Genomic DNA, 57,135 nt, shown 5'->3' with positions numbered 1-57,135 from the left:
GGCCCATGGCCACGCGCATGAAGAAGCACTGCGGCAGCTCGATGCGGGTCTCGTTGTGGTGGATGAAGTAGCGGTCGTAGAGGGTCTGCAGGCCCAGGTAGGAGAACTGCAGGTCGCGCTTGCCGTCGATGGCGGCGCCCAGCTTGTTGAGGTCGAATTCGGCCAGTTCCGGGCTCAGCAGTTCGAACTCGATGCCTTTTTCCACGTAGGCGGCCAGCGCCTTGGCGTAGAGGTCTTCCATCTCTTCCTGGTTGGCGCGCTCGGCCACGCCCAGGTATTGCAGGGCCTCGGCGCGGATCTTGTCCATCAGCAGCCGGGCGGTGACCTGGGAATAGTTGGGCTCCATCTCGATCATGGTGCGGGCGGTCATCACCATGGAGGTGTTGACGTCCTTGATGGAGACGCCGTCGTACAGGTTCTTGACGGTTTCGGCGATGATCTTGTCCGGATAGACCTCTTCCAGGCCGCTGCAGGCCTCGCGGATCAGGTGCTCCAGGCGCGCCATGTCGAGCGGCGCGCGGCTGCCGTCCTCCATGGTGACGGACATGTCCACCTTATGCTTGGGCTCCGGCAGCTCGCGCTCCCGTTCGGCGCGTTTGCGGGACTGCTCCTCACGGTAGAGTACGTAGTCGCGGGCCACTTTGTGCTCGCCGTTGCGCATCAGCGCCAGTTCCACCTGGTCCTGGATTTCCTCGATGTGGATGGTGCCACCGGAGGGCATGCGGCGCTTGAAGGTGGCGGAGACCTGCTCGGTAAGGCGCTCCACGGTTTCGTGGATGCGCGAGCTGGCAGCGGCGGTACCGCCTTCCACGGCCAGGAACGCCTTGGTGATGGCGACGGTGATCTTATCGTCGTCGTAGGAGACCACCTTGCCATTGCGCTTGATCACGCGCAGTTGGCCGGGCGCGGTGGTGGTGACGTCCTGCTGCGCGTCGTCGCCGGCGGGAACGCCGGAGGCGGCCTGATCACGATTCATATCCGTTTGCATGATGCCCTCTCCGTTCGATATCGGTGCGTTGTGTGCTGTCTGTGTTGAGTACTGTTCGCGTTGTGTGCCGTTCGCTTCGGGTTCGCGCCGCCGGTCACCGGACGGGATGGCGGGGGCCGGGGATGCGCTCCGGCGGCGCGAACACCATATATAGTGTTCAGTATGCTGCTGCGTGGGTCGGGCCTGGCGCCTTTTCTGGTCCCTCGGGGGCCGTAAATGGCTGATCCGGCTGGGTTTTCCGGGGAAGGTAAAGCGAGGGGCCGTCCGTCCGGAAAGTGGCCTGAAAACCCAATATCTTGGGGTCGCTGCCCGATAAGGCTACAATTTATAGGTGAGGCCGCGTTTTTGCAATGCCTCCCGCTGGGGAAATCCTGTGGATAATCTGTGAGGGGAATGTGGGTCTTTGTGAGCAAAAACCCGGGGTGCTTGGGCCCGGCGCCGAAACCCTATATATTGTGCCGCCGCCCGGCACTACGCGCGGTTGCCCGCGCGCACCGGTATGCGTATAAAAGAATGCGAACGGCTCAACAACCAAAAAGGACAAGGACGGGATGACCACCGTGCAGGATAACCCGCCGACGATCATGATCGTCGAAGATGACGAGCGTCTCGCCGATCTCACCTGTGAATATCTGCAATCCAACGGTCTTGATGTCACCGTGGTGAGTGACGGCGAGGAAGCAATCCGCCGCATCCGTTCCGAGCAGCCGGACCTGGTGGTGCTGGATCTGATGCTGCCCGGCGCCGACGGCCTCACCGTGTGCCGGGAGGTGCGCGGCGGCTACAAGAATCCCATCCTCATGCTCACCGCCCGCACCGACGACATGGATCAGGTGCTGGGGCTGGAGATGGGCGCCGACGACTACGTCGCCAAGCCGGTCAAGCCACGGGTGTTGCTGGCGCGTATCCGGGCCCTGTTGCGCCGGGTGGAAACCGACAGCGAGCGCGACAGCTCGCCGTCACGGCTGGAGTTCGGTGTTCTGGTGATCGACAACTCCGCCCGCGAGGTGACCCTGCGCGGCGAGTCCGTGGACCTCACCAGCGCCGAGTACGATCTGCTCTGGCTGCTGGCGTCCAACGCCGGCACCGTGCTGTCCCGGGAGACCATCTTCGAAAAGTTGCGCGGCATCCAGTACGACGGCCAGGACCGTTCCATCGATGTGCGTATTTCCCGCATCCGCCCCAAGGTGGGCGACGATCCGGAGAACCCCAAGCGTATCAAGACGGTGCGTTCCAAGGGCTATCTGTTCGTCAAGGAAATGAGCTCCGGCTAATTGAACAGTATCTTCGTCCGCATCTACGGCGGCATCCTGGTCGCGCTGCTGATCATCGGCGCGCTCACCTGGGCCGGCGTGGATCTGGTCAACGACTACCGTTCCCTGCTGTACCGCGAGCGCATGGCCAAGGGCACTTTCCACCTGATGGCGGACAGCTACCGGGGCCTGGACCAGTCCGGTCGCGAGGCCCGTTCCCTGGAACTGACCCGGTTATTCGGCGCGCCGGTGGAGGTGCGCACCGGTAGCAGCCTCGAATTGTCCTACCGGGAAGCCCTGCATCTGGACGAGCAGCGCGTGGTGCTGCGCGGCGAGCCGGATGGCAACGCCGTCACCGTGCTGTATCCGCTGCCCGACGCCGACCTCTATCTGCGCGCCCGCCTGAGCCGCCTGTCCGAGCAGCAGGCCCGCGCCACCGCCCGCCTGGTGCTCGACCACCTGCGCGACCAGCCCCGGGCCCGCTGGGACGAGGTGCTGGTCGAGCTCAACCGGCAGTTCGGTTATCCGCTCGTGATACAGCGGCAATCCTCCCTGGAGCTGGATGGCGAGCAACGCCGCCGGCTGGGGCGCGACGAGGTGGTGTTGTCGTTGTCCGACAGCACCCGCCGCGACGCCGGCGTGCGTGTGCTGATGCCGGTGGACGACGGCGCCACCGATCCGCGCGTGCTGGTGATGGGCCCGCTGCATCTGTTCGATCAGTTTCCCTGGCAGTTGCTGAGCATCGCCGGTGTGCTGGCGCTGTTGCTGGTGGCGGTGTCCACCTACCTTCAGGTGCGTCCCCTGCAAACCCGCCTGCGCCGCCTGGACCGGGCGGTGAAACGCCTGGGCAGCGGTGATCTCGGTGCCTACGCGGATATTCCCGGTAACGACCCCATCGGTCAGGTGGCCGCCACCTTCAATGGCATGACCGCCCACATCCGGCGTCTGATCGAAGCCCAGAGGGAGCTGACACGGGCGGTATCCCATGAACTGCGCACGCCGGTGGCGAGGCTGCGTTTCGGTTTGGAAATGCTGGCGGACTGCGAATCCGCCGAAGAGCGCCGCGGCAAGCTCAATGCCCTGGACAAGGACATCGACCAGCTCGACCGCCTGATCGATGAGATCCTCACCTACGCGCGCCTGGAGGAGGGCACTCCCAACATCGAATTCCAGCCGGTGATGGTGCGTGATATCTGCGAGCAACTGGCCGCCGAGCTGGAGGACATTCGCGGTGACATCGCCGTGGAGGTGGCCGGCGCCACCGATCTGACCCTGGACGGCGACCCCCGCTACCTGCACCGTATTCTGCAGAACCTGGTCACCAATGCCCTGCGCTATGCCAGCAGCCGCGTGCGCATGACCCTGAGCGAGGAGGGCGATCAGGTGGTGCTGGATGTGGACGATGACGGCAAGGGTATCCCCGAGCACCAGCGCGAGCGGGTCTTCAAGCCGTTCGCCCGGCTTGATAAAAGCCGCCACCGGGCCAGTGGCGGCTACGGCCTGGGGTTGTCCATCGTCAAACGCATCGTCGATTGGCACGGTGGCGCGATCCAGGTTTCCGAAAGCGAATGGGGTGGCGCCCGCTTTCGTGTCATTCTGCCCCGGCACCAGCAAAAACAGCACGTACTCGGCCGCCGCCGCGGCCTATAACAAAACGGCAGGAGCGGCCTTCGCCGCGATTGGCAAGCCGGACCATGAAAGGAAGTGTGAACATGCCATCGTATCTTCTCGCCATCGACCAGGGCACCACCAGTTCCCGCGCCATCGTGTTCGACCGTGACGGCGAAGCCGTGGGCCAGGCGCAGAAGGAATTCCGCCAGCATTTCCCCCGCGATGGCTGGGTCGAGCACGATGCCACGGAGATCTGGAACGATGTCCTGGCGCTGTGTCGCCAGGCGTTGCGAAACGCGGCGGTGGAAGCCGCCGACCTGGCCGGCATCGGCATCACCAACCAGCGCGAGACCACGGTGCTGTGGGACCGGCGCACCGGCGAGCCCCTGGCCCGCGCCATTGTCTGGCAGGATCGGCGCACCGCCGACCAATGCCAGAAGCTCAAGGAGGCCGGCCACGAGGACCGGGTACGCGAGCGCACCGGCCTGCTGCTGGACCCTTATTTTTCCGCCACCAAGCTGGGCTGGTTGCTCGACAACGTGGACGGTGCCCGGCGGCGCGCCGAAGCCGGCGAACTGGCGTTCGGCACCATCGACTGCTGGTTGTTGTGGAAGCTCACCGGGGGGCGGGTGCACGCCACCGACGCCACCAACGCCTCGCGCACCCTGCTGTTCAATATCCACGAGCAGCGTTGGGACCCGGACCTGCTGGCACTGTTCCAGATACCCGCTTCGCTGCTACCGGAGGTGGGCGACAGCGCCGGTGAATTCGGTCGTACCGACACCGGCCTGCTGGGCGCGCCGGTGCCGGTGGCGGGCATCGCCGGCGACCAGCAGGCGGCGCTGGTCGGCCAGGCCTGCTTCGAACCGGGCATGGTGAAGAGCACCTATGGCACCGGCTGCTTCATGGTCATGAACACCGGGCAGGCGGTGCATTCGGACAACCGCCTGCTGACCACCGTCGGCTATCGGCTCAATGGTCGTACCACCTATGCGCTGGAAGGTTCCATCTTCGTGGCCGGCGCCGCTATTCAGTGGCTGCGCGACGGTCTCAACCTGATTTCCCACGCCAGCGAGACCGAGGCCCTGGCGCGCCGGGTGGGGTCCGCCGGCGGCGTATACCTGGTGCCGGCCTTTACCGGCCTGGGAGCGCCTTGGTGGGACCCCCACGCCCGCGGCGCCCTGCTCGGGCTGACCCGGGACACCGGCATCGCCGAGGTGGTTACCGCCGGCCTGGAAGCGGTTTGCTACCAGTCCCGGGATCTTCTCGAGGCCATGGCGGCGGACTGTGGCCGCCGGCCCACCGCCCTGCGCGTGGACGGCGGCATGGTGGTCAACAACTGGCTTGGGCAGACCCTGGCCGATGTGCTCGGCGTGCGTGTGGACCGCCCCCGGGTCACCGAAACCACCGCCCTGGGCGCCGCTTACCTGGCCGGTCTGGGAGTGGGCTGGTTCGATGATCTGTCGGCGGTGGCCGAGCACTGGCAGCGCGAGCGCGCGTTCGAGCCGGCTCTTGAAGAGGTCGAGCGCGAGCGTCGTTACCGGGGCTGGTGCGAAGCGGTGCAGCGTGTGTGTTCGGATAGTCGGCGGTGAATTCCCGACCAAAAATGTGATTTGATGCACATTTTTAATTATCATCGGTGGCAATCGCCGGTGTCTTGTCGATCCATCATCCTTCTCCCCGGGAGACGCTCGTCGTCGCCGGCGGGGACGCATGCGTTGAACGCCGGTTCGTTGCATCATGGCCTTGGGGGAAGGAGCGTATGCGCGGATGGCGCTGCACGGCGCCTGACCGGCGCCAGGAATTCTACCTGCGCCGGCTGGCGTTCGCCTTGCTGGCGGGCGGCGCGGCGCACACCCTGGTGTGCTGGCTGACGCTGCAATGGGGCCTTTTCCGGGGCGGCGAACCCGCCTTCTGGCGTCTGTTCGCGGTCATCTGGGGCGGCCATCTGGCGCTGCTCGCCTTTGCCCAGGCCGGTGCCAACCGCCGTTTGAACGACCCCTCCCTGACCGAACCCCTGATGATCTGGTCCACCCTGGCGCTGCTTCTTTCGGTGGGATTCGTGGAGCAGGCCCAACTGGCGGTGATGACCTTCTTTTTCGCGGTGTTGCATCAGGGCGTGTTCCGGGTGCGGCGCCGCGCCGTGGCGCGGGCCGCCGCCATCGCCGTGGCCGGCTATGGCCTGGTGCTGCTGACCTTGCGCCTGCAGGGCGATCTGACCCGGCCCGCCGCCGCCTGGAGTCAGTGGCTGCTGTTCGCTTTCACCACCCTGGCCATGGTGTTGCTGGCCAGCGAGATATCCACCATCCGCCTGCGTCTGCGCCAGCGTAACGGCCAGCTTACCGACCTGCTGGAGCGGATTCAGGATCTGGCGGTGAAGGATGAACTCACCGGCCTGTATTCGCGCCGCCATGCCATGGAGCTGCTGGCCAAAAGCTGTGGCCAGGCGCGCCGGGGGGCCTTCCTGCTGGCGGTGGCGTTCGTCGACCTGGATCACTTCAAACGCATCAACGACCGCCACGGCCACCTGTTCGGAGATCGGGTATTGATGCGGTTCGCCGATCTCACCCGCCGCTACCTGGGTGAAAAGGACATCGCCGCGCGCCTGGGCGGGGAAGAGTTTCTGCTGGTGTTGCCGGTGCTCGATCTGGACCAGGCCAGGACCACGGTGGAAGGCCTGATGACGGCGTTGCGTGCCCAGCGCTTCATGGCGGCGCCGGCTCTGGAAGTCACCGCGTCCGTGGGGCTTACGGTGGCGGCGGCGACGGAGAGCCCGGATCAGGTGCTGGCCCGGGCCGACCGGCTGCTTTACCAGGCCAAGACCGGCGGTCGCGACCGGATCGTGATGGCGGGGCCGCCATGAAGGCGGGGGATTGGCGCCGGGTTGGCCGGCTTACCGTCAATGAGCAGCGTCTGCTCAGCCGCCATGGACGCGCCCTGGTGGCGGTGGCCGGCCTGCACGCATTGCTGACGGTGCTGTTGTGTTGGCTGGGCGCGCTGAGTCTGGACCCCGGGGTGCTGCTGGGAATGCTGGCGGTGCTGGTCGCCGTGGCGGCACCGTATCTTGCCCTGGTGGAAAGCGGGGCGACCGCGGAGTGGTCGGAGCCGAGTCTGTCCTTTCCCATGGCGCTGCTGCTGTTGGCCGCCTTCCTGGTTACCGCCTTCGGGCTGGACGAGGCACGCATTAGTGCCCTGATGCTTTTTTTCCCGTTGCTGTTGCTGGTTTCTTTCCGGCTTGGCGCTGGCGCGCTGCTGGTGCTGGCGTTGCTCGCCGGCCTCGGGTACGCCGCCATGCTGGCGCTGGCCTGGTGGTATCACGGCGTGCGCATGAGTCCGGTGCTGGAGGCGCTGCAATGGCTGGTGTTCACCCTGGTGAGCCTGAGTTTCGCGGTCACCGGCAGCGGCGTGAACGGATTGAGACGACGGTTGGCGGTGAAGAACCTGGCGCTGGCCGACGCGCTGGAACAGGTCCGTGATCTGGCCATCCGCGATGATCTTACCGGCCTGTTCAACCGGCGCCATATCATGGAGGTGCTGGAGCGCCAGAAAGGGCTGGCGGACAGCGGCATCTACCCCTTTTCGGTGTGCTACGTGGACCTGGATCACTTCAAGGCGATCAATGATGCCTTCGGCCATGGCTGGGGCGACCGGGTACTGCGGGATTTCGCCGAACACGCGCTGGCGGATCTGCGTGAAGGGGACTATCTGGCCCGGCTGGGAGGCGAGGAGTTCATTCTGGTGCTGCCGCAGAGCGACCTGGACGGCGCCGAACTGGTCGCCGAGCGCCTGCGGCGGCGCTGGGGCGAGCGGAGTTTCCGGGCGCTCAACGGGCCGCCCAAGGTGAGTCTGTCCGCGGGCGTGGCCTGCTACCGGGAAGGGGAAACCATCGATCAGTTGCTGGCCCGGGCCGACCGCGCGCTCTATCTGGCCAAGAGCGGCGGCCGCGACCGGGTTTGCCGCGAAGAGCGGTCGTAGGCCTTCCTAATTCTGACCGGCGACCAGAAACTCCAGCAGCGCCTTCTGGGCGTGCAGCCGGTTCTCCGCCTGGTCCCAGACCACGGAACGGGGATCATCCAGCATGTCGTGGCTGATTTCCTCGCCACGGTGGGCGGGCAGGCAGTGCATGAACAACGCCTCGGGATCGGCGTGGTCCATGAGCGCCGGGCTCACCTGATAGTCGGCGAAGCGCCGTGCCCGTTCCGCCTGTTCCTGTTCCTGGCCCATGGAGGCCCACACGTCAGTGGAAACCAGGTGGGCGCCGGCCACGGCCTTGGCCGGGTCCGGTTCCAGGGTCACCCGGTGGGCGAATTCCGCCACCAGTTCCGGCGGCGGCTCGAAGCCTTCCGGGCAGGACACCACCAGCTCGAAACCGAACTGCTCGGCGGCGTTGATGTAGCTCGCGCACATGTTGTTGCCGTCGCCGATCCAGGCCACCTTGCGGCCCTCGATGGCGCCGCGATGCTCCACGTAGGTCTGCATGTCGGCGAGCAACTGGCAGGGGTGAAACTGGTCGGTGAGGGCATTGATCACCGGCACCCGGGAATAGCCGGCGAAGGTTTCCACGGTGGCGTGATCGAAGGTACGGATCATCACCACGTCGACCATGCGCGAGAGCACCCGGGCGGAGTCCTCCACCGGTTCACCGCGACCGAGCTGGGTGTCACGGGGCGACAGGAACACGCTGGCGCCGCCGAACTGGGTCATCGCCACTTCGAAGGACACCCGGGTACGGGTGGAGGATTTCTCGAAAATCATGCCCAGCGTCTTGCCGCGCAGCGGCTCGTGGAACTGGCCGGTGTGCAGCATGGTTTTCAGTTCCACGGCACGCTGGATCAGGTAACCCAGTTCCTTGGGCGTCAGGTCCATCAGGGTAAGGAAGTGACGGGTACTCATGAGCCCTCCTGGTCGCGGGCGAAATCGTGGATCACCCGGGTCAGGGTGTCGGCGAGGAAGCGTAGTTCCTGGTCGTCGATGATCAGTGGCGGCAGCAGACGCACCACGGAACCGGCGGTGACATTGATCAGCAGCCCGGTTTCCCGGGCCCGGCCCACCAGCTCCACGCACGGACGGTCGAGCTGGATGCCGATGATCAGGCCACGGCCACGTACCTCGGTGACCATGGGCAGGTCGGCGAGGCCCTCGCGCAGGGCGGCGCGCAGCCGCTCACCCTTGGCCGCCACGTCCGGAATCACCGCTTCCAGGGCATCCACCACCGCCAGGGCGGTGGCGCAGCCCAGCGGATTGCCGCCGAAGGTACTGCCGTGGCTGCCCGGACCGAACAGCTCGGTGGCGGCGCCGGCCACCAGGCAGGCGCCGATCGGGAAGCCGTTGCCGAGCCCCTTGGCGGTGGTCAGCACGTCCGGGGTGACTCCCTGGGCCTGGCAGGCGAAGTAGGTGCCGGTACGGCCGTTGCCGGTCTGGATTTCATCGAGCATGAGCAGCAGGCCATGCCGGTCGCAGCGTTCGCGCAGGGCCGGCAGGAAACCGTCTTCGGGCAGGCGCACGCCGCCTTCACCCTGGATCGGCTCGGCCAGCACCGCCACCACGTCGGGTTCCGCCAGGGCCCGGTCCAGCGCCTCGAGATCACCATAGGGCAGGGCGCGGAAGCCCTCCACCAGCGGTTCGAAGCCTTCCTTCACCTTGGCGTTGCCGGTGGCGGACAGGGTCGCCAGGGTCCGGCCGTGGAAGCTGTTTTCCATCACCAGCACCACCGGCTTGTCCACGCCACGGCGGTGACCGTGCAGGCGCGCCAGTTTGATCGCCGCCTCGTTGGCCTCGGCGCCGGAGTTGGAGAAGAACACCTTCTCCATGCCGCTCAGGCGGCAAAGACGCTCGGCCAGGGCTTCCTGAACCGGGATGCGGTACAGGTTGGAGGTGTGCACCAGGCGTCCGGCCTGGTCGGCCAGGGCGCGGGTCACCGCCGGGTGGGCGTGACCCAGGTTGCACACCGCGATGCCGGATACCGCGTCGAGATAACGCTCGCCGGCCTGGTCATAAAGCCATACTCCCTCGCCGCGCTCGAAGGCGACCGGCTGACGGGCGTAGGTGGGGATCAGAAACTGCTCGCTCATTTGTTTCTCACCAAACGAAAAACGGCAGCCTTGGCTGCCGGGTGGATTGTGGATAATACTGGCGCGCGGGATATGACGCAATTGGCCGGATCGCGACGGAGGCTCCCCATGGACCCGATTCAACTGAGCATTTTCGCTAACCGCCTGGCCGGCATTTGCGACGAAATGGGCGCGCTGCTGCGCGCCAGCGCCCTGTCTCCGAACATCAAGGACCGTCTGGATTTCTCCTGCGCCATTTTCGACGCCGACGGAGGGCTCTGCGCCCAGGCCGCGCACATCCCCGTGCACCTGGGCTCCATGGCCTACGCCATGGCCGATCTGGTGGACGGCCGCGACTGGCGGCCCGGCGATCTGCTGGTGGTCAATGACCCTTACCTGGGGGGAACCCATCTGCCGGATGTCACCGTGGTGGCGCCGGTGTTCGTGGACGATGCCCCGCGCGCCTTTACCGTGACCCGTGCCCACCACGCCAACATTGGCGCCCACAGCCCCGGCTCCATGCCGGTGTCGAGGACTCTGGAAGAGGAAGGGCTGGTGATCGCGCCCCAATGGCTCAAGCGCGCCGGCCAGTGGCAACTGCCCCTGTGCCAGCAACTGGCCGGGCTGGCACCGGACCCGGCCACCACCACGCCGCCCCTGTCGGTGCCCCGGTTCGCCGATTTCGCCGCCCAGGCCAGTGCCTGCCAGGCCGGCGCCCGACGGCTGGCGGAGCTGATCGCCGAGCGAGGTCCGGCGGCCCTGGAGCGGGCGCTGGCGGCGCTCAACGATTACGGTGAGCGGCGCATGCGCCAGCGTCTCGCCGATCTCGCCGACGGCAGCTACCGCTTTCGCGACTGGATGGACGACGACGGCCAGGGCCAGGAGGACATCGTCATCGCGGTCACCCTGACCGTGGACGGCGACCGCGCCCATCTGGATTTCACCGGTACCGCCGACCAGGTGGCCGGCAACATCAACTGCCCGCTGTCGGTGGCGGCGGCGGCGGCCTGGTACTGCTTCCGCTGCCTGCTGCCCGATGACGCGCCGTCCTGCGCCGGGCTGTTCCGGCCGCTCACCCTGACGGCGCCGGAAGGCAGCCTGGTCAATGCCCGCCGCCCCGGTGCCGTGGCCGCCGGCAACGTGGAAACCAGCTCGCGTATCGTCGACGTGGTACTGGGCGCCCTGGCGGAGGCGCTGCCGGAGGCGATTCCGGCGGCCAGCCAGGGCACCATGAACAATCTGGCCATGGGAGCGGGCGGTGAGTGTCCCTGGGATTACTACGAGACCATGGCCGGCGGCATGGGGGCCCATGCCGCCGGTGACGGCCTGTCGGCGGTGCACAGCCACATGACCAACACCCTGAACACACCGATTGAAAGCCTGGAGGAGCATTACCCCTTGCGGGTGCTGCGTTACGCGCTGCGGCGCGGCAGTGGCGGCGCTGGCCTGCATCGCGGCGGCGACGGCATCGAGCGGGTGCTGGAGTTCCTGGCGCCAGCGCGCTTCACCTTGCTCACCGAGCGCCGCCGCCACCGGCCCTGGGGGCTGGCGGGGGGCGAGCCCGGCGCCGCCGGCGAGAATCGTCTTAACGGTGAGAGCCTGCCGCCCAAGTACAGCGCGGAGGCGGGTCCCGGTGACCGCTTGTCGCTGGCGTCACCGGGGGGCGGCGGGTACCGGGTGGCGCGCTGAGCGGCGCGGCTCTTGAAAGGCCGGCGTGGTGCCCCCACCCTGATGCAACGCGGCCACGGGTGCTATACTCGCGGTCCTCACACAGATTGCTCAGAGGTTTCCTATGGAGGATGTGATTCAGGTCATCAAGGACCAGATCGCGAAGAACCCGGTGCTGCTGTACATGAAAGGCACCCCCCAGTTTCCCCAGTGCGGTTTCTCCGCCCAGGTGGTGGAAGCCATGTCCAACGTGGGCAAACCGTTTGCCTACGTGAACATTCTGGAAGCCCCGGAGATCCGGCAGAACCTGAAGGAATTCGCCAATTGGCCGACTTTCCCGCAGCTGTGGATCAACGGCGAGCTGGTGGGTGGCTGCGACATCGTGATGGAGATGTTCCGGTCCGGTCAGCTCAAGGAACTGGTGGACGGCGCGGCGGTGGAAGGCGACGCCTGAACCGTCTTCCCGCCCCCGCCCACGAAAAAGGCGCCGATCCGGCGCCTTTTTTTGTCCTTAATCCAGGGCGTTGGCCAGGGTGGGGGGCATGTCGGCGGCCGGCGGCGGCGGCCAGCCGCCCAGATCCCGGAACCGGTTGACCATCGAGCAGAACAGCTCGGCGGTGCGGGTGGCGTCGTACAGCGCCGAATGGGCGTCGCGCTGGCTGAAGGGAATGCTCGCCGCCTCGCAGGCCTTGGCCAGCACCGTCTGACCGTACACCAGGCCGGCCAGGGTGGCGGTATCGAAACTGGAGAACGGGTGAAACGGATTGCGCTTCACGTCGGTGCGTTCCGCCGCCGCGTTCAGGAAGCCCTGATCGAAGAAGCTGTTGTGGCCCACCAGCACCGCCCGGTTGCAGCCATGCTGCTTGACCGCCTTGCGTACCGGCGCGAACACGCCCTTCAGGGCGGTGTCCTCGTCCACGGCGCCGCGCAGCGGGTTGTTCGGATCAATGCCGGTGAAATCCAGGGCCGCCTGTTCGATGTTGGCGCCCGGAAACGGGTCCACGTGGAAGTGCACCCGGGTGGACGGTCGCAGGTAACCGCGGGCGTCCATGTCCAGCAACACCGCGGCGATTTCCAGCAGCGCGTCGTTGCGGGCATCGAAGCCGCCGGTTTCCACATCCACCACCACGGGCAGGAATCCCCGGAACCGCAAGGCCAGGGAAGGGTGCTTGTCGCTCATGCCATCTCCCATCAAAGCGGCGCTCATGCTACCCCATAACCGCCCCCCGGGACAGGTGACGGCGGCGGACCCCGGCGGGTACAATACGCGGCTTTCGTAACATCAGTCCGTGGAGTGTGGCATGTCGGATATCAAGAAGGTGGTGCTGGCCTATTCCGGAGGCCTGGATACCTCCGTGATCGTCAAGTGGTTGCAGGAAACCTATGACTGCGAGGTGGTTACCTTCACCGCCGACATCGGTCAGGGCGAGGAAGTGGAGCCCGCCCGCGCCAAGGCCGAGGCCATGGGCGTGAAGGAAATCTACATCGAGGACCTGCGCGAGGAGTTCGTGCGCGACTATGTGTACCCGATGTTCCGCGCCAACACCCTCTACGAAGGCGAGTATCTGCTGGGCACCTCCATCGCCCGCCCGCTGATCGCCAAGCGGCTGGTGGAAATCGCCGAGGAAACCGGCGCCGACGCCATTTCCCACGGCGCCACCGGCAAGGGCAACGACCAGGTGCGCTTCGAGCTGGGCGCCTATGCCCTGGCCCCGGGCATCCAGGTGATCGCCCCGTGGCGCGAATGGGACCTGAATTCCCGCGAGAAGCTGATGCAGTTCTGCGAGGACCACCAGATCCCCGTGGATTTCACCGGCAAGAAGAAAAAGTCCCCGTACTCCATGGACGCCAACCTGCTGCACATCTCCTATGAGGGCGGCAACCTGGAAGATCCCTGGTGGGAGCCGGAAGAGGACATGTGGCGCTGGAGCGTGAGCCCGGAAGCGGCCCCGGACGCGCCCACCTACATCACCCTGACCTATGAAAAGGGCGATATCGTCGCCATCGACGGGGAGCGTCTGAGCCCCGCCGACGTGCTGAGCAAGCTCAACAAGCTGGCCGGCGACAACGGTATCGGTCGTCTCGACATCGTCGAGAACCGTTATGTGGGCATGAAATCCCGGGGCTGCTATGAAACCCCCGGCGGCACCATCATGCTGCCCGCGCATCGCGCCATCGAGTCGCTGACCCTGGACCGGGAATCCGCCCACCTGAAGGATTCGGTGATGCCCAAGTACGCCGAGCTGATCTACAACGGCTACTGGTGGAGCCCGGAGCGCCTGGCGTTGCAGAAACTGATCGACGCCACCCAGGACAACGTCAACGGTGAAGTGCGCATGAAGTTGTACAAGGGCGCCGCCACGGTGGTGGGTCGCCGCTCCGACAACGACAGTCTGTTCGACGCCTCCATCGCCACCTTCGAGGACGATGCCGGCGCCTACGATCAGAAGGACGCGGAAGGCTTCATCAAGCTCAATGCTCTGCGTTTGCGCATCGCCGCCAAGAACGGCCGCAAGCTGTCCTGACGCGGCGGTGGTCGGGTCGCGGTGGTCCCACCGCGATCCATCGCTTCCGTCGGCCCGCCGCGCGTTGCGGCTAGCGCCGGCCTGGCTCCCTGTGTAGGCTGCCGGTAAGCCAAAGCAGGGAACAGGAACCCCCGGATGAATAAAACCACCGTGGGCTGGCGCGAATGGGCCAGCCTCCCGGACCTGGGTATCAAGGCCATCAAAGTGAAAGTGGACACCGGCGCGCGGACCTCCGCGCTGCACGCTTTCGAGGTCGGCAGCTTTGAACGGGATGGTCGCGAATGGATTCGCTTTCGCATCCACCCGTTTCAGGACTCCGATGAAGTCCGTGAATGCGAGGCACCGCTGCTCGACCGGCGAGTGGTGTCCGATTCCGGTGGCCACCGCGAGGAGCGACCGGTGATCCGCACGCTGCTGGCAATGGGCGGGCGGCGCTGGCCGGCGGAGATCACCCTCACCGATCGGGAAACCATGAAATTCCGCATGCTGTTGGGGCGCACCGCCATGGAGCAACTGGTGGTGCATCCCCAGGCATCCTTTTTACTCGGCGGCAACGAGCGTCAACCATGAAGATTGCGATTCTGTCCCGGAACAAACACCTCTATTCCACCCGCCGCATGGTGCAGGCGGGGCAGGATCTTGGCCACGACATGCACGTGATCGACACCCTGCGCTGTTACATGAGCATGGTGTCGCACAAGCCCGAGATTCACTTCAAGGGCGAGGTACTGGAAGGCTTCGACGCGGTGATTCCCCGTATCGGCGCCTCCATCACCCAGTACGGTACCGCCGTGCTGCGGCAGTTCGAGATGATGGGGGTGTTTCCGGTCAATGAATCGGTGGCCATTTCCCGTTCCCGGGACAAGCTGCGTTCGCTGCAGCTGCTGTCGCGCAAGGGGGTGGGCCTGCCGGTGACCGGTTTCGCCCACTCCCCGGACGACATTCCCGACCTGATCAACATGGTCGGTGGCGCGCCCCTGGTGATCAAGATGCTGGAAGGCACCCAGGGCATCGGCGTGGTGCTGGCGGAAACCCGCAAGGCGGCGGAATCGGTGATCGAGGCGTTCATGGGCCTGAACGTGTCGGTGATGGTGCAGGAATACATCAAGGAAGCCGGTGGCGCCGACATTCGCTGCTTCGTGGTCGGCGGCAAGGTGATCGCCGCCATGAAACGCCAGGCGCTGCCCGGTGAGTTCCGTTCCAACCTGCACCGGGGCGGCAGCGCCAGCCTGATCCGCATCACCCCGGAAGAGCGCGCCACCGCCGTGCGCGCGGCGCGCATCATGGGCCTTAACGTGGCCGGCGTGGACATCCTGCGCTCCAACCACGGCCCGCTGGTGATGGAGGTGAATTCCTCGCCGGGGCTGGAAGGCATCGAGGCGGCCACCAACAAGGACGTGGCCGGCATGATGATCAAGTTCATCGAGACCAACGCGCGGCCCAATCGCACCCAGACCAAGGGAGCCAAGGGTTGAGCCGTGACGACAAGGTGGCCCCGTTCGAGATCAACGGCGTCACCGTGCAGCCGGGCACCCGCGCCAAGGTGGAGCTGCCGCTGGCGCAGCTTTACACCCAGACGCCCCTGAACGTACCGATCCATGTGATTCATGGCCGCCGCCCGGGGCCGGTGCTGCTGGTCAGTGCCGCCATCCACGGCGACGAGCTCAACGGCGTGGAGATTATCCGTCGTCTGCTGCGCCACTCGGCCCTGCGCCGCCTGTCCGGCACGGTGCTGGCGGTGCCGGTGGTGAACGTGTTCGGATTCATCCACAAGACCCGCTATCTGCCCGACCGCCGCGATCTGAACCGCTGCTTCCCGGGCTCGGAGACCGGCAGCCTGGGTGCGCGCATGGCCTGGCAGTTCAAGACCCAGGTGCTGGACCGGGCCACCCACGCCGTGGATCTGCACACCGGCGCCATCCACCGCGCCAATTTGCCGCAGATTCGCGCCGATTTATCCAACGACGACACCGCCGCCATGGCCGCCGCCTTTGGCGTGCCGGTGGTGATCAATTCGGTGCTCGGCGAGGGCACCCTGCGCGAGGTGGCGGAGGCCCAGGGTATCCCCGTGGTTACCTATGAGGCCGGCGAGGCGCTGCGCTTCGACGAGAGCTGCATCCGCGCCGGCGTCAAGGGCGTGCTCAATGTCATGCATTATCTGCGCATGACCGGCACTCGCCGTACCCGGCCCCCCCTGGAGCCGAACATCGCGCGCGCTTCCAGCTGGGTGCGCGCGGAGCGTGATGGCGTGTTCCTGCCATTGGTGGCGCTGGGTGCCTGGTTGCGCAAGGGCCAGTTGATCGGGCGTATCTCCAGCCCGTTCGGCGGTGAGGACGTCAACATCGAATCGCCCTGCGCCGGCATTCTGGTGGGGCGCAACAACCTGCCGCTGGTCAACGAAGGCGAGGCGCTCTACCACATCGCCCGCTTCGAGGAAGTGCGTGAAGTGGCGCAGAACCTGGAAGTATTCACCTCGGACATCGAGCGCGGCCCGGGCCTGGCCGGTGAACCGCCGATCGTATAGGTAACGATGAACCTGCCCACCCCGCGAAAACTGTATCGTGGCCTGCGTAAGATGTTGCGCTTCCTGGCGCGCCCGGCGCGGCGCGGCGGGCGCCGTGGCGGGCGGGTGATCCAGACCTATCGGGGCTATGGCTCGCGGCGCTCGGTGTTCCTGATCGGGCGGGTGTTCCGCCAGCCGGGCATCGGTCTGAACCTCAAGGAAGGCCCCCTGGACGACATCGTCAACATCGTTCGCCGCACGGTGCGCTGGGGGGTGCGCGATGCCCGCCTTACGGTGACCGTGGGCGCCGCCAGCGTGGATGTGATCACCGACCGGGACGGTTATTTCCATGTCACCCTGGACGTGGACGAGGATTGGCCGGACCAGGCCTTCTGGCAGCAGGCGCGGTTGCGCCTGCACCCGGGGCGGCGCGAGGGTGAGCGCGAGCCCGTGGAGGCCAGCGCCGACATCTACATCCCGCCCCGGGGTCTGGACCACGCCGTGATCAGCGATATCGACGACACCGTGATCTACACCGGCGTGGCCAGCAAGCTGACCATGATGTATCAGCTGTTCGTGCTCAAGGCCCGCCACCGCACCGCCTTCCCCGGCGTATCCGCCTTTTATCGCGCGCTCTTTCACGGCGACACCGGCGAGCGCCGCCGGCCCATGCTGTACGTGTCACGGGGGCCTTGGAGCATCTACGACGTGCTCGAGGAGTTCTTCCACCTTAACCGCATTCCCCATGGCCCGATTCTGTTCCTGCGCGAATGGGGCGTGACCCTGCAGCGGCCGCTGCCGATCCGCGCCAAGGACCACAAGGCGATGCTGATCCGCCGTATGCTGGCGCTTTACGATCAGGTTCCGTTCGTGCTGATCGGCGACAGTGGCCAGCGCGATCCGGAAGTTTACGCCGAGCTGGTGGAGCAATACCCGGATCGCATCCGCGCCATCTACATCCGCCATGTGCACCGGGGCAGCGCCCGGGACGAGGCCATCCAGGCGCTGGCCGAGCGCGCCGCCGCCGGCGGTTGCGAGATGATTCTCGCCAAGGACAGCCTGGAGATGGCGCAGCACGCGTTCCAGAAAGGCTTGATCGCCCGCGACGGATTGGAGGAAGTGCGCCAGGATTGCCGCCGGCGCCCGGCGGAGTGACACAGGATCGCGACTGAAGTCGCTCCTACGAACAAGACGGCAGGAGCGACTCCGGTCGCGATCGCCGAAGGCACCGCGCCAACCGGGCCCGGGTAACGAGGTTCCGCCTTAACCCCCTGGTTCCTCCACCTCCCCACCGGTCTCCCGCCAGGCCTTGAACCCGCCCTCGATATCGCACACCGGCCCGAACCCCATGTCCTGGAGCTGGGCGGCGGCCAGGGCCGAGCGCTGGCCCAGAGCGCAGAACAGCACGAAGCGCTGGCCGCTGGCGAAATCGGGTTTGTGGTAGGGCGAATCCGGGTCGACCCAGAATTCCAGCATGCCCCGGGGCGCGTGCAGGGCGCCGGGCAGGGTGCCCTCGCGCCTGAGCTCGCGCACGTCGCGGATATCCACGAAGCGCACGCCCGGGTCGTCCAGCAGATCCCGGGCCTGCTCGGCGCTGATCCGTTCGATGCGCGCCTCGGCGGCGGCCACCAGGGTGGCCACCCCTTGTTTCAAAGCCATGTCGCTCTCCCGTGTCAGGCCGGGCGGCCGGGCTTGTCCACCAGGCCGTCATTGATCAGCGTGGCGGCGATTTCATCCAGGATCGCCGGGTCGTCGATGGTGGACGGCAGCGGGAAGTCCTGGCCGTTGACCATCTTGCGCAGGGCCGCCCGCAGGGTCTTGCCGGAGCGGGTCTTGGGCAGGCGTTTGACCACCAGCGCCCGGCGGAAGCGGGCCACCGCGCCCACCTGTTCGCGGATCAGCGCCACCAGCTCCCGTTCCAGTTGGTCCGGGGCGATGTCGGCACCGTCCTTGAGCACCACCAGCCCCACCGGCACCTCGCCGCACAGTTCGTCGTGCATACCCACCACGGCGGATTCCGCCACCGCCGGGTGGGTGGCGATGTGTTCCTCCATGACGCCGGTGGAAAGCCGGTGGCCGGACACGTTAATCACGTCGTCGGTGCGGCCCATGATGTGCACGAAACCGTCCGCGTCCAGGTAGCCGCCGTCGCCGGTATGGTAGTAGCCCGGATAGGTGTTCAGGTAGGCGGCCAGGTAGCGGTCGTGGTCGTTCCACAGGGTCTGGGCGCAGCCCGGTGGCAATGGCAGACGCAGGGCGATGGCGCCTTCGGTGTCCGCCGGCAGCGGCTCGCCGGTTTCCGGGTCCAGCACCATCACCTCGTAGCCGGGCACCGCCCGGTTGGTGGAGCCGGCGCGCACCTCCGCCTCGCCGTGGCGGGTCAGCGGCGCGGTCACCGGCCAGCCGGTTTCGGTCTGCCACCAGTGGTCGTAGACCGGGCGGCCGGTGAGTTCGCTGAGCCATTGGTAGGTAGGGCCATCCAGCTTCTCGCCGGCCACGAACAGGTGCTTGAGGCTGGATACGTCGTGGCGTCGGAACAGCTCGCCATCCGGGTCCTCCTTGCGGATCGCCCGGAATGCGGTGGGCGCCGCGAACAGGCCATTGACGCCGTGCTCGGCCACCACCCGCCAGTAGGCGCCCGCGTCCGGGGTGCGCACCGGCTTGCCCTCGTAGAGTACCGTGGTGCAGCCGCCGATCAGCGGCGCGTAGACGATGAACGAGTGACCCACCACCCAGCCCACGTCGGAGCAGCCCCACCACACCTCCCCGGGTTGCATGCCGTAGATCTCGCGCAGGGCGTAGAGCTGGGCCACGGCATGGCCGCCATTGTCGCGGACGATGCCCTTGGGCTTACCGGTGGTGCCGGAGGTGTACATGATGTAGAGCGGGTCGCTGGCGGCCAGGGGCACCGGGTCCGCCGGTTCGCTGCCGTCCACCACCGCGTGCCAGTCCTCGAACCCCAGGGCTTGCAGATCCGCCGGGCCCTGTTCGCGCTGTAGCACCAGCACGTGTTCCACCGTATGGGTGGCCTTGTCCAGGGCGCCGCGTACCAGGGCGGTGTAGTCGATCACCCGGTCGATTTCGATGCCGCAGGAGGCGGTAAGGATCACCTTGGGGCGGGCGTCGTCGATGCGGATCGCCAGCTCATGGGCGGCGAAGCCGCCGAATACCACCGAGTGCACCGCGCCGATGCGGGCGCAGGCGAGCATGGCGATGGCCGCCTCCGGCACCATCGGCAGATAGATCACCACGCCGTCGCCCCGGCCCACGCCCAGGCGGCGCAGGGCACCGGCCAGCTCCGCTACCCGGTCGCGCAGCTCCAGGAACGTGAAGCGGCGGCCAGTGCCGGTGACCGGGGAATCGTAAATCAGCGCGGTCTGCTCGCCGCGCCCTTGTTCGATCTGGTGGTCCAGGGCCAGATAGCTGGTGTTCAGCTCGCCGTCGCCGAACCAGCGGTGGGTGCCGTCGTCGAGGGTCTCCAGAATCCGTTCCGGGGGCCGGTACCAGGCCAGTTCACGGGCCTGTTCGGCCCAGAAGGCATCCGGCTCCTGGCGGGCCTTGTCGAAGGCATTCCGATAGCGCATTTCCCGCTCCTTGCATGATTGTTGTTCTGCGTGCCGGCGCCCTGTGTACACGGGGGCGCCACCCTCTCATGCAAGCAGGGAGGGGAACGTCATGCCAGTAGACCATGGTCGCGAATCGGGCCGCCGGGGCGGCGGCCCTTGCGGCAGGAGCGGCCGGGCGGCGTTCCCAAGGGAAGTGACCCGGGAAGCCGCCGTGAACCGAAAAAAGGGGGGAAGGGGGTCAGGAGGCGGTGTTGGCGGCCGGGCGGCGACGGCGACGACGGCGGGTGCCGTTGCCATTGTTGTTGCCGTTGTCGCCCGCGTTGCCGCCATTGCCACCATTGCCACCATTGCCACCATTGGTATTGCCGCCGCCCTGGGCGCGGCCACCGCCGTTGCCCCGGCCGCGACCGTTGCCGCCCCCACCGCCAGCGCTGTTGCGGCCATTGCCGCCGCCACCGCCGCCGCCCCGGGCGCGGTTGCCGCCGCCGTTATTGCGGCTCCGGCCGGCGCCACCGGAGGAGCGACCGCCGCCGGCGCCTTTCTCCGGCAGCTTCTCTTCCGGCTCGAAGCCTTCCTGGGGACGCCGCTCCAGAGGCCGGCTGATCACTTTTTCGATATCGAACAACTGCTTGCTCTCATCGGCGCTGACCAGGGACACCGCCTGGCCGGAGGCGCCGGCGCGGCCGGTGCGGCCGATGCGGTGCACGTAGTCCTCGGGCACGTTGGGCAGATCGAAGTTGACCACCTGGGGCAACTGGTCGATGTCCAGGCCTCGGGCGGCGATGTCGGTGGCCACCAGGGCGCGCACATCACCGCTCTTGAAGTCCGCCAGGGCCCGGGTACGGGCGCTCTGGCTCTTGTTGCCGTGGATCGCCGCCGCCTCGATGCCCTGGGCGTTGAGCTGCTTGGCGAGCTTGTTGGCACCGTGCTTGGTGCGGGTGAACACCAGCACCTGGAACCAGCCGCCGTCGGTGATCAGCTTGACCAGCAGCGGCGCCTTGCGGTTCTTGTCCACCGGCACGATCCACTGCAGTACCCGCTCGGCGGTGCTGTTGCGCGGGCTGACGTCCACCTCCACCGGATCGCGCACCAGGGTCTTGGCCAGGGCGCGGATGTCGTTGGAGAAGGTGGCCGAGAACATCAGCGTCTGGCGCTGGGCCGGCAGCAGCCGCAGCACCTTGCGGATGTCATGGATAAAGCCCATGTCGAGCATGCGGTCGGCTTCGTCCAGGACCAGGATTTCCAGATCATCGAAGCGCACCGCGCCCTGCTGGTGCAGGTCCAGCAGCCGGCCCGGGGTGGCCACCAGCACGTCCACGCCGCCTTTCAGGGCCTGGATTTGCGGGTTGATGCCGACGCCGCCGAACACCACCGTGGAGCGGCTGTTCAGGTGGCGACCGTAGGTGGCGACGCTGTCGCCAACCTGGGCGGCCAGCTCCCGGGTCGGGGTGAGCACCAGGGCGCGGGCCTGACGGGGCGCGCGCCGTCCACCGTCCAGCAGCTGCAGCAGCGGCAGGGTGAAGCCGGCGGTCTTGCCGGTGCCGGTCTGGGCGGCGGCCATCACGTCGCGGCCCTCCAGCACGGCGGGGATCGCCTGGGCCTGGATCGGGGAAGGCTGGTCATAACCCTGTTCGGCCACGGCACGCAGCAGGGGTTCGGATAAACCGAGGGAAGCAAAATCCATAGGGTGGGAAATTCCGAAAACACGAGGGGGAGGAAAGGCGATGCAGCCTAACGGATTGTGGCGCGGACTTCGAGGGGTTTTTGGTGTCGGGGTGAGAGGAAAAAGGGGGGATCGCGACTGAAGTCGCTCCTACCGGGGACGATCCCCGGTTGTAGGAGCGACTTCAGTCGCGATTACCGGCTCAGCGGTTGATCAAAGCCAGCTCCGCGTCGCGTTGCATCACCACCCACCAGCGATGGCCGTGATCGGCGTCGAAGCCCACCAGGGGCTGATCGGCGCAGGCGGCGGGCCGGGTCGGGGCGCTGCTCAGAAAGGCGCTGTTGAACGGTTGTTCCACCACGCACTCGGCGGGGGTAACCGCCTGCCAGCCGTCGGCGGTGCGCCAGCCCAGGGTCAGTGCCGCCGGGTCCAGATTGTCCGCTGCGTCGAAGGTCAGGCCATAGGCGTCGGAGACGGCGGTGGCCAGGTCCCAGTCCTTGCTGGCGGTGGCCGGCAGGGTGTGCGGCTGCTTGGCGGTGCCATCCGGCTGGCTGCCTGGCAGGCCGGTGTCGGTCTCCAGATCCTTGGCGGCGCCGTAGGCGCTGGAGTAGGTACCGGTCTGGTTCTGGGTGCCGCTGACGATAAGCACGTCCGAGGCGGTGTCGGTGCCAGCCTCCTGCCAGCTCATGGTGACCAGTTCCTTGAGATCGATGGTGGTCTCCGGAATATCCAGCACGGCATCGTCGCTGGCATTGGGCACCACGCGATTCTCCGCGTTCAGATTGGGCGTCCAGGACTCGTTCATCTGGAACAGGAACTGGTAGGCCAGACGGGCCAGCTCGATAACGGTGCCGGCGCGGCTGAAGCCCGGTGTCACTTCCATGTCGCGGGTGCGGCTTTCCACCCGGTTGAAGGTGTCGTTGGTGCCGGCCACCATGCGCGCCACGCTGCCGTCATGGGCCAGGCAGTCGTTGCTGATGTACTGGCTGTCCAGGTACATCACCGGGCGCGTGTCCTCGGGAATCGAGGTCGGGTAAACCAGGCGCTCGCAGCGGTTTCCGGTGCGCGAGAATCGGTCCAGCAGTTTCCACTGGGGATCGGCCAGCTCTTTCTCGCCGTCCTCGTTGGCGCCGATGGTGTGCTCGGTGTACCAGGATTCATAGTCCACCCGGTCGCCGTCGAAGCTCAGCACGGAGGCGTTCACGTCATAGGCGGTGGAGCCATTGTCGCGGGTGTTCATTTTCTGCGCGACGATGCGTTGCACCAGCTCGCGCTCCCCGTAGCGGAATTCATAGCCTTTGTAGGACGCGTTGCCGGACATGATCTGGGTGTATTGCGGCAGCCGGTAGTTGCCGTCTTCCCGGGTCCAGGAGGTGGGGTCCACCCAGATTGGCGCCTGAATCACCGAGCGCTGGTACATGTGTTCGTGGCCCTGCACCCAGAGCACGTCATACTTGGAGAAGAACGCGCGGATCTCGTCCCACTGGTTCATCAGGTGGTTGTCGCCTTCCACCCCTTCCACGATCATCTCCCGGGTCTCGCCGTATTTGGCGCCGATCAGACCGTCGTGGCTGGCGATCACCAGATGATCGAACTCGCCTTCATGGGCGCTGACTTCCTGCTTGATCCAGTCGAAGGCGATCGGCAGGTTGTAGTACTTGAGCAGGAAGATCATCACGTTGCCGCGCATCACGTAGTAGTTCAGATACTGCGCGCCGCTCATGTGCACCGCATCCTCGGGGATGTAGTGCTTCATGTTCTCGATCCACTCCACGGAGTAGGCGTAGCTGTCCTCGTGGTTACCCATCAGCGGCAGGAACTCGATGCCGGCGTCGCGGTAGCTTTGCGCCACCGAGGTCCATTGCTCGAATTCCCGGGTGGTGCCGTGGTCGGTGAGGTCGCCCACCGGAATCACGATGTTGGCGCCCAGTTCCACTTCCTTGTCGAGCACCGCCTTCATGGGGTGCATGGCGACATTGTCGCCGCCGCCCTGGGTGTCGGGCAGCAGGCCGATGCGCACCGCGGTGCGCTCGGCGGGCGGCGTGCCACCACCGTCATTACCGTTGCCGTCGTTATTGCTGGAATGGGAGGAGTCGCCGCCACAGGCGGTCAGGGCCAGCGCCATGGCCATGGCGGCGGCCCCGAAGAGAAACGGTTTCATAATTATCCCCAGATATACCCGAAAAAGTCGGAGCCGCGCACGGCTCCATGACAAAGCGCTGACAGCATGGCCGGGTAAAACGTCATTTCGATAAACGCCAAATGAATTTTATTTGAAGGTGGTGCCGTGCTATGAAGGGCGTCCTTGACTTGCCATGCGAGGAATGACAATGAAACTTGATGCAGCCGCTCTGGTGGCCCGCAAGGGTCAGGACCCGATCGCCATGCTGACCGCCTATACCTGTCCGGTGGCCCGTGGCGTGGAGCGCGCCGGCGTGCCGGTGATTCTGGTGGGCGACACCGTGGGGATGGTGGAGATGGGCTTCGACAGCACCCGCGACGTGACCCTGGAACACATGGAATACCACCTCGGCGCGGTACGGCGCGGCGCGCCGGACACCCACGTGATCGGCGATCTGCCCTACGGCACCGACGCCGACCCGGACACCGCCCTGGCCAGTGCCCGGCGCCTGATCGCCGCCGGCGCCGACAGCGTCAAGCTGGAGGGGGACAAGTACGCGGTGATCGAACATCTGGTGGCCAACGGCATCGACGTGGTCGGCCACACCGGCCTGCTGCCGCAGACCGCCGAAAGCTTCGCCAAGGTGGGGCGCGGCGAGGCCGAGGCCCGGCGTATCCGTGACGAGGCCCGGGCTATTCAGGACGCCGGCGCCTTCATGGTGGTGATCGAGCATGTGCCCTATGAGCTGGCGGGTGTGATCACCGCCGATCTGGCGATTCCCACCATTGGCATCGGCGCCGGGCCGGACTGCGACGGTCAGGTTCTGGTGATCAACGATGCCCTGGGGCTGGGTGACTACTGGCCGCCGTTCTCCAAGCAGTACGCCCACGCCAGTGACACCATCCTTGATGTGGCCCGGGCGTTTTCCCGGGAAGTGGCAAGCCGGGAATTCCCCAACAACATCATCAAGCTGACCGGCACCGGGCGGGGCTAACGGCGATCGCGACTGAAGCGGAACGCCGCCTGGTCGCTCCTACGGTGCCATACCCATTCTGTAGGAGCGACCTGTAGGAGCGACTTCAGTCGCGATCAAAGGCGCTAGGAGTGGGCGAGAATCGCCCGGCGCACGCAGTGCAGCACGCCGGTGGGGTAGTCGTCGCTGAGAAACTCGCGCACCTGACGGTAACTGAAGGTGTCATCGCCCAGGTTGGGCTGGGCGAGCAGGGCATCCTGGATGATGCCCAGCTCCGCCTGGGGCAGGCCCAGGGCCTGCTCCAGATCCAGGCGACCGCCCGCCACCAGATCGGCCAGTGCCCGGTATACCTCCGCCTCGCCCAGGCCCTGGCGATGGGCGATGGCGTCCGGTGTCATACCGGCCCGGGCCAGAGCCTCCAGTTCGTCCTGGTCGCTGTCCGGGGCGCGGCGTGGGTCGCGTACCTCGGTGGCCTGCTGGCTGGCGGCGCCCTCGTTGAGCACCGCCAGGAAGGCATCGCCGTAGGCGTCCAGCTTGCGGTCGCCGACGCCGCTGACGGCGGCCATCTCGTGGCGGTCCCGGGGGCGCAGGGCGAGCATGTCCATCAGGGTGGCGTCGTGGAAGATCACATAGGGCGGCACCCCTTCCTCCTCGGCCAGCCGTTTGCGGCAAGCGCGCAGGGCTTCCCACAGGGTGCGGTCGGCGTCGGCCACCTGGGGTTTGTCGCGGCGCGTGCGTTCGGTGGCCTTGGCGGTGTCCTTGCGCAGGTGCAGCACCTGCTCGCCGCGCAGATAGGGACGGCAGGTTTCGGTGAGTTTGAGGGCGCCGTAGCCCTCCGCGTCCACCGCCAGCAGGCCGCGCGCCACCAGTTGCCGGTAAATGGCGCGCCACTGGCCGGCGGAGAACTCACCGCCGATGTTCCAGGTGGAGACGTGATCGTGGCCGGCGGAAGCCACCTTGTCGCTGCGATTGCCGGTGAGCACATCCACCAGATGGTTGACGCCGAAGCGCTGGCCGGTGCGGTACACGCAGCTCAGCGCCATCTGCGCCGCCTTGGTGGCGTCGAAGGTCTTGGGCGGGTTCAGGCAGGTGTCGCAGTTGCCGCAGGGTTTTGCCAGTTCCTCGCCGAAGTAGTGCAGCAGTGCCTGGCGGCGACAGTGAGTCACCTCGCAGAGCCCGAGCATGGCTTCCAGGCGCTGGTTCTCGTGGCGCTTGAACTGCTCGCCGCCTTCCGACTGGGCCTGCATCTGCTTGTGGCGGATGGCGTCTTCCAGGCCATAGGCCATCCAGGCGGTGGCCGGTTCGCCGTCGCGGCCGGCGCGGCCGGTTTCCTGGTAATAGGCCTCGATGCTCTTGGGCATGTCCAGGTGCGCCACGAAGCGCACGTCCGGTTTGTCGATGCCCATGCCGAACGCCACCGTGGCCACCATCACCAGGCCCTCCTCGCGCAGGAAGCGCTGCTGGTGTTGGGCGCGGGTGCGGGCGTCCAGGCCGGCGTGGTAGGGCAGGGCGGCGATGCCTTGCTGGTTGAGCCAGTCGGCGGTCTGGTCCACCTTGTTCCGTGACAGGCAGTAAACGATGCCGGCGTCGCCGTTGTGCTCGGTGCGCAGCAGGCGCAGCAACTGTCGGCGGGCACCGTCCTTGCGTTCGATCCGGTACTGGATATTGGGCCGGTCGAAGCTGGACACGAAATGGCGCGCTTCGGTGAGGTCCAGCCGTTCGGCGATCTCGGCCCGGGTACGCGGGTCGGCGGTGGCGGTGAGCGCGATGCGCGGTACCTTGGGAAATTCCCGGTGCAGCAAGGACAGCTGCAGATAGTCGCTGCGGAAATCGTGCCCCCACTGGCTGACGCAATGGGCTTCGTCGATGGCGAACAGAGCCAGCGGCGATTGGTGCAGCAGCTCCAGGGTGCGCGGCTGGATCAGCCGCTCCGGCGCCACGTACAGCAGGTCCAGTTCACCACGGCGCACCTGTTCCTGCAGGGCGAAGCTCTGCTCGCCGGTGAGCGTGGAATTGAGAAAGGCGGCGCGCACGCCCAGGGCGTTGAGCGCGTCCACCTGGTCCTGCATCAACGCGATCAGCGGGCTGACCACCACGCCCACGCCGTCGCGCACCAGGGCCGGAATCTGGTAACACAACGACTTGCCGCCGCCGGTGGGCATCAGCACCAGAGCGTCGCCGCCATCGGTGACCGTGTCGATGATGGCGGCCTGCTCGCCGCGAAATTCGTGGTAGCCAAAAACGTGCTGTAAAACGGAGAGGGGATCGCGTTGCATGGCGGCGAGTATACCCGCCCGCCGGTCCCCTGACATCCGGATGACACGACCTGGCGGTAATCTCTTACAACAACTTCAGCATTCGGACATGCATGGCGATCTGGACCGTCTTTCGCGAATTTCTCTGGCTGGGCTGCGTGAGCTTCGGCGGGCCCGCTGCCCACGTGGGTTATTTCCACCGTCGCTTCGTTACCGGCCTGGGCTGGCTGGACAACGACACCTTCGCGCGGCTGCTGGCGCTCACCCAGTTCCTGCCCGGCCCCGCCTCCAGCCAGCTCGGCTTCGCCATCGGTCGCCACCGGGCCGGTTTGCCCGGCGCCCTGGTCGCTTTCGTCGGCTTCACCCTGCCGTCGTTTCTGCTGATGCTGGCGCTGGCCCTGTACGCCACTCATCTGCCGGAGACCGTGCTGGGCGGATTGGTCCAGGGGCTCAAGTGGCTGGCGGCGGTAGTGGTGGCCGACGCCGTGCTCAACATGGCCGGCAAGTTCTGCCGGGACCGCCTCACTCTCGCCCTGGCGGTGTTCACCGCCGCCGCGCTGTGGTTGTGGCCGGGCATCGCCACCCAGCTGGTGGCGCTGCTGGTGGCGACCCTGATCGCCCAGACCCGTCACCAGGACAGGCAGGGCGACCCGGCCAGCGCCACCGCCGCCGCCCCGCGCCGCTGGCCGCTGCTCGCGTTCGCTCTGATCTGGGCGCTGCTCTGGCTGCTCCCCGACGACGGCCTGGCCCGCCTGGCCGGCGATTTCTACAGCGCCGGCGCCCTGGTGTTCGGCGGTGGCCATGTGGTGCTACCGCTGCTGCAGGGCCTGGTGGGTGAACGCCTCCCCGGCGACGCTTTCCTGACCGGTTACGCCGCCGCCCAGGCGGTGCCCGGGCCGATGTTTTCCCTGGCCGCCTATCTGGGCGCGTTGCTGGCCCCCGGCGCGCCCTGGATCGGCGCGCTCACCGCTACCCTGGCGATCTTCCTGCCCGGCTTCCTGCTGGTGCTGGGCCTGGGCGACGCCTGGCAACGCCTCGCCAACCGCCCGGCCCTGGCCGGCGCCGTCACCGGCATCAACGCCGCCGTGGTCGGCCTGCTGCTGGCCGCCTTCTACGACCCGGTGTTGCGCTCGGCGGTGCACGGGGGGCTGGATCTGGTGATGGTGGGGGTGGGGTTTTTGTTGGTGCGGTGGGGGCGGGTGCCATTGGTCTGGCTGGTGGTTGGCATGGCGGTTTTGGGTCTGGTGGTTGAGTGGGTTTGAGGTTCTTCTCTCCAGAAGGGGGGCGTTTCGGCGTGGTGGGCCCATCCCGGACACGCGGCAAGTACGTCCCTGTAGCTCGTTTCCGGCATCCCTGCCTCCAACGGTCCGGGATGGGCCCACCACGCCGAAACGCCCGAGCGAAAGCCAGCCCCCGGTGGGTATAGAGGTGGCGGCTTCGTAGCCGGTTGAGAGGTTTGGATTCGCTTCGTTATCGCGGCTGAAGCCGCTCCTACAGGAGCTTGCCATGTCTTCAACGGTCCGGGCCGGGGGCCACCGCTCCGAAACGCCCGGAGGGGAGCCAGCCGCCGGTGGGTATAGAGGCGGCGGCTTCGTAGTGGGGCGAGAGGTTCAGCCAACCGCCAATCCTTTCTGGAGGGTTCCTCTCCTTAACCCACCCAAAGCGGCGGCGATTCACCCCCGCGCGCCCCTCTGGAGGGAATCACCAACCCAATCCAACCCAAAACCAGCCAGACCCGCCGCTTGCCCCAAACCCGGAATGATGATTCAATCCTTGAAAGATCGGAACCCGGATTCCACTCATGGCTTATCGAGAAACCGCCCAGGTAAAAGCCCGCAAGGCCGCCCAGCGCGACCATCTGCTGGCCAGCGCCGAAACCCTGGTCCGCGAAAGTGGCTTCGCCGCCATGACCATGCAGGCCGTGGCCGACCGCGCCGGCGTTGGCGTGGGCACTCTCTACCGCTACTTCGACAACAAGGCGACGCTGGCCGCCGCCGTGTTCGAAGCCGCCACCCGCCGCGAGGTGGACGCCGTGGCCCGCGCCCTGGGCCACGACGGCCCCGCCGCCGAGCGCCTGGAACACGCCCTGCGGGTGTTCGCCCGCCGCGCCATGGCGGCGCCGCGCCTGGCCTGGGCGCTGATCGCCGAACCGGTGGAGCCGGAGGTGGATGCCGCCCGGCTGCGTTACCGGGCCGCCTACGCGGACCTCTACAAAAGAGTGCTGGACGACGGTGTGGCCCGGGGCGAACTGCCAGCCCAGTCCACCGCCCTGGGCGCCGCCGCCCTGGTAGGCGCCATCGCCGAAGCGCTGGTGGGCCCGTTGTCGGCGCCCCTGGCCGACGCCGATCTGCCGAATCAGCTCACCGCGTTCGCGTTGCGCGCGGTGGGCGCCGTGACGACTTCCTGAAGCAACCCGACAACCGCGACAACAGGCGCGCCGCCGGCGCGCGGGAGGATGGCACCATGAACGCCAAGCACGACGATCTTCACCTGGACCCCCTGGCCAGCACCCACGAGGTGTTCAACCAGGCACCGCCGCTGGAAAACTACGACGCCTTCACCGGCGACACCGCGCTCAAGGAAGCGGTGGTTCGCGAAGGCGGTGACTGGGGGCTGGGCGACCTGAGCCGCTATGGCTATGAAACCACCCGGCCGGAAGTGATCGAGTGGGGCTACCAGGCCAATGCCAGCAAGCCCGAGTTCGAGCCCCATGATCGCTATGGTCACCGCGTCGACCAGGTTAATTATCACCCGGCCTACCACAGCCTGATGAACATGGCTCTGCGCGAGGGGCTGCATTCCTCGCCCTGGACCGATCCCGGCCCCGGTGCCCATGTGGTGCGCGCCGCCAAGTACTACATGCACGCCCAGGTGGAAGGTGGCCACGGCTGCCCGATCACCATGACTTTCGCCGCCGTGCCCAGCCTCAAGCTGACGCCGTCCATCGCCGAGCGCTGGCTCGCCAAGGTGACCGCCCGGGATTATGACCCACGCAACGTGAGTCACCAGGACAAGCAGGCGCTCACCATCGGCATGGGCATGACCGAGAAGCAGGGCGGCTCCGATGTGCGCGCCAACACCACCCGGGCTTACCCGGTGGGCGCCGAGGGCCCCGGCGAACTGTACGAACTGGTGGGCCACAAGTGGTTCATGTCGGCGCCCATGTGCGACGCCTTCCTGATGCTGGCTCAGGCGCCCGGCGGGCTGAGCTGCTTCCTGGTGCCGCGCTGGCGCGAGGACGGCGGCAAGAACCCGCTGCAGGTGCAGCGCCTCAAGAACAAGGTGGGCAACGTCTCCAACGCCTCCTCCGAGGTGGAGCTGCGCGGTGCCCACGGCTGGATGGTGGGCGAGGAGGGGCGTGGCGTGCCGGCGATCATCGAGATGGTCGCCATGACCCGCTTCGACTGCATGATCGGCTCGTCCTCCGGCCAGCGCCAGGTGATGGCCCAGGCGGTGCATCATGTGGCGCACCGGGCCGCCTTCGGCGAGACTCTGCTGGACCAGCCGCTGATGCGCAACGTGATCGCCGACCTGCAGCTGGAGGTGGAAGGCTCCGTGGCCATGACCTGGCGCATGGCCCGCGCCCTGGATCACCAGGAGGATGAGCACGAGAAGCTGTTCGCGCGGCTGGGCGCGGCGGTGGGCAAGTACTGGATCTGCAAGCGCACCCCGCACCATGCCTACGAGAGCATGGAGTGCCTGGGCGGCAACGGCGTCACCGAGAACTTCATTCTCGCCCGCCTCTACCGGGACGCGCCCATCAACGCCATCTGGGAAGGTTCCGGAAACGTCCAGGCTCTGGATCTGCTGCGCGCCATGGGCAAGAGCCCCAAGGTGCTGGATGCCTGGTTCGCGGAGCTGGCCGGGGCCCAGGGGCGCAATCCGGTGCTCGACAAGGCGGTCAATGCTCTCAGGAAGGAACTGGGCGACAGCGAGGCCCTGCCGTATCGGGCCCGGGATCTGGTTGATCGCATGGCCCTGACCATGCAGGCCGCGCAGTTGGTGAAGGCCGGCAACGAGGCGGTCAGCGACGCCTTTATCACCGCCCGTCTGGACAGCGGCCACACCCGCAACTACGGCAGCCTGCCGCGCGGCGTGGACGTCGATACCCTGGTGGCCCGCGCCAACCCCTGGAACGCCTAGGGCGGCGCCCTGGTAGGAGAGGCGTCAGTAGGCGCCGCGGATGATGTCGATGCCGGGCTGGATGGTCTGCCGCCAGATCGCTTCCAGCTCGGCGTCGAATTGCGGGTCGTGGCGGCGCAGGGTTTCCATCAGCGCGTCCAGCCACAGGCCGTACCATTGCGGGTCGATATCCAGCTGGCGGCGCGAGTGGCTTTCGCCCAGGGCGCGCAGTTTGGTGGGCGGCATGCCACGGGCGTGCAGCACCAGCTGCATGATGCCGTTGCGCAGCAAATGGCGCTGGGCGGGCATGTCGGTATTGACGAACCGCTCGCGCACGGCCGGGGAACTGGCCATGAAGCGGTCATAGAAGTCGATGAAGAACTGCTCTTTGTTGCAGCAACGTCCGTAGCTTTGAAACACCCGGTCGCTGTCGATAATAGGCACGCTTGATCATCCGGTTGAGGCGGAAATGGCCGGCGGCCGGCAACGGCGCGCCGCGGGGCGCGCCATTATACAAGGAATGGCAGGCCGTGCGCGCGGGTCAGAGCTTGAGCCGTTCGGCGATTTCGAACCACATGGCCCGGTACGCCTGGGCGGCGGGGGTGTAGGGGGCGATCTCGCCCACCGGCGCCCGGTGGTCGCCCATCTGCTCCACATGGGTCGAGTAGGGCACCCAGGTATTCAGCCCGTTTTTCATCTCCGGTGGGCGCTTGACCAGCATCTGCACGTGCAGATCACGGCGCCGGTCCACCATGTTGAAAAACGGGACCACCTCAAGATGTTTGAATTTCTTGTCGGCCAGCCAGTCCAGCACCTGCTGGAAGGCGCGCAGGGACAGGTGGGTGGGAATCACCGGCACGAACAGGTAATCCGCCGCCGCGAAGATGCTCTCGGCCAGGGGGCTTAGGGTGGGCGGGCAATCCAGCACCACCAGTTCGTAGCTCTCGCCGAACGGCGCGATAAGCTGTTTGAGCCGGTTGCGGGCGCCGCCGGCCTCCACCAGCTTGACGTCGGCGTTGCGCATGCTGATATCGGCGGGTATCACTTCCAGATTGGGCCAGCGGGTTTCGCGCTTGAAACGGCCCACCGGCTGCTTGCCCTTGAGCAGGCCGCCGGCCTTGTAGCCCGGTTCCTCGTCGTCGACGCCGAGATAGAAGCTGGCGGCGCCCTGGGGGTCGAGATCCCACAGCAGGGTGCGGTGTTTCCAGCGGGCGGCGTGCCAGGCCATGTTGACGGCGGTGGTGGTTTTGCCCACGCCCCCCTTCAGGTTGTAAAAGGCGATGGTCTGCATGACATCCACATCCGGTTTTGGCGACGGCTCAGAGGCTAGCATGAAACGGCGTGCATCACACTTTGCCGGCCGGGCGTGTTTTAATACATGGCCCGGCAAAATCAACGCACGGCCCGGAGCAAGGAGAACGGGGTGACCGTCGACAAACGCTATCAGGTGTACATCAGTACCACCTACCCGGACATGCAGTCCGCCCGCCAGGCACTGATGCTGCCCCTGCTGGACCTGGGCCTGATGCCCATGGGCATGGACATGCACAGCGGCGAAAGCCACAACCTGATGCCCGTGGTCCAGCGCATGATCGACGACAGCGATTATTTCGTGATCCTGCTGGGTGGTCGTTACGGCACCCTGTCGCCGCTGGGGCTGAGCTACACCCACCGTGAGTACATCTTCGCCGCCACCAAACGCAAGCCGGTGGTGAGTTTCATCCACGACGATCCGCTCAACCTGCCCGACGATGTGCGCGAGCCCACCCGTGAAGGTCAGGTACGCCGGGATGACTTCGCCCGACTATTGGAAAACAAAACCCTCAGTTTCCGCTGGCGCGATGAAAGCGATCTGCGTGAGCGGGTGGCCCGGGTGATGCCCGACGTAATGCGCCAGTATCCGGCTCCGGGCTGGGTGCAGGCGGGCTCCGCCGGTGCCGCCGACGATGCCGGCAGCCGGGCGCTGCGCCGCCGGGTGGAGGAGCTGGAGAAGGAACGGGAGGAATTGCTGGCCGCGCAGCGGGGGGCGCTGCGCAATCTGGCCCGGGGCACCGACCGGGTGGCGCTGGATTATTCCTGCAACGTCTACGAGGGCGGCGATTGCAAGGTGGCCATGGCCAGTTGTGAACTGGACTGGAATCGCATCTTCGCCTGCGTGGCGCCGCTGATGCTCAACCCGGTGTCCGAGCCGGTGATGCAGAAGGCCCTGGAGGATTACATCGCCCGCCAGGCCCTGGACAATGTCACCGCCGATTTCCCCAAGGCCCACGCGGTGCGCAATGTGGTGCTGGCGGGCCATGCCTTCAATCAGGTCAAGGTGCAGTTGCGCACCCTGGGGCTGATCACCCGCACCTCGGAGACCGACAGCCGTGGCCTGCCGTTGTGGCGGCTCACCGCCCAGGGCGACGCCGCCATGAGCCAGACCATGGCGCGCCGGCGTTGAGGGGGTGCCGCTGGCCGCTTTGCCACCAGCACCGTCTTGCTGTTTCAGGCCTTTAGTTTTTCCTTCAGGAAATCAACGATGCCATCCACCGGCACGTCGGTGTTTTCCGCGTCGGTGCGGCCCTTGTATTCCAGGGTGCCGTTGTCCATGCCGCGCTCGGCGATCACCACCCGGTGGGGAATGCCCAGCAGTTCGGTGTCCGCCAGCTTGACGCCCAGCCGTTCCTTCTCGCGGTCGTCGAACAGCACTTCCACGCCGGCGTCCTCGAGCTCGCGATGGAGCTGCTCGGCCAGCTCTCTCTCGCGCGGGCTTTTCTTGATGTTCACCGGCACCAGGGCCACCTGGAACGGAGCGATGGCCGCCGGCCAGATAATGCCGCGATCATCGTGGTTTTGCTCGATGGCGGCGGCCACCACCCGGCTCACGCCAATGCCGTAGCAGCCCATGGGCATCACCACCGCCTTGCCGTTCTCGTCCAGCACCGAGGCGTTGAGCGCCTGGGAGTACTTGGTGCCGAGCTGGAAGATATGACCCACCTCGATACCGCGCTTGATGGTCAGGGTGCCCTGGCCATCCGGGCTGGGGTCGCCTTCCACCACGTTGCGCAGGTCCGCCACTTCCGGCAACGCCACGTCACGTTCCCAGTTGATGTTGAAGTAGTGCTTGCCGTCCTCGTTGGCGCCGGCGGCGAAGTCACCCATCACCGCCACGCCGCGGTCGGCGACGCAGGGGATCGGCAGGTTCACCGGGCCCAGGGAGCCGGGGCCGGCGCCGATGGCCGCGCGGATTTCTTCCTCGGAGGCGAATTCCAGGGGCGCGGCCACCGCGTCCAGTTTCTCCGCCTTGACGTCGTTGAGCTCGTGGTCGCCGCGCACCAGCAGAGCCACCAGGGCGCCTTCCTCGCTGCCTTTCACCACCAGGGTCTTGATGGTTTTCTCAATGGGCAACTGGAACTGGCTCACCAGGTCGTCGATGGTGCGCGCCTTGGGGGTATCCACTTTTTCCATGTCGGCGCCCGGGGCGGGGCGTTCCACCGCCGGTGCCAGAGCCTCGGCCAGCTCCACGTTGGCGGCGTAGTCGGACTGGTTCGAGAAGGCGATATCGTCCTCGCCGGATTCCGCCAGCACGTGGAATTCGTGACTGGCGGCGCCGCCGATGGCGCCGGTGTCCGCTTCCACCGGGCGGTAGTCCAGACCCAGGCGATCGAAGATGGCGCAATAGGCGCGGTGCATGATCCGGTAGGTTTGCTCCAGGGAGTCCATGTCGACGTGGAAGGAGTAGGCGTCCTTCATGACGAATTCCCGGGAGCGCATGATGCCGAAGCGCGGCCGGATCTCGTCGCGGAACTTGGTCTGGATCTGGTAAAAAGTGGCCGGCAACTGCTTATAGCTGTGCAGCTCGTTGCGCGCCAGATCGGTGATCACTTCCTCATGGGTGGGCCCCAGGCAGAAGGGATTGTCGTGGCGGTCGGTGAAGCGCAACAGCTCCGGGCCGTAGTCGTCGGCGCGGCCGGATTCCTGCCACAGTTCCAGCGGCTGCACCGCCGGCATCAGTACCTCCTGGGCACCGGCCCGGTCCATTTCCTCGCGCACCACGCGTTCCACCTTGCGCAGCACGCGCAGCCCGGATGGCATCCAGGTATAGAGGCCGGAGGCGAGCTTGCGGATCATGCCGGCGCGCAGCATCAACTGGTGGCTGATCACCACGGCGTCGGAGGGGGTTTCCTTGATGGTGCCAAGCAGGTACTGGGAGGTGCGCATGAGCGGTTTTGATTCCCTGGTCGGTGTGGAAGTCGATGGATGAAAGCCAAACGGGCATTCTAGTCAAACGTGGGCGCACCGGCCACAGCTGGCGGCGCTGGCCTTTCGCGACTGAAGCGGAACGCCGCCCGGGATTGCAGCCTGATGTCCGCCGCCGTATGTTCCAGGTTTCGTTTGCGGAGAGAAGCATGCTGACAGCGAAACAGGTGGAGGGTCTGATCCGTGGCGGCCTGCCGGCGGCGGCGGAGCAGGGTGTCGTGGTGGAGGAAGTGGGCGAACACCGGGCCCGGGTTCGCTACCGGTTCGACGCCTCCATGGTGCGCCCCGGTGGCACGGTGTCCGGCCCCACCCTGATGAGCCTGGCGGACGCGGCCATGTACGCCGCCATTCTCGCCAACCTGGACGGCCAGGAAATGGCCGTAACCCAGAATCTGAATATCAACTTTCTCAGCAAGCCGGCGCCGGCGGATCTGATCGGCGAAGCGGAGATCATCCGCCTGGGCCGCCGCTCGGCGGTGCTGGAGGTGCGCATTTACAGCGAGGGCAGCGCGCCCATGGTGGCGCACGTGACCGGCACCTACGCGATCCCGGCGGGCAAACCGTCGTAGGAGCGGTCGTTCGACCGCTCCTAGCGCAATTCCTTTTCCCAGATCAGGTCGATGGCCTGGGCCTTGGTGCTGGATTCCGCCTCCAGATGCAGGGTGCGGGTCAGGGTGTAGCGCAGCATCACCGTGGAAATGGCGTCGAACAGGCCCACCGCGTAGGTCAGATAAAGCCGCTCGGAAAGCCGCTTGCCGAGCATCAGGGCGGCGTCCTCGGTTTCCCAGTCGCTGCCGATGGAAATCTCGTCCAGGCCCAGGGTGTCGCCGAGTTTTTCGGTGACGCCGGCGCCTTTCTGCAGACCGTACAGGGCCAGCGCCTGGGCCACCTTGGCGGAGTCGCTGTCCGAGCCCCGGTTCAGGGAACGGCCGGTGATCAGGTACGACATTGCCTCGCTTTCCTCCACCGTCGGGTCGGAGAAAATACGCGCCTCCGGTTGCTGCAGGGTGCCGGAAAGCTGCACCCCCACCACCTGGTTTTCGCTGGGGATCTTGCGGATGGCGCGGATGTCCAGGCCCGGGTTATCCGGCGCGCCCTGGAACAGCAGGCGACCGTTCTCGATGGCCAGGTTCTGGCCATAGGCCCGGTAGCGGCCCTCCACGATCACCAGCTCACCGTTGAGCTGGGCCGGTTGGCCGGGCTGCTGGGTCACGCGCAGGTCGCCGTCCAGGGTAGCGGTGAGGCCGAAGCCCTCGAAGTGCACCTTGTCGCCCAGGCTCACGCCCACCGCCATGGCCAGGGGCAGGCCGCTGGTTTGTTCCGCGCGGGCATCCACCAGCACCTGATCGGAACTGACGGTAACCGCGCTTTCCGGCAGTTCCCGGGGTTTTAAATCCGCTTCCGGTACCGCCAGATCGCCGCTCAGCCGCAGCACCTCGCCATCGCCTTCCAGGGTCAGGTCCGGGCTGACATAGACCACCGCGTCGCCACGGTTGGCCACGCGCAGGCGCTCGCCGCGCAGGGTCAGGGCCACGGCCAGTGGTGAGCGGGTGGGAGCCCAGGTGCCGTCCAGCACCAGCTCCCCGTCGCCCAGGCGGGCGCCGCCGTCCAGGCGCAGTTCCCCGGACGGATCACCGTGCACGGCCAGATGGATCTGCTCGGCGGTGATGCCCAGGTCGGGGACGGTGGCACGCCCGTCGCGCAGCGCCAGTTCGCCGCTCACCGCCGGGTGGTCACGCTGCCCGCCCAGGCTGAGATCGCCGCTGAGGCGGCCGGCCACCTCGCCGACCCGGGGGATCAGCGGCGCCAGATCCGCCAGACTGGGCACGTCCATTTGAATGTCGCCTTCCAGGGGCGCGTTGGCGTCCAGGCCGGTACCGATGCGCGCGTGCAGTTCGCCCTGGTCGGTGACCACCAGGTCCAGGCGGTTGTCGAGGCGGCCGTCGGCCAGCTTGCCTTCCAGGCGGGCGGTGGCCAATTCGAAGGTGGTGGGTTCCTCCAGAGTGGTGAGGGTGATGGCGGCGCCGTCCAGGCTCAACCGCCACTGGCCGCTGGGCGCCGTCACGCGACCGTCCACCCGGGCGCTGCCGTTGAGTTGGCCGCGCAGCTTCAGGCCTTCCCCCAACCAGGGCTCCGCCAGCGCCAGGGGCAGGGCCTCGATGTCGAGGTCGCCATCCAGGGCTCCACCGCGGTGGCTGCCGGCCAGGCACAGGCGGCCCTCGCTGTGTTCGCCGGCCAGGCACAGGGTCTCCAGGGACTGGCGGTCGGCCGCCACCTGGAAAGCCGCCGGCTGACGCAGCGCCCAGCGCCCCACCCGGGGCTCCTCCAGGCGCCAGTCCAGCAGCCGTCCACGCCAGCGGTTGGTATTGTCCAGCGCCGCTTCCAGGGTCAGCTCGGTGCGTGCCTGGTCGGCCTCCGCCGAGACGGTCAAACGGTGATCGGAGCGGCGTCCCTCCAGGGCCAGGCCGAGCCGGTCCAGGCGGGTGACGCCGGCCTGGCTCAGTTCGCCGCCGTCCAGGGTCAGTGACAGCGGCGCATCCGCCGGGGTCAGGTCCTGGAAGCGTGCCCGCAAACCTGCCAGGTGCCAGTCCTGGTAGGCCAGCTCGCGGCCCTCGGCGGTGCCGCTCAGGCGCGGCGCCTTGAGCGGGCCACGCAGGCGCCAGTCGGCACTCAGGGCGCCTCGCGCCGGCGCGTACCAACGGGTCAACCGCGCCACCGCCAGGCTGCCATCCAGATTCCAGCGGTCGCCCACGCTGCCCCGGGCACGCAGCCGGTCCTCGCCCCAGCGGCCATCCAGGGTGATCATCAGGTCGCCGCCGGCGGGCTGGCGGGCGCGGCCGGTGACGGTCAGCGGGCTGTTCTTGAGGGTGCCTTGCAGGCGCAGCGGGTCGGCGCCCAGGCTCCAGTCATCGGCGCTTCGCCAATGCCCCTTGGTGTGCGCGTCCAGGGCCAGATCCCCGTTCCAGGCCGGTGCCAGCAGCGCCGGGTCAAGATGCTGGCCGCTGGCCTCCAGGTCCCAGGCCAGGCCGTCGGCGTAGTTCAGTTGCCCCTGCAAGGAAAGCGTTTGCTTGCCGCTGGTGATCGCCAACCGGGTCAGGCTTGCGTCGCGCAGTCCGGCCTGGCCGGCCACCTCCACGCGCACGGGATGGCCGTCGGCGGTGAGATCGGCGGCACCGTCCAGGTCCACCCGGTCCAGGTCGCCCCGGGTGGTGAGGTGGCCGGCGCCCAGGGACACCGGCACCGGTGTGCCCAGCGGCAGCGCCTGGGCCGGCCAGCGGTGCGTCAGGTCCAGGTGCACGGTGCCATTCCGGTAGCCCAGCTCACCCTCGCTGCGCAGTCGCGCCGGGGCGGTCAGGTCGTGGGTGACGGTAAGCGCCTGCGGCGTGCCGGCCAGGGTGAGGTGTCCTTGCAGGGGGCCGGCGCTGGTGGTGCCATTATCGGCATCGGCATCGGCATCGGCATCGGCATCGGCATCGGCATCGGCATCGGCATCGGTCGTCGCCGGGCGTCGCCAGTCCAGTTCTCCCTCCATTCGGTAGGGCTGTTCGAGTTGCCCTTGCAGCGCCGCCCGCAGGCGGGTGTCCGCCACGGTAAGCGCCAGGTCCGCCACCGCCAGCTCGCTGCGGGCGGCCAGGTCGTCGCCGCGCAGGTGGTCGATCACCAGCGGCGACTCGCCGGTGAGCGTGAAGCGGCCCAGGCGCAGGGTGTCCACGCGCAGGCCCAGGGGCGGTGCCAGCGAATCGGGCAGGGCGAACGGCGGGGCATCCGGGTCCGCCGGCGCGCCGGCGGGCAGGGTCAGGGTGAGGCCGCTGGCGCGCAGGTGGCGCAGGTGCAGCCAGCCGTACCAGAGCTGGCGTGGGGCCGCTTCCAGATCCAGGTCGGTGAGAGTTACTTCCAGAGTCTGGTCGCCTTCGCCCTGGCGGTAATGAAGCCGCTCCAGGGTGACGCCGGTGAGCAGGCTGCCGCGCCAGTTGTGCACGGTCAGTTCCCCGGGCAGATAGGGACGCGCCCGCTCCAGCAGCCAGAGGTTGCCGGGCCGGGTGCCGAGCAGGCCCAGGAAAGCACCCAGCAGCACCAGCAGGACAATCAGTACGATCAGCAGGATGCGCTTCACAGGTCCGGCCCCATGCTCAGGTGCAGGCGCCAGTCGCGGTGTTCCTGGACGCCACGGGCCAGATCCACCCGGATCGGCCCCAGCGGCGAGCGCCAGCGCACCCCGAAGCCGGCGCTGCGGCGGATCTCATAGTCGTCGAAATCGTTGAAGGCGTTACCGGCGTCGGAGAACACCGCCATGCTCCAGCGCTCGGTGATCGGGTAGTCGTATTCCACGCTGCCCACCAGCAGGTGGCGGCCGCCGGTGACGTCGCCGTCGTCATTTTCCGGGCCCAGCGATTCATAGGCGAAGCCTCGCACGCTGGCGTCGCCGCCGGCGAAGAAACGCAGCGAGGCGGGCAGCTCGGTGACGTCCACCACGTCGGTGAAGCCGAATTCGCCACGGGTGATGAAGCGGCCCTTGAACACCGGCAGGATCAATTTGCCCCACAAATCGTACTGAGTGAAGGTGGCGGATGACGACAGCGCCTTGTGGGCGCCGCGCACCTTGCCGCCCAGGCGCCAGCCGAAACGCGGGTGTACCGGATCATCGGATTTGACGCGGCTGAGCTGGAAGCCGGGGATCACCAGCTCCGCCTGGTCCACCTGATCGGCCACGTTGTAGGTTTCGCGCAGGTATTCCAGGGACGGCGTGGCGATCCAGCCGGATTCCAGCTTGAGGATGTAGTCGGCGCCGACACTGAGTTTTTCGCTTTCGCTGGTGTCGGTGTCCTCGTTGACATAGCTGGTGCGCAGTTCCAGCTTCTCGTTGAGCGGATCGCTGAGCGGGATGGTGTAGCCGGCGCCGACCCCCTGGCGCACGCTGGACAGCTCGGTTTCCGCCCGCGCCGTGTGGCCGGCGGCGTTAAGGCGCCGGTTCTCCACCCCCAGACGCAGACGCGGGCCAGTATCGGTGCTGATGCCGGCCCCGGCCAGCAGCGCCCATTCGTTGCGCGGGCTGAAATGCACGGTCACGTCGATGGTGTGCCGTTGCTGGTCGGGTTCGCCGCGCTCCACGCGCACCGCGCTGAAGTAGCCGGCCCCCAGGTAAGCCTGCTGGGTGGTCAGCAGACGCTCGTTGCTGAACGGCTCACCGGACTGAAAGTTCAGGTAGGCGCGCAGCAGAGTGTCGTTGAGCTGGGCGTCACCGGCGAGGCTCACCTCGCCGAAGCGGTAGCGCGGGCCGCTGTCCACGTGCAGTACCACCCGGGCGCGATGGCGGTCGCGGTCCACTTCCAGCCGGTGGCGGCTGAGAACGCCTTCGGCGTAGCCACGGTTGATCAGCAGCTGCTGGAGGGTGCGTTTGAGGCTTTCGTACTGATCGTGGCGCAGGCGTTCCCCTTCGCGCAGGGGGCTTTCGTCGAGCACGCGCTGGAACGCCGGATCGTTCGCCGCGTCGCCGCTCAATGCAACGTCCAGGGTTTCCACCAGGGTCGGCGGGCCCGGGTCCACGGTCAGCGTCAGGCGAAAGCAGTGTTCCTGGTCGGCGGCCTGGTAGTCCTGGGTCAGGCGCGGCTGGTAGAACCCCAGGGCCTGCAGGGCGCCTCGGGCGTCGTCGCGTACCTGGCGGCGGATCAGGGTTTGCTGGCCGGGGCCGGGCCGGCAGGGGTAGCGACCGAGGTCCACCAGGGTGCGGATGTTGGCCGCCACCGCTTCTGGCGGGTCGCCTTTCAAGATCAGGCCGGGGGTCTCATCGGCACGGGCCGGCGAGGTCAACGCCAGGCTGCCCAGAAAAATCAATGCCGTCAGGAATGCCTGGCTGTGAAAACTGCTCATCGACCGCCTTACTTGGTCCCGGTCCGTGGGGGAAACACCACATTGTCGGTACGGCGCTGCCCTGGAGCAAGCCCGGGCAACGTTCAATCGCGCTGGAAATGCGTCGGGCTGGGGCGTTTTTTAAGGCGCCGTTGCAGGGTGCGGCGGTGGATGCCGAGCGCTTGCGCCGCCCGGGAGATATTGCCCCGGTGGGCGTCAAGAACCCGTTGAATGTGTTCCCATTCCAGGCGCTGCAGGGAGGGGGGCGCGTCCGGCAGGCTGTCCAGGTCCGAGGGATCGCGCTCCAGGGCGTCGAGGATATCGCCGACGCTGGCCGGCTTGGTCAGGTAGTTGTGGGCGCCCCGTCGGGTGGCGGCCACCGCCGCGGCGATGCTGCCGTAGCCGGTGAGCACGATGACCCGGCAATCGGGAAAACGGTCCAGCAGCGGCGTGATCAGGTCCAGGCCGTTGTCGGTGCCCAGATTCTGGTCGAGCACCGCCGCGTCCAGGGTCGGCAACGCGTCGAGCAGCCGCCGGGCCTGTTCCAGGTCGGCGGCCCAGTGGGTTTCGCAGCCGTGGCGGGCCAGGGCGCGGCGGGTCTGGTTCGCCAGCAGGTCGTCGTCTTCCAGCAGCAGCAGGGATTCAGGCGTGGTCATGGGTGGGTGCCTCCGGGCTCCACATAATCCGGGCCTGGCTCCACTGGTGATGGAAATCCAGGGCCAGGGTGGCGCCGAGGGTAGCCAGGGTGGTTTCCACCAGCGCCAGACCGATGCCCAGGCCTTCGCGGTCCCGGTTGCGTTCGTGGCGTGGGCCATCGTCGCTGACCTGCAGCAGGGCCCGGCGCCCATCATTCTCGAGCCGCAGCACCAGGTGTTCGGCGCCGGCGTCGATGGCGTTATAGCCCAGGTTGGCGAGTACCCGGAACCAGGCCGGCGCGTCCTGGAATTCGGTGTTCTGGGAGCCTTCCACGGTCAGGGTAAGGGTCGGGCACAGGTGCCGCAGGTGCTGGCGCAACCGCTCGCCGAGTTCCTGATAATGGCATTGCTCCGGTGGTTCGCTGGTGTCGGTTTGGCGCAGCCGGTCCGCCAGCCGCCGTGCCAGGGTTTCGATTTGCGCCAGGTCTTCCCGGGTGGCATCGGGCAGGCCCGGTTCCTGGCCGGCGTTGTCGGCCAGCATCACCAGGCTGCTCAGCGGCGTGTTCAGTTCATGGGCCTGGTGGGCCAGGGTGGCGGCCACCTGGTAGAGCCGTTCCCGGCGGCCGGCCAGTTCCAGCAGCCGTTCCTGCTGACGTTGCTGTTCCCGGCTCAGGGACTGGATCACCTGGCCCAGCAGGGTCAGCACCACGGCCAGGGCGGCGAATACCACCGCCATGCCCAGGCCATGGGTGGGGCTCAGCTCACGGCTCAGGGCGTGCAGGGTGGAGTGCGGGGCCGGCGCGCTGTGCCACAGGCCCACCACGGTATAGCCGAGCAGGGTCATCGCCAGCAGCGACCAGGCCGCCCTGGGGGGAAGGGTCAGCGCGGCGAGCAGCAGGGGCACCAATAAATAGAAGGACAGCGGATTGGCGGCGCCGCCCAGTTGCCGTACCAGGGCGAGCATCAGCAGCAGGTCCAGGGCCAGTTCGATCCCCAGCATGAGCCGTTGCCGGGGCGGTGTCAGGTTCAGGGTGCACACCGCCAGCAAGCTGGGCAGCAGCAGGGCGGCAAGACCGGCTAGCAGAGCCGGTGGCGGCAACAGATCCGGGGAGAAGCGTGGCAGGGTCAGCAGTGCCAGCGCCAGGCACACCACCAGCAGGCTGCGCAGGGCGATCAGGCGGCGTCGCCAGGTTCTGTGCGGGTTGGGGTAGGTGGTCATGGGGGGGATTGTAGCCGGGTTCGGGGTGGGGGCGTGTGGCGTTTTGTCGCAGCGGACTTCTGGGCGGGCTGTTGTTCTATCCAGGGGGCCACACCTGGACGCTCCGAGGTGAACTTCGGCGGCTACGCTCCTTTCCTGGGCGGCGGATGCATGGCTCGGCGGTTTGGGATGTGGCGTATGAAACCGCGGGTATGGTGGCGGCAGGGGCGGTTATCGGGGTTTGGCGGTGCCTTCGAGGAATTCCTGGACCAGGCCGGGGATTTTGGGGTGGTCGAAGACGCGGGTGCCGGCGAGGTCGAAGCCGGCGGCGGCGAGGGTGTCGGCGGTGGGACGGTCAAGCTGGCAGCCGCAGGCCAGGTGGCGCCACACCGGGTTGAGGCGGCGTTGCCAGCGGAGTACGCGGGGGCGGTGGCTGGCGACGTGCTCGAGCACCAGCAACTCGCCGTGGTCGGCGAGCACGCGGCGCATTTCCCGGGCGGCGCGGGCCGGGTCGGGGATGGTGCAGAGCACCAGGCAGGCGACCACGGTGTCGAAGTGGCCGTCCGGGTAGGGCAACTGGTGGGCGTCGCCTTGCAGCAAATGAAAGCGTTCCGGTGACCGCGCCTGGTCGCGGGCGCGGCCGGCCCGCGCCAGCAGGGCAACGTCCGGCTCCAGGCCGTGGATCTCGGTGGCGGCGTCGCCGTAGAGCGGCAGGTTGGCGCCGTTGCCGACGCCGATTTCCAGTACCCGGCCGCGGGCGTGGCGGATCAGGCGCTGGCGGTCCCGGTACAGGGCCCGGGTGGCGCGGTCGAGCAGCGGTGGGAAGATCCGTTCGCTATAAAAGCCCATGGTGCCGCCGGTGTCAGGCGCCGGCCCGTTCGAGGATGGCCACGAACGGTTCGCTCTTGCCGTGGCCGCGCACGATGTCCAGCAGGGTACGGCCCTGGGTGTCGGTGGCGCGAAGATCGCGGCCCTGTTCCTGGAAGAACGCCACGAAGCGTTCGAAGTCCTCCACGCGCAGGGCGCGGTAGGCCTTGAGCAGAACGTGGAAATCCGGGTTCTCGCCATCTTCCGGCGGGAAGTCCAGGAACACCTTGATCTGCTCGTCGGTCATCGGCTCGCCGATGACTTTTTGTTTGTCCTTGCGTTCAGCCATGGAAATACCTTGGTCCAGCCTGATGATTCGGGGCCGGAGATTATAGGTGCGGGACGGTTCGATTGACACCGCCAGGGGCGGGCGGGTGTCGGGGAAGGGGGTTCGGCTGGGGCGGCCCGGGTGCCGGCGGGGATTTCCGAGCCGGCGCGGACGCCGGCCCGGCTCCGCATTACTGCGCCATATCCTTGAGTTTCTTGAGCGGGCGTACCTTGACCACGGTGCGCGCCGGCTTGGCGGCGAAGGTGGTTTCCTCGCCGGTGAACGGGTTGATGCCCTTGCGTGCCTTGGTGGCCGGTTTCTTCTGGGTGACCGCCTTGAACAGACCCGGCAGGGTGAATTGGCCGGCGCCGCCACGTTTCTTGAGATGGCCTTCCATGATTTCGGTCAGCTCATCGAAAACGCCGTTGACGTCCTTCTTGGTGAGACCGGTTTTGTCGCTGATCTGAGTGATGATCTGGGACTTGGTCATCGGCTCGGCGATGGCCTTGACCCGACGCGTGGTGGATGCCGTGGCGGCCTTCTTCGCCGCTTTTTTCTTTGCAGCCATAGGATCGCTTACCCCTTAGGTTAGTGACTTCCTGCGATGAATGAATGTTCGCTTGCCTGTCAGGAGCGCCCCGGGATAGGGAGCCTCTGATTGGGTGCGCATCCAGTTATATGCCAAGCAAAACCCGGGTACAAGGCGTCCAGACCCTATTTTTTGTGTGTTTCGGCACGGATTGGCATTCATGAGGGCAGCCTGGCGCGGGGTTAGCAGGTCCAACCCCGAATCGCTATACTAGGCCGCCTTTTCAGCCACCCCCGGCGGCGCCCGGCGGTGGTCTCATCGGATACAACGACGGACAGTGGAAATGCGAAGCCATTATTGCGGTGATTTGCGGGCCTCCCACGACGGGGAAACGGTACGGTTGTGTGGCTGGGTGCACCGCCGCCGCGACCACGGCGGGGTGATCTTCCTGGATGTGCGCGACCGCACCGGCCTGGTGCAGGTGGTGTTCGATCCGGACACCGAGGACGCCTTCGCCCTGGCCGACAAGGTGCGCGGCGAATACGTGCTCCAGCTTGAAGGCCGGGTGCGTCTGCGCGACGAGGCGGTTCGCAATCCGCGCATGGATACCGGTGACATCGAGGTGCTGGGCAAGAGCCTGACCATCCTCAATGAAGCCCAGACGCCGCCGTTCGAGCTGGACGAATACTCCGCCGCCGGCGAGGAGGTGCGCCTCAAGTACCGCTACCTGGATCTGCGTCGTCCGGAGGCGCTGAAGCGCTTCCAGTTCCGTTCGCGGCTCACCCACGCGGTGCGCGCCCATCTGGAAGGCCAGGGTTTCATGGACGTGGAAACGCCGATCCTGACCCGGGCCACCCCGGAAGGCGCCCGCGATTATCTGGTGCCGAGCCGCACCCACGCCGGCAGTTTCTTCGCGCTGCCGCAGTCGCCGCAGCTGTTCAAGCAGCTTCTGATGGTGGCCGGTTTCGACCGCTACTACCAGATCGCCAAGTGCTTCCGCGACGAGGACCTGCGTGCCGACCGCCAGCCGGAATTCACCCAGATCGACCTGGAGGCGTCCTTCGTCGAGGAGGAGGACATCATGGCGATCACCGAGGCCATGGTGAAAAGCGTGTTCAAGGACATGCTCGACGTGACGCTGCCCGAATTCCCGCGCATGACCTATGAAGAGGCGATGCGTCGCTATGGCTCCGACAAGCCGGATCTGCGCGTGCCCATGGAGTTGATCGACATCGCCGACCTGATGGACGGGGTGGAGTTCAAGGTGTTCGCCGGCCCGGCCAAGGACCCGAAAGGCCGGGTGGTGGCCATGAAGGTGCCCGGTGGCGGTGACCTGTCGCGCAAGGAAATCGACGAGTACACCAAGTTCGTCGGCATCTATGGCGCCAAGGGCCTGGCCTACATCAAGGTCAACGACCTGGACGCCGGTGCCGAGGGGCTGCAGTCGCCGATCCTCAAGTTCCTCACCGAGGAGGCGATCCAGGGCATCCTGGAGCGCACCGGCGCGGCCACCGGCGATCTGATTTTCTTCGGGGCCGACAAGGCCAAGGTGGTCAACGAGGCGATTGGCGCGTTGCGCGTCAAGGTCGGCCACGAACGCGGCCTGGCCCAGGGCGAGTGGGCGCCGCTGTGGGTGGTGGACTTCCCCATGTTCGAGGAGGAGGACGGCCGCTACTACGCGCTGCACCATCCGTTCACCATGCCCAAGTGCGATCCGCAAGAGCTCAAGAGCAACCCGGAAGGCGCCCTGTCGCGTGCCTATGACATGGTGCTCAACGGCACCGAGCTGGGCGGCGGTTCAATCCGTATCCACCGTCCGGACATGCAGCGGGCGGTGTTCGAGGCGCTGGGCATCAGCGATCAGGAAGCGGACGAGAAATTCGGCTTCCTGCTGGATGGCCTCAAATACGGCGCGCCGCCCCATGGCGGCCTGGCCTTCGGCCTGGACCGCATGGTGATGCTGATGACCGGCGGCGAATCGATCCGCGACGTGATCGCCTTCCCGAAAACCCAGACCGCCGCCTGCCTGATGACCGACGCGCCGTCGCCGGTGGATAATCAGCAGCTTCGGGAAGTGGGTATCCAGGTTCGTAAGGACGATAATTAAGGCGCTGACACGCTTGCACGCATCACGCCGGCACGCTAAAACCGCGGGCCTCGATCAACAGCGTGCGAGCATGCAAGCGTGTTGCGTGCAAGCGGAGGTTATTTATGGCCGGTCATAGCAAATGGGCCAATATCAAGCACCGTAAGGCGGCTCAGGACGCCAAGCGGGGCAAGATCTTCACCAAACTGATTCGCGAGATCACCGTCGCCGCCCGCATGGGCGGCGCGGAGATCAACGACAACCCGCGCCTGCGCGCCGCGGTCGACAAGGCGCTCGGCAACAACATGACCCGGGACACCATCGACCGGGCCATCAAGCGCGGCGCTGGCGGTGACGACACCTCCAACATGGAGGAGATCACCTACGAAGGCTACGGCAAGAACGGCGTGGCGGTATTGGTGGAAACCATGACCGACAACGTCAACCGGACCGTCTCCGAGGTGCGTCACGCCTTCTCCAAGTTCGGCGGCAACCTGGGCACCAGCGGTTCGGTGGCCTTCCTGTTCACCAAGCGTGGCGAGTTGTTCTTCGAACCCGGCGTGGACGAAGAGAAGCTGATGGAAGCGGCCCTGGAGGCCGGCGCCGAGGACGTGGAAGAGAACGAGGACGGCAGCTATCTGGTGATCACCGCGCCGGACAAGAGCTTCGGCGAGGTGGTGGACGCCCTGCGCGAAGCGGGCCTGGAGCCGGCGGACGCGGAAGTCACCATGAGCCCCTCCACCCGCGCCGACCTGGACGCCGACACCGCCGAGACGGTGAGCAAGATGATCGACCTGTTGGAAGACCTGGACGATGTCCAGAACGTCTACACCAACGCCAACTGGCCGGACGAAGAATAACCCTTTCGCGACTAAAGCGGTACGCCGCCCGGTCGCTTCTACGGCGAGAATGCCATTGTAGGAGCGACTTTAGTCGCGAGTCGCGATACCTCGGTCACTCCTACTGGACATAAGAACAGCAGGCAGGTTAGATAGACCTGCCTTTTTTATAGAGCGGCCACAGGCGCACCATGACCATTCTGATGGGCATCGACCCCGGCTCGCGCCACACCGGCTACGGGATCATCGAGCAGGTGGGAAATCGCACCACGGCGGTGGATTTCGGCACCATTCACACCACCGGTGCCGAAATGGCGCCGAGGCTGGGGGAGATTTTCGCCGGGCTGCGCCAGGTGATCGCCCTGCACCGGCCCGACGAAGTGAGCATCGAAAAGGTGTTCATGGCCCGCAACCCGGATTCCGCCCTGAAACTCGGCCAGGCCCGTGGCGCCGCCCTTACCGCGGTGGTGCAGGGCGGCGTGCCGGTGTTCGAGTATTCCGCCCGCCAGGTAAAGCAGGCGGTGGTGGGGCGCGGTGGCGCGGAAAAAGCGCAGGTGGCGGAAATGGTGCGCCATCTGCTGAAACTGGAAAAGCGCCCGCAATCGGACGCCGCCGACGCCCTGGCCATTGCCCTGTGCCACGCGCACATGCGCGTGTCCCTGGCGCGGCTGGGCGGCGCCACGGCGGTGCGGCGCGGACGGATACGGTGATCAGGCAGCCATGATCGGACAACTGAAAGGCATACTCATCGAGAAGCGACCGCCCCAACTGCTGCTGGACGTGGGCGGCGTGGGCTACGAGGTGGAGGCGCCGATGACGGTGTTCTACGACCTGCCCGAAGCCGGTGGCGAGCTGTTGTTGCACACCCATTTCGTGGTGCGCGAGGACGCCCAACTGCTGTTCGGGTTCGCCAGCCGCTACGAGCGCGAACTGTTCCGCAGCCTGATCAAGGTCAACGGCGTGGGGCCGAAGATGGCTCTGGCGATCCTTTCCGGCATCGAGGCGGACCGGCTGGCGGCCTGTATCCGTGACCAGGACACCACCTCCCTGGTGAAGGTGCCTGGCATCGGCAAGAAGACCGCGGAGCGGCTGGTCATCGAAATGTCCGACCGGCTGGATAAGCTGGAGGGCGGGCCGGCGCGCCTGCCCGGGCCGGTGGTGCTGGACGGCGCGCCGGACGCCCGCGCCGACGCCATCGCCGCCCTGGAGGCTCTGGGCTACCGTAATAAGGAAGCGGCCGCCGCGGTGGGGCGCGCCGCCGATGACGGCGAGGCCGGTAGCGAGGAACTGATTCGCCGGGCCCTGCGAACTCTGGCAAGGTGATTTCCCATGGACAATGACCGCCTGATCAGCGCCGATGCCGTGGATGGCCGCGAGGACCAGCAGGACCGCGCCATCCGTCCCGCCAGCCTGGCGGACTACCACGGCCAGCCCAAGGTGCGCGAGCGCCTGGAGATCTTCATCGATGCCGCGCGCGGGCGTGGCGAGGCGCTCGACCATACCCTGATTTTCGGTCCGCCGGGGCTGGGCAAGACCACCCTGGCGCACATCATCGCCCGGGAAATGGGCTCGGAACTCAAGTCGACCTCCGGGCCGGTGCTGGAAAAAGCCGGCGACCTGGCCGCCATCCTCACCAATCTGGAGGAGGGTGACGTGCTGTTCGTGGACGAGATCCACCGGCTGTCCCCGGTAGTGGAGGAGATCCTCTATCCCGCCATGGAGGACTACCAGCTCGACATCATGATCGGCGAGGGCCCCGCCGCCCGCTCCATCAAGCTGGACCTGCCGCCGTTCACTCTGGTCGGCGCCACCACCCGCGCCGGTCTGCTCACCGCGCCGTTGCGCGACCGCTTCGGCATCGTTCAGCGGTTGGAGTTCTACAACGTTGACGACCTGGCGGGCATTGTCGCCCGCTCCTGCGAGATTCTCGCCATCGCGGTGGACGACGACGGTGCCCGCGAAGTGGCCCGTCGCGCCCGGGGCACGCCACGCATCGCCAACCGCCTGCTGCGCCGGGTGCGTGATTATGCCCAGGTAAAAAGCGATGGCCGCATCACCGGTCCGGTGGCGGAAAGTGCCCTGGACATGCTGGAAGTGGACAGCCATGGCCTGGACGGCACCGACCGCCGCCTGCTGAACATGATGATGCACAAGTTCGATGGCGGTCCGGTGGGGCTCGACTCCCTGGCCGCCGCCCTTAACGAGGACGCCGGCACCCTGGAAGAGGTGGTGGAACCCTACCTGATTCAGCAGGGCTTCATTCAGCGCACCCCGCGCGGACGACAGGTGACCAACCATGCCTGGCGTCACTTCGGCCTGCGCGCTCCGAGCCGGGAAGGTGATTTGTTTAAATGAGTGCAAAATCTTCGCCAACTTCGGAATTTGTCCTACCCGTTCGCGTCTACATCGAAGACACTGACGCCGGTGGCATCGTCTACTACGTGAACTACCTGAAGTTCATGGAGCGGGCGAGAACCGAATTCATGCGCTCGCTGGGGTATCAGCATTACGCCCTGGCGGAAGAGAATTTTCAGTTCGTCGTGCATTCCTGTCAGGTGCGTTATCACAAGCCCGGCCGGATCGACGATGACCTGCGGGTGAGCGCCCGTTTAACGCATCTGGGCCGCGCCACCCTGCTGTTCGCCCAATCGGTGACCCGGAATGGGGAACTGCTGTGCGAGGCGCAGATCAAGGTGGCCTGCGTGAGCGCCGATGGCATCAAGCCCAAGGCGCTGCCGAAGCCCTTGTTTGCAAAGTTCAAGGCTCAAGTCGAGGAGTTGGGGTAAATGGATGACGCATCGTCCAGCATGTCGATCCTGTCGCTAGTCACCAATGCCGGGCCGGTGGTCCAGGCGGTGATGGCGGTGTTGCTGCTGGCCTCTTTGATTTCCTGGTACATGATCGTCAACCGCTACCGGATTCTGGGTCGTGCGCGCCGCGCCGATCGCGCCTTCGAGGAGAAGTTCTGGTCCGGTGAGGATCTGTCCAGCCTTTATAACCAGGTCCGTAAGAAGCCCAATCCGGACTCCGCCAGCGAAGCGGTGTTCCGCGCCGGCTTCCAGGAATTCGTGCGGTTGTCCAAGACCACCCGCGGGCCCGATGCCATCATGGAAGGCGCTCAGCGCTCCATGCGGGTGGCCCTGCAGCGCGAGCAGTCGCGCCTGACCAAGCACCTGCCATTCCTGGCCACGGTGGGCTCCACCAGTCCCTACATCGGCCTGTTTGGTACCGTCTGGGGCATCATGAATTCCTTCCGCGCCCTGGCCAACGTCAGCCAGGCCACCCTCAGCGTGGTGGCGCCGGGCATCGCCGAGGCGCTGGTGGCCACCGCCATGGGGTTGTTCGCCGCGATTCCGGCGGTGATGGCCTACAACCGTTACGCGGCCCAGTCCGAATCCCTGGTGGGCGATTGTGAAGTGTTCGCCGAGGAGTTTTCCTCCGTGCTGCACCGCCAGGCCCACGGCCGGGACGCTTGAGCCCGGGGAGACGACCATGAACAGTGGTATACGAGTTCGCAAGCCGCGCAAGATGATGGCCGACATCAACGTGGTGCCCTACATCGACGTGATGCTGGTGCTGCTGGTGATCTTCATGGCCACCGCGCCGATGATGACCCAGGGCGTGTCCGTGGACTTGCCGCAAACCGACAGCGCGCCGATCGCCAATAAGGACGAGCCGGTGCTGATCACGGTGCGCGCCGACGGCAGCTACCACATCAATGTGGGCGAGGATGGCGGTCGCAACGCCGCCAGCCTGGAAACCGTCAAGGGGCACGTGCTCACCATCCGTAAGCAGAAACCCAAGACGCTGTTCCTGGTGGAGGGCGACCAGAACGTGCCCTATGGCAAGGTGGTGGTGCTGATGTCCGAGCTGCAGCAGGCCGGCGTCACCAACCTGGGGCTGGTCACGGAGCCTCCGGGGCGTTCATGAGCGATCGGAGCGTCGCGGTCGGGTTCTCGGCCCTGCTGCACCTGGTGGTGCTGGGGCTGATGGTGTTCACCTGGTCCTCGGACCCGGAGCTGCGCCGGCCGCCGGAGATCCCGCCCCATGTGATGGCCACGGTGATGGAAGAGACCCGGCGCGCGCCGGACGCCAACACCGCGCCGGCCCGGGAAGAAAAGGATCAGAAGCCGGTTCAGGAAAAGAAACCCGAGCCGAAGCCTGAACCGAAGTCCAAGCCCGAGCCTAAGCCGGAACCGAAGCCAAAGCCAAAGCCTAAGCCTAAGCCGGAACCGAAGCCCGAGCCGAAACCCAAGCCGGCGCCCAAGCCCGAACCCAAGCCGGAGCCTAAGCCCGAACCCAAGCCGGAGCCGAAACCCGAGCCCAAGCCGGAGCCGAAACCCGAGCCCAAGCCGGAGCCGAAACCCGAGCCCAAGCCGGAATCCAAGCCTGAGCCGAAGCCGGAACCGAAGCAGGAATCGAAACCCGCTCCGGAGTTCGAGCAGCCGAGCATGGAAGAGCTGATGGCCGAGGAAGAGCTGGAAATGGCGCGCAAAAAGCGTGAGCAGGTGGCCGAGAAGCCCGGTTCCGGTCCGTCGGACAGCGACGTCACCGAGGAAACCGCCAGCTACGAGGACGCCATCCGCAATGCCATCTCCCAGCGCTGGCGGATTCCGGGCAATTATCGCAACCGCGACGACCTCAGCGTGCGGGTTCGCATCCGGGTGATTCCCGGTGGCGAGGTGGTCAATGTTCAGGTGGCCAAGTCCAGCGGTTATCCGAACTTCGACGAATCGCTGGTCAACGCCGTGGAACTGGCCAGCCCGCTGCCCGTGCCCGAGGGCAAGCTGTTCGAACAGTTCCGTACTTTCGTGATCGTTTTCAGTCCCAGGGATGTGCAATGATGCGAGTTAACAAGATCCGATCCATCGCCGCCCGCGCCACCGCCGTCATGGCCCTGTCCATGCTGGCGCTGGCCGCCCGCGCCGAACTTCTGATCCAGATCACCGAGGGCCGGGTGGACGCCGTGCCCATCGCCGTGGTGCCCTTTGGCGGCGCCGCCAACGCTCCGGAGAACGTCTCCGACATCGTGCGTGCCGATCTGCACCGCAGCGGCCAGTTCAAGACCCTCGAACCCGGAGACATGCTGAGCCGGCCGACCAGCGCCGACCAGCTCAGCTACCGGGATTTCCGGGTGCTTGATCAGGAGTACGTGGTGGTGGGCAGCGTCAAGGCCACCGAAACCGGTGCCTATGAAGTGCGCTATGGCCTTTATGACGTGGCCCGCGAGAAGGAGCTGCTTACCGAAAGCTACCGGCCGCCGGCGTCGCAGTTGCGTGACGTGGCTCACGCTATCTCCGACCGCATCTATGAGGAGCTCACCGGCATCCAGGGCGCGTTTTCCACCAAGATTCTGTACGTGACCCACAACCGAGGCGCCGACCGGCCCTATCAGCTCCAGTACGCCGACGCCGATGGCGCCCGGGTGCACACCATCGTACGCAGCCGCGAGCCGATCATGAGCCCGTCCTGGTCACCGGATGGCTCGAAGATTGCTTACGTATCCTTCGAGGGCAACGGCCTGCCCAAGATCTACGTGCACGATCTTGGCAGCGCCGAGCGCCGGGTGGTGGCCCAGTACAAGGGCATCAACGGGGCGCCGGCCTGGGCACCGGACGGCCAGAAGCTTGCGATCACGTTGTCCAAGGATGGCAATCCGGAAATTTATACCCTGGACCTCAACAGCGGTGCCCTGGAACGGCTCACCAACCATTACGGCATCGACACCGAGCCGCGCTGGATGCCGGATGGCGACCATCTGATGTTCACCTCCAGCCGTTCCGGCGGGCCGCAGATCTACGAGCTCAACGTGCACGACAAGTCGACCCGCCGGGTGTCCTTCGAGGGGGCTTACAACGCCCGCCCGGACGTCACCCCGGACGGTCGTTATCTGGTTTATGTACACCGGCGTAACGGGTCATTCCACGTCGGTGTGCAGGATCTCCAACGCGGTACATTCGATATTGTGACCCAGACCAATATGGATGAATCGCCCAGTGTTGCCCCTAATGGAAGTATGATAATTTACGGGACGCAACACCGGGGTACGGGGGTCCTGCAAGCCGTGTCCATCGACGGGAGAGTGAAGGTGGAGCTTCCGTCGAAGGAAGGGGAAGTCAGGGAACCGGCCTGGTCGCCGTTCCTCTGAACGGATCTCAGAGTCCAATACCGGAAATCAATAGGAGTTTTCGTATGCGTTCATTCATCAATCCGTTTTTCGCCGTGATTCTTGCTGGCTTGCTGGCGGCGTGTTCCAGCACTCCCTCCGAGGAAGACACTTCTTCCACGGACACCATGCCGCAGGAAACTCAAACCACTCCCACCCAGCCGGTGGAGCGTCCCGAGCCGGCCAAGCCGGAAACCAGCTCCATTCCGCTGACCGCCGACAACTTCCATAACCACCCGTCCAACTACGACGGCACCACCGATACCCGCGTGATCTACTTCGCGTTCGACAGCAACACCGTGCCGGCCGCCGCGTTCGAAACCCTGCGTGCCCACGCCAAGTACCTGAAGGAAAACCCGAACGCCAAGGTTCGTCTGGAAGGTCATGCCGATGAGCGCGGTACCCGCGAGTACAACGTGGCTCTGTCCGAGCGTCGTTCCGAAGCGGTCGAGAAGTTCCTGCGCGTGCAGGGCGTGAGCGCTTCCCAGATCAACACCGTGGCCTACGGCGAAGAGAAACCCGCCGCTTTCGGTCACAGTGAAATGGACTGGGCCAAGAACCGTCGCGTGGTACTCAACTACACCGCCGGTCGTCCGTAACCGATGATGCGGTTCAAGCAGGTATTCAAGCGCGCCGGCCTGGCGCTCCTGCTTGCCGGCCCGGTGCTCGGCCAGGCGCAGAGCACCGGACCCCTGGTCGTCGAGGAGCGTGGCTCCTCCGGCGGCCAGGGCCCGGCCGCCGCCAGCGGCGCCCAGGGTGGCAACGATGGCCTCTATGTGCTGATGCAGCAGATGGAGCAGTACGAACGGCAAATCCAGAATCTGCAGGGTCAGGTGGAAGAGCTGCGCCACGAGGTGGAGGGTCTCAAGGCCGCCGAGCGTGAGCGTTACCTGGACCTGGACACCCGTATCAACGCGCTGGTCGATCAGGCCAAGAGCGCGCCCCAGACCGACGCCGAAGCCGGTGACGACGGTGGCAACGACGCCGCCCCCGCCGACCCGGAAGCGGACCGGGCCGCCTATTCCGCCGCCCGTGGCAAATTACTCGAGCGGGATTTCGACGCCGCGGCCACCGCCTTCGAAAACTATCTCAAGGATTTCCCCGAAGGGCAGTTTCGCGCCCACGCTCATTTCTGGCTGGGTGAGGTGTACAGCAACCAGAAGACCCCCCGGTTGGACAAGGCCCGCGAGCAGTTCCAGACCGTGGTCGACGACTACCCCAACCACAGCCGGGCGCCGACCAGCCTGTACAAGCTGGCCGGTCTGCAGGCCAAGGCCGGGGACGTCACCGAAGCCAGGGTCACGCTGCACAAGCTGATCAAGCAGTTCCCGGATGCGTCCGAATCCGAGATGGCCAAGTCCATGCTGAAGCAGCTCGGCGGTAATTGAAAATCGGAGCGCGGCTGGCGGGTATCGCCCGGCCGCCGCCCCACCTATCATTTCGCCGTCCCAGGCCCTAGAATCCCCGACCCAGTCCCCAAGCCCGGAACCATCGTGGAACTGCGTCTCACCGAAATCTTCCATTCCCTGCAGGGGGAAGCCCGCACCGTGGGGCGGCCCACCGTGTTCGTGCGTCTCACCGGCTGCCCCCAGCGCTGCGTCTGGTGCGATACCGAATACGCCTTCCAGGGCGGCGAGAAATGGTCCCTGGAGCGTATTCTCCAGGAGGTGGAGCGGCACGGCGCGCGCTATGTAACGGTCACCGGCGGCGAGCCGCTGGCCCAGCCCAACTGTTTGCCGCTGCTCGCCGCCCTGTGCGACGAGGGCTACGAAGTGAGCCTGGAAACCGGCGGCGCCATGGACATCGCGCCGGTGGACGAGCGCGTCTCCGTGGTCATGGATCTCAAGGCGCCGGGCTCCGGCGAGCAGCACAACAACCGGCTGGACAACATCGCCCACCTGCGCTCCCATCATCAGGTGAAGTTCGTGCTCGCCGACCGCCGTGACTACGACTGGGCACGCTTCATGCTTGACCAGCACCGCCTGGCGGAGCGGGTCTCCGACGTCCTGTTCTCGCCGGTGCACGGCAGCCTTGATGCCGCCCGACTGGCGGACTGGATCGTCGCCGACCGTCTGCCGGTGCGCTTCCAGCTACAACTGCACAAGCTGCTTTGGAACGACGCCAAGGGGCGCTGACTCCGATCAATGAGGAGAACCAACATGAACACCGCCGTGGTGTTACTGTCCGGTGGCCTGGATTCCGCCACCTGCCTGGCCATCGCCCGCGACCAGGGCTACCGCTGCCACACCATCGCCTTCGACTACGGCCAGCGCACCCGCTCGGAGCTGGACGCCGCCGCCCGTGTATCCACCGCCCTGGGTGCCGAATCCCACCGGGTCATCGAGCTGGGCCTGGGCACCATCGGTGGCTCCGCGCTCACCGACCACGACATCGAGGTGCCGGAGGAGGGCGGCGACGGCATTCCGGTGACCTATGTGCCGGCCCGCAACACCGTGTTCCTGTCCCTGGCCCTGGGCCTGGCGGAGGTGGTGGACGCCGACGCCATCTTCATCGGCGTCAACGCGGTGGACTATTCCGGCTACCCGGATTGCCGCCCGGAATTCATCGATGCCTTCCAGACCCTGGCCAGGCTGGCCACCAAGGCCGGCGTGGAGGGTCACCCCATTGAGATCGCCACGCCGCTGATGCATCTGTCCAAGGCCGACATCATCCGCCGGGGCACCGGACTGGGCCTGGACTACGGCCTGACCGTGTCCTGCTACCAGGCGGACGAGGCCGGTCGCGCCTGTGGACGCTGCGACAGTTGCCGCCTTCGGCGCCAGGGGTTCGAGGAAGCAGTGGTCAAAGATCCAACGGTCTATCGCTGATTCGGTAAAAAAGTGGCCTCAGGCCCTTGTCATCGGGAAATAAATCCGTATTATTTGCGCCTCATTCGGCGGGTCGTTAGCTCAGTTGGTAGAGCAGTTGGCTTTTAACCAATTGGTCGAAGGTTCGAATCCTTCACGACCCACCACTCTTCATAGAAAGGCCGCCCATCGGGCGGCCTTTTTTTTGTTCATCGCGCTTTGGCGGGAAATCGATGCGGGCGGTTTCTATCCGGGACGCGGATCTGTGTGGGTGCCTTCCGGGATCGCTCAAGCCGTCCATGGGCGCTCCCGTTTTTGGCATCCTTGCCAAAAAGGGTCCCGGAAGGCACCC

51 protein-coding genes and 1 tRNA gene (1 of these 52 running past the window's edge) are annotated in these 57,135 nt (G+C 66.5%); 33 read left to right on the top strand and 19 right to left on the bottom strand.

The features are described from left to right. Positions 1-988: the beginning of a ribonucleoside-diphosphate reductase subunit alpha gene (locus ACLD02_RS11810; protein WP_203105027.1), read on the bottom strand. Its footprint begins 1,922 nt before the window's first position; only the first 988 of its 2,910 coding nucleotides appear in the window; the start codon lies at positions 986-988; its stop codon lies beyond the left edge, outside the window. A 551-nt stretch (positions 989-1,539) separates the two neighbouring features. Between ACLD02_RS11810 and ACLD02_RS11805 the strand changes: the two genes are divergently transcribed. The 5 genes from ACLD02_RS11805 to ACLD02_RS11785 all read left to right on the top strand — a co-directional run bounded on the left by ACLD02_RS11805 (position 1,540) and on the right by ACLD02_RS11785 (position 7,827). Continuing rightward, entirely contained in the window at positions 1,540-2,262 is a 723-nt protein-coding gene (locus ACLD02_RS11805; protein ID WP_203105026.1) for a response regulator, read from the top strand. Continuing rightward, positions 2,263-3,891 carry an ATP-binding protein gene (locus ACLD02_RS11800; RefSeq protein WP_410298781.1) on the top strand — a complete coding sequence of 543 codons (1,629 nt, stop codon included), beginning with the start codon at positions 2,263-2,265 and terminating at the stop codon, positions 3,889-3,891. Between the two features lie 62 nt (positions 3,892-3,953). Further along, on the top strand, positions 3,954-5,444 hold the full coding sequence (gene glpK / locus ACLD02_RS11795; protein ID WP_203105024.1) for a glycerol kinase GlpK: 1,491 nt from the start codon (positions 3,954-3,956) through the stop codon (positions 5,442-5,444). Between the two features lie 170 nt (positions 5,445-5,614). Then, entirely contained in the window at positions 5,615-6,715 is a 1,101-nt protein-coding gene (locus tag ACLD02_RS11790; protein ID WP_203105023.1) for a sensor domain-containing diguanylate cyclase, read from the top strand. Further along, on the top strand, positions 6,712-7,827 hold the full coding sequence (locus tag ACLD02_RS11785) for a diguanylate cyclase (RefSeq protein ID WP_410298780.1): 1,116 nt from the start codon (positions 6,712-6,714) through the stop codon (positions 7,825-7,827). The genes ACLD02_RS11790 and ACLD02_RS11785 overlap by 4 nt, the downstream gene beginning before the upstream one ends. A 6-nt stretch (positions 7,828-7,833) precedes the next feature. On the opposite strand, the gene argF is transcribed toward ACLD02_RS11785, so the two are convergent. Then, positions 7,834-8,745, bottom strand: coding sequence for an ornithine carbamoyltransferase (gene argF / locus ACLD02_RS11780; RefSeq protein WP_203105021.1), 912 nt, complete (start codon positions 8,743-8,745; stop codon positions 7,834-7,836). Then, complete coding sequence (locus ACLD02_RS11775) at positions 8,742-9,923, bottom strand: aspartate aminotransferase family protein (RefSeq protein WP_410298779.1); 1,182 nt, start codon at positions 9,921-9,923, stop codon at positions 8,742-8,744. The genes argF and ACLD02_RS11775 overlap by 4 nt, the downstream gene beginning before the upstream one ends. A gap of 108 nt (positions 9,924-10,031) precedes the next feature. Between ACLD02_RS11775 and ACLD02_RS11770 the strand changes: the two genes are divergently transcribed. Together ACLD02_RS11770 and grxD are read left to right on the top strand one after the other, a co-directional pair. Continuing rightward, positions 10,032-11,591, top strand: coding sequence for a hydantoinase B/oxoprolinase family protein (locus ACLD02_RS11770; RefSeq protein ID WP_410298778.1), 1,560 nt, complete (start codon positions 10,032-10,034; stop codon positions 11,589-11,591). Positions 11,592-11,694: 103 nt separating this feature from the next. After that, positions 11,695-12,024, top strand: coding sequence for a Grx4 family monothiol glutaredoxin (gene grxD, locus ACLD02_RS11765; RefSeq protein WP_203105018.1), 330 nt, complete (start codon positions 11,695-11,697; stop codon positions 12,022-12,024). Positions 12,025-12,081: 57 nt separating this feature from the next. Here the strand turns inward: grxD and rnt are convergent, their stop codons facing one another. Beyond that, positions 12,082-12,762 carry a ribonuclease T gene (rnt, locus tag ACLD02_RS11760; protein WP_410298941.1) on the bottom strand — a complete coding sequence of 227 codons (681 nt, stop codon included), beginning with the start codon at positions 12,760-12,762 and terminating at the stop codon, positions 12,082-12,084. A 97-nt stretch (positions 12,763-12,859) separates the two neighbouring features. Here rnt and ACLD02_RS11755 point away from each other — a divergent pair, with 97 nt between their 5' ends. From ACLD02_RS11755 to ACLD02_RS11735, 5 genes are all read left to right on the top strand, one after another. After that, entirely contained in the window at positions 12,860-14,095 is a 1,236-nt protein-coding gene (locus ACLD02_RS11755) for an argininosuccinate synthase (protein ID WP_338015225.1), read from the top strand. Positions 14,096-14,230: 135 nt separating this feature from the next. Further along, positions 14,231-14,665 (top strand): ATP-dependent zinc protease, encoded by a 435-nt coding sequence (locus tag ACLD02_RS11750; RefSeq protein WP_203105015.1) that lies wholly within the window; start codon positions 14,231-14,233, stop codon positions 14,663-14,665. Then, positions 14,662-15,570, top strand: a complete 909-nt coding sequence (rimK, locus tag ACLD02_RS11745; RefSeq protein ID WP_203105014.1) for a 30S ribosomal protein S6--L-glutamate ligase — start codon at positions 14,662-14,664, stop codon at positions 15,568-15,570. The genes ACLD02_RS11750 and rimK overlap by 4 nt, the downstream gene beginning before the upstream one ends. After that, entirely contained in the window at positions 15,567-16,619 is a 1,053-nt protein-coding gene (locus tag ACLD02_RS11740) for a succinylglutamate desuccinylase/aspartoacylase family protein (protein ID WP_410298777.1), read from the top strand. Before rimK ends, ACLD02_RS11740 begins: the two co-directional genes overlap by 4 nt. Before the next feature lie 6 nt (positions 16,620-16,625). After that, a complete protein-coding gene (locus tag ACLD02_RS11735) occupies positions 16,626-17,753 on the top strand; it encodes an App1 family protein (RefSeq protein WP_203105012.1) in 1,128 nt (375 codons plus the stop codon). 108 nt (positions 17,754-17,861) lie between these two features. Here ACLD02_RS11735 and ACLD02_RS11730 read toward each other — a convergent pair whose 3' ends face one another. The 4 genes from ACLD02_RS11730 to ACLD02_RS11715 form a co-directional block, all read right to left on the bottom strand. Continuing rightward, a complete protein-coding gene (locus ACLD02_RS11730) occupies positions 17,862-18,257 on the bottom strand; it encodes a rhodanese-like domain-containing protein (protein ID WP_203105011.1) in 396 nt (131 codons plus the stop codon). 14 nt (positions 18,258-18,271) lie between these two features. Continuing rightward, on the bottom strand, positions 18,272-20,182 hold the full coding sequence (locus ACLD02_RS11725) for an AMP-binding protein (protein WP_203105010.1): 1,911 nt from the start codon (positions 20,180-20,182) through the stop codon (positions 18,272-18,274). A gap of 220 nt (positions 20,183-20,402) precedes the next feature. Then, complete coding sequence (locus tag ACLD02_RS11720) at positions 20,403-21,848, bottom strand: DEAD/DEAH box helicase (RefSeq protein WP_410298776.1); 1,446 nt, start codon at positions 21,846-21,848, stop codon at positions 20,403-20,405. Between the two features lie 181 nt (positions 21,849-22,029). After that, complete coding sequence (locus ACLD02_RS11715) at positions 22,030-23,988, bottom strand: metallophosphoesterase family protein (protein ID WP_410298775.1); 1,959 nt, start codon at positions 23,986-23,988, stop codon at positions 22,030-22,032. 169 nt (positions 23,989-24,157) lie between these two features. Here ACLD02_RS11715 and panB point away from each other — a divergent pair, with 169 nt between their 5' ends. Then, complete coding sequence (gene panB, locus ACLD02_RS11710) at positions 24,158-24,943, top strand: 3-methyl-2-oxobutanoate hydroxymethyltransferase (protein ID WP_203101890.1); 786 nt, start codon at positions 24,158-24,160, stop codon at positions 24,941-24,943. A gap of 104 nt (positions 24,944-25,047) precedes the next feature. Here panB and recQ read toward each other — a convergent pair whose 3' ends face one another. Then, positions 25,048-27,198, bottom strand: coding sequence for a DNA helicase RecQ (gene recQ, locus ACLD02_RS11705; RefSeq protein WP_410298774.1), 2,151 nt, complete (start codon positions 27,196-27,198; stop codon positions 25,048-25,050). A gap of 98 nt (positions 27,199-27,296) precedes the next feature. Here recQ and chrA point away from each other — a divergent pair, with 98 nt between their 5' ends. The 3 genes from chrA (at position 27,297) to ACLD02_RS11690 (ending at position 31,320) form a co-directional block, all read left to right on the top strand. Further along, positions 27,297-28,439 carry a chromate efflux transporter gene (gene chrA, locus ACLD02_RS11700; protein ID WP_410298939.1) on the top strand — a complete coding sequence of 381 codons (1,143 nt, stop codon included), beginning with the start codon at positions 27,297-27,299 and terminating at the stop codon, positions 28,437-28,439. 539 nt (positions 28,440-28,978) lie between these two features. Continuing rightward, on the top strand, positions 28,979-29,584 hold the full coding sequence (locus tag ACLD02_RS11695) for a TetR/AcrR family transcriptional regulator (protein WP_203101894.1): 606 nt from the start codon (positions 28,979-28,981) through the stop codon (positions 29,582-29,584). A gap of 56 nt (positions 29,585-29,640) precedes the next feature. Further along, positions 29,641-31,320 (top strand): acyl-CoA dehydrogenase family protein, encoded by a 1,680-nt coding sequence (locus tag ACLD02_RS11690; protein WP_410298773.1) that lies wholly within the window; start codon positions 29,641-29,643, stop codon positions 31,318-31,320. A gap of 24 nt (positions 31,321-31,344) precedes the next feature. Here ACLD02_RS11690 and ACLD02_RS11685 read toward each other — a convergent pair whose 3' ends face one another. Next, on the bottom strand, positions 31,345-31,743 hold the full coding sequence (locus ACLD02_RS11685; RefSeq protein WP_238400889.1) for a globin: 399 nt from the start codon (positions 31,741-31,743) through the stop codon (positions 31,345-31,347). A gap of 97 nt (positions 31,744-31,840) precedes the next feature. Next, on the bottom strand, positions 31,841-32,590 hold the full coding sequence (locus ACLD02_RS11680; RefSeq protein ID WP_203101898.1) for a ParA family protein: 750 nt from the start codon (positions 32,588-32,590) through the stop codon (positions 31,841-31,843). A 132-nt stretch (positions 32,591-32,722) separates the two neighbouring features. Here ACLD02_RS11680 and ACLD02_RS11675 point away from each other — a divergent pair, with 132 nt between their 5' ends. Further along, positions 32,723-33,742, top strand: a complete 1,020-nt coding sequence (locus ACLD02_RS11675; RefSeq protein WP_410298772.1) for a DUF4062 domain-containing protein — start codon at positions 32,723-32,725, stop codon at positions 33,740-33,742. A 44-nt stretch (positions 33,743-33,786) separates the two neighbouring features. Here ACLD02_RS11675 and ACLD02_RS11670 read toward each other — a convergent pair whose 3' ends face one another. Continuing rightward, the gene (locus ACLD02_RS11670) at positions 33,787-35,502 is read right to left on the bottom strand and encodes a proline--tRNA ligase (RefSeq protein WP_410298771.1); all 1,716 of its coding nucleotides are present in this window, start codon (positions 35,500-35,502) and stop codon (positions 33,787-33,789) included. 188 nt (positions 35,503-35,690) lie between these two features. Between ACLD02_RS11670 and ACLD02_RS11665 the strand changes: the two genes are divergently transcribed. After that, positions 35,691-36,110, top strand: a complete 420-nt coding sequence (locus tag ACLD02_RS11665; RefSeq protein WP_203101904.1) for a PaaI family thioesterase — start codon at positions 35,691-35,693, stop codon at positions 36,108-36,110. A 20-nt stretch (positions 36,111-36,130) separates the two neighbouring features. On the opposite strand, the gene ACLD02_RS11660 is transcribed toward ACLD02_RS11665, so the two are convergent. The 7 genes from ACLD02_RS11660 to ACLD02_RS11630 form a co-directional block, all read right to left on the bottom strand. Continuing rightward, a complete protein-coding gene (locus tag ACLD02_RS11660; RefSeq protein ID WP_410298770.1) occupies positions 36,131-39,655 on the bottom strand; it encodes a translocation/assembly module TamB domain-containing protein in 3,525 nt (1,174 codons plus the stop codon). Further along, on the bottom strand, positions 39,652-41,409 hold the full coding sequence (locus tag ACLD02_RS11655; RefSeq protein WP_410298769.1) for an autotransporter assembly complex protein TamA: 1,758 nt from the start codon (positions 41,407-41,409) through the stop codon (positions 39,652-39,654). Before ACLD02_RS11655 ends, ACLD02_RS11660 begins: the two co-directional genes overlap by 4 nt. Positions 41,410-41,492: 83 nt before the next feature. Continuing rightward, complete coding sequence (locus ACLD02_RS11650; RefSeq protein WP_410298768.1) at positions 41,493-42,044, bottom strand: response regulator transcription factor; 552 nt, start codon at positions 42,042-42,044, stop codon at positions 41,493-41,495. After that, a complete protein-coding gene (locus tag ACLD02_RS11645) occupies positions 42,031-43,242 on the bottom strand; it encodes a sensor histidine kinase (protein ID WP_410298767.1) in 1,212 nt (403 codons plus the stop codon). The genes ACLD02_RS11650 and ACLD02_RS11645 overlap by 14 nt, the downstream gene beginning before the upstream one ends. A gap of 210 nt (positions 43,243-43,452) precedes the next feature. Continuing rightward, the gene (locus ACLD02_RS11640; RefSeq protein WP_203101915.1) at positions 43,453-44,070 is read right to left on the bottom strand and encodes a class I SAM-dependent methyltransferase; all 618 of its coding nucleotides are present in this window, start codon (positions 44,068-44,070) and stop codon (positions 43,453-43,455) included. Between the two features lie 13 nt (positions 44,071-44,083). Next, positions 44,084-44,377, bottom strand: coding sequence for a PA4642 family protein (locus tag ACLD02_RS11635; RefSeq protein WP_203101917.1), 294 nt, complete (start codon positions 44,375-44,377; stop codon positions 44,084-44,086). 169 nt (positions 44,378-44,546) lie between these two features. Beyond that, a complete protein-coding gene (locus ACLD02_RS11630; protein WP_203101919.1) occupies positions 44,547-44,924 on the bottom strand; it encodes an HU family DNA-binding protein in 378 nt (125 codons plus the stop codon). Between the two features lie 304 nt (positions 44,925-45,228). Here ACLD02_RS11630 and aspS point away from each other — a divergent pair, with 304 nt between their 5' ends. From aspS to ACLD02_RS11555, 15 genes are all read left to right on the top strand, one after another. Continuing rightward, on the top strand, positions 45,229-46,992 hold the full coding sequence (gene aspS, locus ACLD02_RS11625; RefSeq protein WP_203101921.1) for an aspartate--tRNA ligase: 1,764 nt from the start codon (positions 45,229-45,231) through the stop codon (positions 46,990-46,992). A 104-nt stretch (positions 46,993-47,096) separates the two neighbouring features. Next, positions 47,097-47,831, top strand: coding sequence for a YebC/PmpR family DNA-binding transcriptional regulator (locus ACLD02_RS11620; RefSeq protein ID WP_203101923.1), 735 nt, complete (start codon positions 47,097-47,099; stop codon positions 47,829-47,831). A 170-nt stretch (positions 47,832-48,001) separates the two neighbouring features. Continuing rightward, positions 48,002-48,520: a crossover junction endodeoxyribonuclease RuvC gene (ruvC, locus tag ACLD02_RS11615; RefSeq protein WP_410298766.1), complete on the top strand. Its 519-nt coding sequence runs from the start codon at positions 48,002-48,004 to the stop codon at positions 48,518-48,520. Positions 48,521-48,530: 10 nt separating this feature from the next. Continuing rightward, the gene (gene ruvA, locus ACLD02_RS11610; RefSeq protein ID WP_203101927.1) at positions 48,531-49,133 is read left to right on the top strand and encodes a Holliday junction branch migration protein RuvA; all 603 of its coding nucleotides are present in this window, start codon (positions 48,531-48,533) and stop codon (positions 49,131-49,133) included. 6 nt (positions 49,134-49,139) lie between these two features. Further along, positions 49,140-50,165, top strand: coding sequence for a Holliday junction branch migration DNA helicase RuvB (ruvB, locus tag ACLD02_RS11605; RefSeq protein WP_410298765.1), 1,026 nt, complete (start codon positions 49,140-49,142; stop codon positions 50,163-50,165). After that, entirely contained in the window at positions 50,162-50,596 is a 435-nt protein-coding gene (gene ybgC, locus ACLD02_RS11600) for a tol-pal system-associated acyl-CoA thioesterase (protein WP_203101931.1), read from the top strand. The genes ruvB and ybgC overlap by 4 nt, the downstream gene beginning before the upstream one ends. Further along, on the top strand, positions 50,597-51,286 hold the full coding sequence (gene tolQ / locus ACLD02_RS11595) for a protein TolQ (RefSeq protein WP_203101933.1): 690 nt from the start codon (positions 50,597-50,599) through the stop codon (positions 51,284-51,286). Between the two features lie 16 nt (positions 51,287-51,302). Then, positions 51,303-51,740 carry a protein TolR gene (gene tolR, locus ACLD02_RS11590; RefSeq protein ID WP_238400890.1) on the top strand — a complete coding sequence of 146 codons (438 nt, stop codon included), beginning with the start codon at positions 51,303-51,305 and terminating at the stop codon, positions 51,738-51,740. Then, on the top strand, positions 51,737-52,654 hold the full coding sequence (gene tolA / locus ACLD02_RS11585; RefSeq protein WP_410298764.1) for a cell envelope integrity protein TolA: 918 nt from the start codon (positions 51,737-51,739) through the stop codon (positions 52,652-52,654). The genes tolR and tolA overlap by 4 nt, the downstream gene beginning before the upstream one ends. A gap of 47 nt (positions 52,655-52,701) precedes the next feature. Further along, on the top strand, positions 52,702-53,958 hold the full coding sequence (tolB, locus tag ACLD02_RS11580; protein ID WP_238400908.1) for a Tol-Pal system beta propeller repeat protein TolB: 1,257 nt from the start codon (positions 52,702-52,704) through the stop codon (positions 53,956-53,958). 44 nt (positions 53,959-54,002) lie between these two features. Beyond that, the gene (gene pal, locus ACLD02_RS11575; protein WP_203101937.1) at positions 54,003-54,575 is read left to right on the top strand and encodes a peptidoglycan-associated lipoprotein Pal; all 573 of its coding nucleotides are present in this window, start codon (positions 54,003-54,005) and stop codon (positions 54,573-54,575) included. A gap of 3 nt (positions 54,576-54,578) precedes the next feature. Then, positions 54,579-55,364 (top strand): tol-pal system protein YbgF, encoded by a 786-nt coding sequence (gene ybgF, locus ACLD02_RS11570; protein WP_238400891.1) that lies wholly within the window; start codon positions 54,579-54,581, stop codon positions 55,362-55,364. Between the two features lie 105 nt (positions 55,365-55,469). Then, on the top strand, positions 55,470-56,111 hold the full coding sequence (queE, locus tag ACLD02_RS11565) for a 7-carboxy-7-deazaguanine synthase QueE (RefSeq protein ID WP_203101939.1): 642 nt from the start codon (positions 55,470-55,472) through the stop codon (positions 56,109-56,111). Between the two features lie 24 nt (positions 56,112-56,135). Further along, a complete protein-coding gene (gene queC / locus ACLD02_RS11560) occupies positions 56,136-56,804 on the top strand; it encodes a 7-cyano-7-deazaguanine synthase QueC (RefSeq protein ID WP_203101946.1) in 669 nt (222 codons plus the stop codon). Positions 56,805-56,874: 70 nt separating this feature from the next. Continuing rightward, positions 56,875-56,950, top strand: a tRNA-Lys gene (locus tag ACLD02_RS11555). Positions 56,951-57,135 lie beyond the last annotated feature (185 nt).

Origin of the sequence: Alloalcanivorax sp. C16-2, from assembly GCF_046507615.1 — a bacterium.
Taxonomy (GTDB): domain Bacteria; phylum Pseudomonadota; class Gammaproteobacteria; order Pseudomonadales; family Alcanivoracaceae; genus Alloalcanivorax; species Alloalcanivorax marinus_A.
Note: the sequence above shows the minus strand (reverse complement) of the source record. Positions and strands in the feature narration are given on the sequence as shown.

Bases quoted from the DNA above. Each gene is read 5' to 3' on its own strand.
- ACLD02_RS11805 (WP_203105026.1), top strand. From the start codon at position 1,540: ATGACCACCGTGCAGGATAACCCGCCGACGATCATGATCGTCGAAGAT.
- glpK (WP_203105024.1), top strand. From the start codon at position 3,954: ATGCCATCGTATCTTCTCGCCATCGACCAGGGCACCACCAGTTCCCGC.
- ACLD02_RS11790 (WP_203105023.1), top strand. From the start codon at position 5,615: ATGCGCGGATGGCGCTGCACGGCGCCTGACCGGCGCCAGGAATTCTAC.
- ACLD02_RS11785 (WP_410298780.1), top strand. From the start codon at position 6,712: ATGAAGGCGGGGGATTGGCGCCGGGTTGGCCGGCTTACCGTCAATGAG.
- argF (WP_203105021.1), bottom strand. From the start codon at position 8,745: ATGAGTACCCGTCACTTCCTTACCCTGATGGACCTGACGCCCAAGGAA.
- ACLD02_RS11775 (WP_410298779.1), bottom strand. From the start codon at position 9,923: ATGAGCGAGCAGTTTCTGATCCCCACCTACGCCCGTCAGCCGGTCGCC.
- ACLD02_RS11770 (WP_410298778.1), top strand. From the start codon at position 10,032: ATGGACCCGATTCAACTGAGCATTTTCGCTAACCGCCTGGCCGGCATT.
- grxD (WP_203105018.1), top strand. From the start codon at position 11,695: ATGGAGGATGTGATTCAGGTCATCAAGGACCAGATCGCGAAGAACCCG.
- rnt (WP_410298941.1), bottom strand. From the start codon at position 12,762: ATGGGAGATGGCATGAGCGACAAGCACCCTTCCCTGGCCTTGCGGTTC.
- ACLD02_RS11750 (WP_203105015.1), top strand. From the start codon at position 14,231: ATGAATAAAACCACCGTGGGCTGGCGCGAATGGGCCAGCCTCCCGGAC.
- rimK (WP_203105014.1), top strand. From the start codon at position 14,662: ATGAAGATTGCGATTCTGTCCCGGAACAAACACCTCTATTCCACCCGC.
- ACLD02_RS11735 (WP_203105012.1), top strand. From the start codon at position 16,626: ATGAACCTGCCCACCCCGCGAAAACTGTATCGTGGCCTGCGTAAGATG.
- ACLD02_RS11730 (WP_203105011.1), bottom strand. From the start codon at position 18,257: ATGGCTTTGAAACAAGGGGTGGCCACCCTGGTGGCCGCCGCCGAGGCG.
- ACLD02_RS11725 (WP_203105010.1), bottom strand. From the start codon at position 20,182: ATGCGCTATCGGAATGCCTTCGACAAGGCCCGCCAGGAGCCGGATGCC.
- ACLD02_RS11720 (WP_410298776.1), bottom strand. From the start codon at position 21,848: ATGGATTTTGCTTCCCTCGGTTTATCCGAACCCCTGCTGCGTGCCGTG.
- ACLD02_RS11715 (WP_410298775.1), bottom strand. From the start codon at position 23,988: ATGAAACCGTTTCTCTTCGGGGCCGCCGCCATGGCCATGGCGCTGGCC.
- panB (WP_203101890.1), top strand. From the start codon at position 24,158: ATGAAACTTGATGCAGCCGCTCTGGTGGCCCGCAAGGGTCAGGACCCG.
- recQ (WP_410298774.1), bottom strand. From the start codon at position 27,198: ATGCAACGCGATCCCCTCTCCGTTTTACAGCACGTTTTTGGCTACCAC.
- ACLD02_RS11695 (WP_203101894.1), top strand. From the start codon at position 28,979: ATGGCTTATCGAGAAACCGCCCAGGTAAAAGCCCGCAAGGCCGCCCAG.
- ACLD02_RS11690 (WP_410298773.1), top strand. From the start codon at position 29,641: ATGAACGCCAAGCACGACGATCTTCACCTGGACCCCCTGGCCAGCACC.
- ACLD02_RS11680 (WP_203101898.1), bottom strand. From the start codon at position 32,590: ATGCAGACCATCGCCTTTTACAACCTGAAGGGGGGCGTGGGCAAAACC.
- ACLD02_RS11670 (WP_410298771.1), bottom strand. From the start codon at position 35,502: ATGCGCACCTCCCAGTACCTGCTTGGCACCATCAAGGAAACCCCCTCC.
- ACLD02_RS11665 (WP_203101904.1), top strand. From the start codon at position 35,691: ATGCTGACAGCGAAACAGGTGGAGGGTCTGATCCGTGGCGGCCTGCCG.
- ACLD02_RS11655 (WP_410298769.1), bottom strand. From the start codon at position 41,409: ATGAGCAGTTTTCACAGCCAGGCATTCCTGACGGCATTGATTTTTCTG.
- ACLD02_RS11650 (WP_410298768.1), bottom strand. From the start codon at position 42,044: ATGACCACGCCTGAATCCCTGCTGCTGCTGGAAGACGACGACCTGCTG.
- ACLD02_RS11645 (WP_410298767.1), bottom strand. From the start codon at position 43,242: ATGACCACCTACCCCAACCCGCACAGAACCTGGCGACGCCGCCTGATC.
- ACLD02_RS11640 (WP_203101915.1), bottom strand. From the start codon at position 44,070: ATGGGCTTTTATAGCGAACGGATCTTCCCACCGCTGCTCGACCGCGCC.
- ACLD02_RS11635 (WP_203101917.1), bottom strand. From the start codon at position 44,377: ATGGCTGAACGCAAGGACAAACAAAAAGTCATCGGCGAGCCGATGACC.
- ACLD02_RS11630 (WP_203101919.1), bottom strand. From the start codon at position 44,924: ATGGCTGCAAAGAAAAAAGCGGCGAAGAAGGCCGCCACGGCATCCACC.
- aspS (WP_203101921.1), top strand. From the start codon at position 45,229: ATGCGAAGCCATTATTGCGGTGATTTGCGGGCCTCCCACGACGGGGAA.
- ACLD02_RS11620 (WP_203101923.1), top strand. From the start codon at position 47,097: ATGGCCGGTCATAGCAAATGGGCCAATATCAAGCACCGTAAGGCGGCT.
- ruvC (WP_410298766.1), top strand. From the start codon at position 48,002: ATGACCATTCTGATGGGCATCGACCCCGGCTCGCGCCACACCGGCTAC.
- ruvA (WP_203101927.1), top strand. From the start codon at position 48,531: ATGATCGGACAACTGAAAGGCATACTCATCGAGAAGCGACCGCCCCAA.
- ruvB (WP_410298765.1), top strand. From the start codon at position 49,140: ATGGACAATGACCGCCTGATCAGCGCCGATGCCGTGGATGGCCGCGAG.
- ybgC (WP_203101931.1), top strand. From the start codon at position 50,162: ATGAGTGCAAAATCTTCGCCAACTTCGGAATTTGTCCTACCCGTTCGC.
- tolQ (WP_203101933.1), top strand. From the start codon at position 50,597: ATGGATGACGCATCGTCCAGCATGTCGATCCTGTCGCTAGTCACCAAT.
- tolR (WP_238400890.1), top strand. From the start codon at position 51,303: ATGAACAGTGGTATACGAGTTCGCAAGCCGCGCAAGATGATGGCCGAC.
- tolA (WP_410298764.1), top strand. From the start codon at position 51,737: ATGAGCGATCGGAGCGTCGCGGTCGGGTTCTCGGCCCTGCTGCACCTG.
- tolB (WP_238400908.1), top strand. From the start codon at position 52,702: ATGGCCCTGTCCATGCTGGCGCTGGCCGCCCGCGCCGAACTTCTGATC.
- pal (WP_203101937.1), top strand. From the start codon at position 54,003: ATGCGTTCATTCATCAATCCGTTTTTCGCCGTGATTCTTGCTGGCTTG.
- ybgF (WP_238400891.1), top strand. From the start codon at position 54,579: ATGATGCGGTTCAAGCAGGTATTCAAGCGCGCCGGCCTGGCGCTCCTG.
- queC (WP_203101946.1), top strand. From the start codon at position 56,136: ATGAACACCGCCGTGGTGTTACTGTCCGGTGGCCTGGATTCCGCCACC.